This is a genomic window from Bacillus sp. Medicinal_06 (assembly GCF_056711665.1).
In genome coordinates this window covers 1-57,671 of the sequence record NZ_JBWYHD010000018.1, presented here as the reverse complement: position 1 = coordinate 57,671, position 57,671 = coordinate 1, and the positions used below count along the sequence as shown (strand labels likewise).

General features: G+C 35.6%; 24 protein-coding genes and 14 pseudogenes. 28 read left to right on the top strand and 10 right to left on the bottom strand.

Annotated elements, in window-relative coordinates; all coding sequences use genetic code 11:
* Positions 1 to 1,389: 1,389 nt before the first annotated feature.
* A complete protein-coding gene (locus AC1M36_RS25360; protein ID WP_336454534.1) occupies positions 1,390 to 1,554 on the bottom strand; it encodes a hypothetical protein in 165 nt (54 codons plus the stop codon).
* A gap of 458 nt (positions 1,555 to 2,012) precedes the next feature.
* Between AC1M36_RS25360 and AC1M36_RS25355 the strand changes: the two are divergent.
* The 3 genes and pseudogenes from AC1M36_RS25355 to mobP2 form a co-directional block, all read left to right on the top strand.
* Positions 2,013 to 2,783, top strand: a pseudogene (locus AC1M36_RS25355) (hypothetical protein).
* A 202-nt stretch (positions 2,784 to 2,985) separates the two neighbouring features.
* The gene (locus AC1M36_RS25350; protein WP_479846324.1) at positions 2,986 to 3,303 is read left to right on the top strand and encodes a hypothetical protein; all 318 of its coding nucleotides are present in this window, start codon (positions 2,986 to 2,988) and stop codon (positions 3,301 to 3,303) included.
* Positions 3,296 to 4,131 (top strand): annotated as a pseudogene (gene mobP2, locus AC1M36_RS25345) (MobP2 family relaxase); the annotation flags it as partial. The gene AC1M36_RS25350 and the pseudogene mobP2, both read left to right, overlap by 8 nt.
* Positions 4,132 to 4,191: 60 nt before the next feature.
* Here the strand turns inward: mobP2 and AC1M36_RS25340 are convergent.
* A pseudogene (locus tag AC1M36_RS25340) lies at positions 4,192 to 4,899 on the bottom strand (IS6 family transposase).
* 91 nt (positions 4,900 to 4,990) lie between these two features.
* On the opposite strand from AC1M36_RS25340, the pseudogene AC1M36_RS25335 reads away from it, so the two are divergent.
* The 5 genes and pseudogenes from AC1M36_RS25335 to AC1M36_RS25315 form a co-directional block, all read left to right on the top strand.
* Positions 4,991 to 5,269, top strand: a pseudogene (locus tag AC1M36_RS25335) (hypothetical protein); the annotation flags it as partial.
* A gap of 677 nt (positions 5,270 to 5,946) precedes the next feature.
* A complete protein-coding gene (locus AC1M36_RS25330) occupies positions 5,947 to 7,200 on the top strand; it encodes an MFS transporter (protein WP_336454154.1) in 1,254 nt (417 codons plus the stop codon).
* Positions 7,201 to 7,214: 14 nt separating this feature from the next.
* Positions 7,215 to 11,771, top strand: coding sequence for an amino acid adenylation domain-containing protein (locus AC1M36_RS25325; RefSeq protein ID WP_336454155.1), 4,557 nt, complete (start codon positions 7,215 to 7,217; stop codon positions 11,769 to 11,771).
* Between the two features lie 2 nt (positions 11,772 to 11,773).
* Positions 11,774 to 18,244 carry an amino acid adenylation domain-containing protein gene (locus tag AC1M36_RS25320; RefSeq protein ID WP_479846321.1) on the top strand — a complete coding sequence of 2,157 codons (6,471 nt, stop codon included), beginning with the start codon at positions 11,774 to 11,776 and terminating at the stop codon, positions 18,242 to 18,244.
* Positions 18,241 to 33,123, top strand: a complete 14,883-nt coding sequence (locus AC1M36_RS25315) for a non-ribosomal peptide synthetase (protein ID WP_479846320.1) — start codon at positions 18,241 to 18,243, stop codon at positions 33,121 to 33,123. The genes AC1M36_RS25320 and AC1M36_RS25315 overlap by 4 nt, the downstream gene beginning before the upstream one ends.
* Positions 33,124 to 33,586: 463 nt before the next feature.
* Here the strand turns inward: AC1M36_RS25315 and AC1M36_RS25310 are convergent.
* Together AC1M36_RS25310 and AC1M36_RS25305 are read right to left on the bottom strand one after the other, a co-directional pair.
* Positions 33,587 to 34,287, bottom strand: a pseudogene (locus tag AC1M36_RS25310) (IS6 family transposase).
* 379 nt (positions 34,288 to 34,666) lie between these two features.
* Entirely contained in the window at positions 34,667 to 35,113 is a 447-nt protein-coding gene (locus AC1M36_RS25305) for a GNAT family N-acetyltransferase (protein WP_336454158.1), read from the bottom strand.
* Between the two features lie 192 nt (positions 35,114 to 35,305).
* On the opposite strand from AC1M36_RS25305, the pseudogene AC1M36_RS25300 reads away from it, so the two are divergent.
* The 8 genes and pseudogenes from AC1M36_RS25300 to AC1M36_RS25265 form a co-directional block, all read left to right on the top strand.
* Positions 35,306 to 35,389: pseudogene (locus tag AC1M36_RS25300) on the top strand (recombinase family protein); the annotation flags it as partial.
* A 131-nt stretch (positions 35,390 to 35,520) separates the two neighbouring features.
* On the top strand, positions 35,521 to 36,411 hold the full coding sequence (locus AC1M36_RS25295; RefSeq protein WP_336454159.1) for an Rpn family recombination-promoting nuclease/putative transposase: 891 nt from the start codon (positions 35,521 to 35,523) through the stop codon (positions 36,409 to 36,411).
* A 547-nt stretch (positions 36,412 to 36,958) separates the two neighbouring features.
* Positions 36,959 to 37,411 (top strand): annotated as a pseudogene (locus AC1M36_RS25290) (NUDIX hydrolase).
* Between the two features lie 290 nt (positions 37,412 to 37,701).
* Entirely contained in the window at positions 37,702 to 38,880 is a 1,179-nt protein-coding gene (locus tag AC1M36_RS25285; protein ID WP_336454160.1) for a macrolide family glycosyltransferase, read from the top strand.
* 611 nt (positions 38,881 to 39,491) lie between these two features.
* Complete coding sequence (locus AC1M36_RS25280) at positions 39,492 to 40,358, top strand: CPBP family glutamic-type intramembrane protease (protein WP_479846319.1); 867 nt, start codon at positions 39,492 to 39,494, stop codon at positions 40,356 to 40,358.
* A gap of 563 nt (positions 40,359 to 40,921) precedes the next feature.
* Positions 40,922 to 41,674, top strand: coding sequence for a MerR family transcriptional regulator (locus AC1M36_RS25275; RefSeq protein WP_431613449.1), 753 nt, complete (start codon positions 40,922 to 40,924; stop codon positions 41,672 to 41,674).
* A 184-nt stretch (positions 41,675 to 41,858) separates the two neighbouring features.
* Positions 41,859 to 42,137 (top strand): AbrB/MazE/SpoVT family DNA-binding domain-containing protein, encoded by a 279-nt coding sequence (locus tag AC1M36_RS25270; protein WP_336454665.1) that lies wholly within the window; start codon positions 41,859 to 41,861, stop codon positions 42,135 to 42,137.
* 157 nt (positions 42,138 to 42,294) lie between these two features.
* Positions 42,295 to 42,471, top strand: a pseudogene (locus AC1M36_RS25265) (transposase); the annotation flags it as partial.
* Between the two features lie 77 nt (positions 42,472 to 42,548).
* On the opposite strand, the gene AC1M36_RS25260 reads toward AC1M36_RS25265, so the two are convergent.
* Positions 42,549 to 43,019 (bottom strand): NUDIX hydrolase, encoded by a 471-nt coding sequence (locus AC1M36_RS25260; protein WP_479846318.1) that lies wholly within the window; start codon positions 43,017 to 43,019, stop codon positions 42,549 to 42,551.
* 137 nt (positions 43,020 to 43,156) lie between these two features.
* Positions 43,157 to 43,369, bottom strand: a pseudogene (locus AC1M36_RS25255) (DUF6262 family protein); the annotation flags it as partial.
* Positions 43,370 to 43,696: 327 nt separating this feature from the next.
* Between AC1M36_RS25255 and AC1M36_RS25250 the strand changes: the two are divergent.
* A pseudogene (locus AC1M36_RS25250) lies at positions 43,697 to 43,861 on the top strand (neutral/alkaline non-lysosomal ceramidase N-terminal domain-containing protein); the annotation flags it as partial.
* A gap of 57 nt (positions 43,862 to 43,918) precedes the next feature.
* Here the strand turns inward: AC1M36_RS25250 and AC1M36_RS25245 are convergent.
* Positions 43,919 to 44,605 (bottom strand): IS6 family transposase, encoded by a 687-nt coding sequence (locus tag AC1M36_RS25245; RefSeq protein ID WP_431613445.1) that lies wholly within the window; start codon positions 44,603 to 44,605, stop codon positions 43,919 to 43,921.
* Positions 44,606 to 44,690: 85 nt separating this feature from the next.
* Between AC1M36_RS25245 and AC1M36_RS25240 the strand changes: the two genes are divergently transcribed.
* Complete coding sequence (locus AC1M36_RS25240; protein WP_336454268.1) at positions 44,691 to 45,410, top strand: hypothetical protein; 720 nt, start codon at positions 44,691 to 44,693, stop codon at positions 45,408 to 45,410.
* Between the two features lie 11 nt (positions 45,411 to 45,421).
* The gene (locus AC1M36_RS25235; RefSeq protein ID WP_336454267.1) at positions 45,422 to 45,646 is read left to right on the top strand and encodes a hypothetical protein; all 225 of its coding nucleotides are present in this window, start codon (positions 45,422 to 45,424) and stop codon (positions 45,644 to 45,646) included.
* 568 nt (positions 45,647 to 46,214) lie between these two features.
* Here the strand turns inward: AC1M36_RS25235 and AC1M36_RS25230 are convergent.
* Positions 46,215 to 46,628 carry a hypothetical protein gene (locus tag AC1M36_RS25230; protein WP_336454266.1) on the bottom strand — a complete coding sequence of 138 codons (414 nt, stop codon included), beginning with the start codon at positions 46,626 to 46,628 and terminating at the stop codon, positions 46,215 to 46,217.
* Between the two features lie 1,037 nt (positions 46,629 to 47,665).
* Between AC1M36_RS25230 and hblC the strand changes: the two genes are divergently transcribed.
* The 5 genes and pseudogenes from hblC to AC1M36_RS25205 all read left to right on the top strand — a co-directional run bounded on the left by hblC (position 47,666) and on the right by AC1M36_RS25205 (position 52,952).
* Positions 47,666 to 48,985, top strand: coding sequence for a hemolysin BL lytic component L2 (gene hblC / locus AC1M36_RS25225; protein WP_479846317.1), 1,320 nt, complete (start codon positions 47,666 to 47,668; stop codon positions 48,983 to 48,985).
* Between the two features lie 64 nt (positions 48,986 to 49,049).
* Entirely contained in the window at positions 49,050 to 50,270 is a 1,221-nt protein-coding gene (hblD, locus tag AC1M36_RS25220; protein ID WP_479846316.1) for a hemolysin BL lytic component L1, read from the top strand.
* Between the two features lie 36 nt (positions 50,271 to 50,306).
* On the top strand, positions 50,307 to 51,434 hold the full coding sequence (hblA, locus tag AC1M36_RS25215) for a hemolysin BL binding component B (protein ID WP_479846315.1): 1,128 nt from the start codon (positions 50,307 to 50,309) through the stop codon (positions 51,432 to 51,434).
* A 183-nt stretch (positions 51,435 to 51,617) separates the two neighbouring features.
* Positions 51,618 to 51,794, top strand: a pseudogene (locus AC1M36_RS25210) (hemolysin BL lytic component L1); the annotation flags it as partial.
* Between the two features lie 30 nt (positions 51,795 to 51,824).
* Positions 51,825 to 52,952: a ClyA family alpha-helical pore-forming toxin gene (locus tag AC1M36_RS25205; protein WP_336454262.1), complete on the top strand. Its 1,128-nt coding sequence runs from the start codon at positions 51,825 to 51,827 to the stop codon at positions 52,950 to 52,952.
* Positions 52,953 to 53,109: 157 nt separating this feature from the next.
* Here AC1M36_RS25205 and tnpB read toward each other — a convergent pair.
* Positions 53,110 to 54,156, bottom strand: a pseudogene (gene tnpB / locus AC1M36_RS25200) (IS200/IS605 family element RNA-guided endonuclease TnpB); the annotation flags it as partial.
* On the opposite strand from tnpB, the pseudogene AC1M36_RS25195 reads away from it, so the two are divergent.
* The 3 genes and pseudogenes from AC1M36_RS25195 to AC1M36_RS25185 form a co-directional block, all read left to right on the top strand.
* Positions 54,146 to 54,319, top strand: a pseudogene (locus AC1M36_RS25195) (IS6 family transposase); the annotation flags it as partial. The pseudogenes tnpB and AC1M36_RS25195 sit on opposite strands and share 11 nt — an antisense overlap.
* Positions 54,320 to 54,619: 300 nt before the next feature.
* Positions 54,620 to 55,054: a VOC family protein gene (locus AC1M36_RS25190; RefSeq protein WP_479846314.1), complete on the top strand. Its 435-nt coding sequence runs from the start codon at positions 54,620 to 54,622 to the stop codon at positions 55,052 to 55,054.
* Between the two features lie 931 nt (positions 55,055 to 55,985).
* Positions 55,986 to 56,231, top strand: coding sequence for a hypothetical protein (locus AC1M36_RS25185; RefSeq protein ID WP_336454447.1), 246 nt, complete (start codon positions 55,986 to 55,988; stop codon positions 56,229 to 56,231).
* A gap of 594 nt (positions 56,232 to 56,825) precedes the next feature.
* Here AC1M36_RS25185 and AC1M36_RS25180 read toward each other — a convergent pair.
* Positions 56,826 to 57,278 (bottom strand): hypothetical protein, encoded by a 453-nt coding sequence (locus tag AC1M36_RS25180; protein WP_336454446.1) that lies wholly within the window; start codon positions 57,276 to 57,278, stop codon positions 56,826 to 56,828.
* 181 nt (positions 57,279 to 57,459) lie between these two features.
* Between AC1M36_RS25180 and AC1M36_RS25175 the strand changes: the two are divergent.
* Positions 57,460 to 57,671, top strand: a pseudogene (locus AC1M36_RS25175) (hypothetical protein); the annotation flags it as partial.

Here is a 57,671-nt window from a genome sequence, read left to right as displayed (position 1 = left end):
GATAAGTTAGATGTGAAATTTCATAAATAGTATATTCGTGTATTGTAAGCATTTTTACGCAATTGAGTACTAAATATTATTCAGCTGGTGGATTGAACTTTACTTTTGTATATATAATTTAGGTTCATTAGAGAAAATGACATTAACATGAAATGTGAAGTTGATATGTAATAGAGTTGACATTAACAAGACATTAACTATAGTGATGAAAGTCTCTTTAGTTGTTAATATTATATCAATGATAAATGTATAAATATCGATGTTTTTCGTTCTGTGGAAATTATATATAGTTGATTCTTAAGTTTTTATTAAAATTTAAAGTGATTCAAACAGTATTTGATAATGATTTGTACGTTTTATAGTTTATTTAAACGAGTAGCAGTAATCTACCAGAGGTTATTTGTAGAGAATGGTTAACACTTTTTTATTTAGTGAATTATTTATAGAGTATCTGTGAAGGTGTTTACTTTTTTACAACTATACATACTTTACAAGGGGCTATTCGTTTTATAGTTTTTTCGATCAGTACTAATGGACTATGATCTATTACGAGTTGAGAAAGATATCCTTCTATTAATATATTCATTAACCTTAAATCAATATTAGTTTAATAATTAAGTTACTGTTGATATAAAATTAACATTTTTTCTTTGTTTTCGTTAACATGTTAATGTTTGTTGATATGTTAATGCTAATTATCGCGCTGTAATTAGTAAATTTGTTTACAAGACATTGATATTAGTGAATTATTTCTCACTTAACACCTTTGTGTTTTTTTGAAGTGAAGATTTCTTGGAAAACAGATATTTGTAAGCTATTAATATTTATTTTCTCCAATCGTATGGGTAAATATAATCGATTAGTTGAAGAATTTTGTGTATTAGAGATTGAAAGAAAAATGCAACTTATTTACATAATGATATTATGGTTTATTTTTAATAAATAAAAACAGTATTTAAACTTATAATTTACATACTTAAGGTGGAGGTAATTGAGAGAGGAACACGCATCGCGCAAGACTTTATAGTGCCAGTAGAAACAGTGTACTTTGTAGAAGTGAGGAGAACTAAATGGGCGGATTAATACAAAAGTGAACACTTAATCCCGAAACGAGCATACTTAGATAACGAATGGTGATGGGAATACAGATGTGGAATCCCGCAATACAAAGAAGATAAAATTGATATTGGAGATATGTTGTATTGTGAGAAGTGCAAGGAGAAATCCGAAATTAAAAAGAGCAGCTAGCAAAAGCTAACTGCTCAACTCCAAGGCATCTCCAAAAGGGGGACGGAGAAAGAAATTTAAATGGGTTTTGGCATACAGCCTATCTACATTATTGACGGAATATTGAAATTTATTCACGGAGAGAAATTTATAATACATAAATTAAATTAAAATCTCTTTTATTAATAGTATCATCCCTATAAAAAGTAAGAATTCAATTGAAATTAAAAATCCATTTTTCTTGGGCTTTTTAAACTCCTTTACTAAGGAGAAAATTGAACTAATTGCTACAAATGTAAAAAGAATAAGGCGTATTATATCTGGCATTTTCAACACCCCTAATATTCGATTGTGTTCATTATATTATAATTTTTAAATATAGTAAGAGTTTTTAATATGAATTAAGTAAAAATTAAGCAGGATTTAAATAAAATAATCTTTTGAATAGAAAGCGTGAAATAACAATGGGGGGTGGAGAGCTGGACTGAAAAATATTAGTAAGGTTTGCATATGGAGACCACAAATGAAAATATGTATATATTGTGGAAAGGAATGTGTTCGAATTGGACCATGGTATATCGAGAAAGTAGGAGTCGAAAATGAACATGGTGCAAATGCTTATGAATAGGGAGAATATCTGCTCCAATACCTTAAAAAATACAAACTGCATTCATCAAAATCAATTGTAGAAAACGTATTAATCTATTAGCACAGAACTTCTCTACAAAGAAAATTAATGAAAAATATTTCTCGGTTTTTTTGCCTTTTTAACATCTAAATTCTATATGCCGAATGATGAAAAGTTATTTCATACAGCAACAGATAAAGTTATTAAACTACCGGGTATGGGGAAGTTAGTAGTGGAAAAACGGGAGTACAATCCACATAAAAATTTCATGGAAATTCGGTTTCGATTAGAAAATTATGAAGAAACCGGCTATACATTTCAAGCGCAAGAGAAATCAAATCCAGGTGCAAAATTACCTGTCAAAGTGTTGTATGAAGAGAATGGACACTATGTAGTTGAAGTACAAAAATTATCTCCAAATTGGGGAGCTGTAGCGTTAGATATTTACAATAAAAACGGTGAAAAAGAAAAAATGGACATACGGAAATTTACAAAAGATCCTTCAGAATATGAAGAGGAACAGACAGATAAAGATACGCCTAGCAAACTAGCATACACCATTTTTACTGACTAAAGAAAAACAAAAGCAAATGATGAATTATTGGCAAAAGATAAGCGAGAATATGAGAAAGATTTTATAGAAAGAGATAAAAAAGATTGGAAAGAAAAGATCGCAAATTACGGAAAAGCAATCAAGTTAGAAGAAGAAAATGCGAAACAGGTAGATCAAAAAGTGAAAGAACTAAAAGAGGAAATGAAGTATCAAACGGAAGCGGAAAAGATGGAAACACAATCTAAGATTTCAGCTTTAGAATCGAAAATAAAAGAGTTTGAAAAGAATATAGAGCTTTTTAAAACGGAACAAAAAAATGCACAAGATAAGATCAAAAAATTGGAGCAAAAGGTACAAGAAATTCATAAAAACTGAAAAAAGTCTTAGGGACATGATGGAGACATGGGAGAAAAATAAGGGGACACGGTAGGGACATTTCGAAAAAATAACGGGACGTGATGGAGACATGAACAAGAAACAAGGGGACATTAACGGGACATTCAACGACTTTCCTTGTTCCCATCGTTTTGCTAGGCTCCGCCTAGCTTCACACCCTCGGTGGGAACAAAAACCTCTTATGCTCTTCTCACTATTTTTTGTTCTCTACCCGAATTTGCAGAAAGGAGCGGAAATTGTGCATCTAAAAATAAGAGATATAGATCCAGTTGCAATCCAACAGTTTGATGAAATGGCAAAGAAAAAGGGAACATCCAGGCAAAAACTTTTAAAAGGAATTCTCGAAATGGCAGCCTTTTTACCTGAGCAATCTAAAAAGGAAATGGAGTTAGAAAATCTCATTCAAAAAAATATCTATGTGATGAATGATTGTTATAACGAAATGCAAAAAATGAATGCATTTATACAAATGATGATGCAGGATGATGAAAATGAGTAATGCGGTTCCTGTTCCATCCTCAGTAACGCCTGGTGTTGTGTTAAAAACAAAATTTGTTTTGCCAAATTCCGATGCATTTCAAAACTATATTGAATACGTTGATCGGGAGGAAGCGAAAAGTGAAGTAAAGCTTAATCAAAAAATGTTTGAACTGTATCAAGATTACATGGGGGATTCAGAAAAGACTTCAGCTCTTTTTACGGAACATTCAAATCGATTAACAGAAAGTGAAAAAAAATCCTTAAAGGAAATGTTCAAAACCGCTCATGAAAATGGAAGCATTATGTGGCAAGATGTGATCTCTTTTCATAATCCTTGGCTCGAAGAACAAGGCATATATGATGCAAGAACCAAAACACTGGATGAAAAAAAGTTAATGGATGTCACACGACTTGCGATGAAGGAAATACAAAAACGGGAGGGGATAGAAAAAAGTTCGATTTGGTCGGCAGCCATCCATTTCAATACGGATAATATCCACATTCATGTCGCAACAGTTGAACCCTTTCCAACGAGGGAGAGAGGCAAAAGAAAACCAAAAACATTGGATGCGATGAAGGGAAAAGTCGTAAATAATTTGTTAGATCGGAGGCGGGAACAGAAGCAAATCAATGATTTGATTCGAAACAATATGGTAGCTGGAAAAAAGAAGATTCCACTTTTAATTGGCGAAATGGTCATTTAAAACCACTGTTCCTACAAATCTATAAACAGTTACCGCAGGATAAAAGACAGTGGCAATATGGATACAATACAATTCAGCCCTTAAAACCTCAAATAGACGAACTAAGTAGAAGATACATCCAACAACATCATAAAAAAGATTATGGGTTCTGGTGCAAAAATAAAAGAGAATAAAGCTACATGTATTCCTAACAGAATCGTGTCTTATGCTGCAAGTCCAAACAATTGATGGATGAATTCTTTCTGAGTTTGGACAGACTGATTCCGTAAATCAATCTGTTCTTTTGTAATCATATGCATGGCTTCTACTCCAGAAAGAATGGATGTAGTTGTGTCAAAAGATTTGAGCCCTAGCATAGAACGGATACGCTTCTTTATAAAACGATGATCTTGTTCTACTATGTTATTCAAGTACTTTTGTTGTCTAAGTTGCATACCATCAGGTATGCTTTTTTCTTTTTTCAGCTGTTCAATTGCTATAGGATAAGCTGGATTCTTATCGACTGTTATAACACGAGGCTTTGAAACATGAAAAGACCGCAAAGCTTTCTTGAAAAAGCGTTTTGCAGCCTTCTGATCTCTTGTTTTACTTAGGAAAAAATCGATTGTGTTTCCTTTCGAATCAACAGCACGATACAGGTACATCCATTGCCCTTTTACTTTGATATATGTTTCATCGACTCTCCAAGAGTCATTTGTTTGTTTGAGGTAAGGTCGGATTCGTTTTTCCAATTCAGGACCATACTGATGAACTCAACGCATAATCGTTGTATGAGAAATGGATAAACCTCGTTCCTCCATCATTTCCACCAGGTTACGGAAGCTCAAATTGTACTGTAAGTACCACCTTACCGTTAACAAAATAATATCAGGCTGATAATGCTTCCATTTGAACAAATTTTCTTTTTCCATACCAATCACGCCCCTTTCTAGAGTAATAGTATCAGTATGTCCAAGTTTTATAGATTTATTGTAATTATCCTGAAGTTTTTGCACCAGAACCAGTGAATCTAACGTAAAACCAATTGATGCAGGCCAATCATCCAAAGTTACGCTGCAAGCAAATGGGCATGCGAAATGGTTTACAATCCCGCAATCGGCAGTCGGGAAAATAATGTCCGTAACGTTGCTATCGAAGAGTTCGTTCGCGGTATATGATGAGAAGGGAGTTTGCATTAATTTTACCGTTGTGAGCGGCAATAACAAAGTAAAACTGCCGAAGAACGGAACTGTTGTATTTGCTGGGACACCAAACTCAGAATTTATGATCACGTTGAACTAGCTACAATTCAAGATGGACTTCAACAAAACCAGTACGACATATAAAAGGTGTTTTGCTGGTTTTGTTTGTATTTACGCATTAGCTTTAATTCAGGACAAAATAAGGTCTTTTTATAATCAATGCAATTGGTAGTTTGGTAAATTATCCTATTTTTTATCTGAATTTTCTAATTTGATTATTTCAACTTTATGAAGATAGTAGCTAGAAAAGTTGTGTGATAGTATTTTAAATAGAAAAAAAGACAATTCTGAAAAGGGGTGTGATTTGGATGGTTTAACTATTGTAAATTTTAGGGTTACAGAGCTATTAATTGATTATTTTCATTGAGTAGAGTTTTAGCTTGTAGAATATGAAAATCAAAGAAAATTGTTTAGATAAATTAATGAAATATTCTCGTTTTTTACTGTTGTTGTAATGACGATATAACTAGAAATCATTTAATTCGTCTACGTTTATAGATGAAAAAGATCATTTAAAGTCAGAAGTGAATGTGTAAGAACTAAAAATAAATATATTTGAATGCATAAATTAAACCAGAGATATTGAATTTTATAGTTATCGAAGTTTGAATAGTATTAAATTTTAGATAGATATATGTAGAGTTATAAATTATGTGCAAAAAAGAGGTATTGTGTACACAAAAACATCCATTTTAGTAAATTTAAGGAGCACATTTTATGAAAACTACCGATTCAAAAAGCCTATTAGGAAATAGGATTTATTTACAAGTTTTCACTGCTTATTCATTGCTTATGCTTGGTGTTTTTATTGATATGTTAGCGATTATGACTATTGTTGGGTTTGAATGGGAAGTAGATCCTACCATGATTGGGTTGATTCCTGTTGCATATGCACTTCCTGGAATTATCTTTGGCTCATGGGCAGGTGTTATTGCAGATCGTTTTAGAAAAATTCCAATTATGATGTTCTGTAATCTGATGGTTGGTCTAATAACAATTGCTCTTTTATTTGTACAAAGTATCCATTGGCTCTTATTAGCATTAATGATTCGTTCTATTTTTATTGTTTTTTATTATCCTGCACAGCAAACACTAACAAGACAGATTGTATCCCCAGAGTTGCTTACTAAGGCAGTAAGTATCAACGGAATAGTCGAGCAGGGAACCAAGATAGTAGGTCCACTTATAGGAGGAGTGTTGTTGAGCTGGTTTCAGCCAGAGTTCTGTCTCATTATAAGAGCGATAAGTTGTTTACTAGCAACTTTGATTCTGATGCCCACAATAAAATTCAAAGAAACTCTTTTAAGAAAACCTGTTGATAGGGAAAAGCAAAGCACTTGGGCCGCTTGGTTACAAGGGTGGGGTTATGTATTATCTAATCGGATAATATTATCAACTATGATTTTCGTTACAATAGCTATGGCAGTATTACAATTAGTAGACTCGCAGTTCCCTACTTTATTTAAGAGCTTATTTCCACATGATAAAAGTAAAATGGGATATATCATTTCTATTATTGGTCTTGGGGGAATACTTGGTGCATTACTAACTCAAAAATTAAAACAATTTCAATATGGTTGGGTAGTATGTGGGGGTATGGTTTTAATGGGAATTGGTTTTGGAGGGATTGGCCTGATAACGCCCGGTACGGTCTTCGTTTTGGCCTATTTGATTAGTTTTATCGCTGGGATTGGAAGTGGATTGATGCTTGTATCTAATCAAGTTATTTTACAAATAGAATCCGATCAAGATCAAGTAGGAAGAGTATTTGGTATACAAAGCAGTTTAACAAACGCAGTTCTAATTATTTCTCCTGCTATGAGTGGCCCATTAGTGCATTTGTTTGGAGTAACTCAACTCTATGTTTATGGCGGGATTGGGCTTATCATCATTGGAGTAATTGGAGTTTCACTGCAGAAATATTTTTGGGCTAAACATAAACACGAGCCTATAAGAGTAAATAATTTTTGAAGGGAAGATTTTTTATGACCAATGAGGAATGTTATCCATTAAGTCACCCGCAGCGAAGAATATGGTATACAGAAGTTATTCATTCTGATAAAGGGATATGTAATTTAAGATTCTTATTTAAACTTCATCGAAAAATGAATTATTCAAAATTAAACCAAGTTGTGAATCGTGTTATCAGTGAAAATGACGGTCTGTGCATCAGATTAAAAGAAAATGGGCATCAGGAACCTAAACAATATTTTATTAAACATGAAGAACAAGAATTTGAGTTTTTCGATTTCAGTTCTGTGGAGGATTCAGATTTGCTTGAGGAATGGATTGAGCAGAAAACAAAAGAAACGTTTACATTATTTAATTCAAATTTATATTATTTCGCTTTAATAAAATTAAACGATAATGAATGTGCAGTCTTTGGGAATGTTCATCATATTATCATGGATGGTTTATCAATCCAAATATTTACCAGTCAGATTGCAAAATATTATTATGAAATGCATAACGAGACTGAGGAAGACGAAATTAAAAATTCATATGTTCAATTTCTGGCCAATGAACAAACATACTTGAATAGTAGTCGCTTTCAAAAAGATCAAAAATTCTGGTTAGAGGAATTTAAAACACTTCCATCTGTGACCGGATTGAAGCCCTATAATACGTACCAAATTAGTACCAAAGCATCACGCGAGACGTTTATATTATCGGAGCATTTGAAGAGAAAGTTAGATAAATTTTCTGAAGATTATAAATTTAGTTTATATACCCTTTTTGTTGCTGCTTTCTCGTTGTCCATGTATCGGTGGACCTCATCGCTTGATATTACATTAGGAATGGCTTACGGCAACCGCATGACTAAAATGGAACGAGAATTGATTGGAATGATGGTGAGTACAGTTCCTTTAAGAATGGATATTGATCCAGAAGAAGAAGTGCTTTCATTTATTGGTAGGGTGTCCAGAAAACAAAGTAAATCATTAAGACATCAGAAATATCCATTTGATTTGTTATTAAAGCAGATTAATAAAGAGAATAACAGCAATGTGAGACTTTTCGGAACTACGATTGATTATAGAAATCGTGATGAAAGTGGTGACTCACTATGGATTCCAAACCGTGAAGAGGTACAAGATTTTGCAGTGCATATTGAAAATTTAATTGATATAGACTCTTTACATGTACATATTGATTATCGTGAGGAGCTATTTTCTAAAGAAGAGATAAAACGTTTTTTTAACGTTATGTTAGCGATAATAGAAAACACTTTTGAAAACCCAAAGCAGAAGGTAGCTGGAATCGAAATCATTTCTGATGAAGATAAAAGAAAAAGTTTAGTAGAGTTTAATAATCCTAAGCTTGATTTTCCACCTCAAGTAACTATTCATGAATTGTTCGAACAGCAAGCGATGATTTGTCCAAATGCTATTGCAGTTAAGTATGAAAGAGGAAAAGTTACTTATAGGGAGCTAAATGAACGTGCAAATCAGTTAGCTCATTATCTGCAGAAGAAAGGAGTAGGACCTGATACTTTAGTTGGACTGTGCGTTGAACGTTCTTTAGAAATGATTGTAGGTATTTTAGGGATTTTGAAGGCTGGTGGAGCTTATGTTCCACTTGATCCAACATATCCAGAGCAGCGACTTCAATATATTTTAGAGGATGCTAGCATTCAATTATTCGTAACGCAAGAAGGTTTAAAACAATTGAAATGGTTACCAGAAAATATTAAATCGATTTGCCTGGATCGTGAAAGAGATAAGATTGAACAAGAAAATAAGACCTTGCCGGTTTCCGATGTAAGTTCCCAAAACTTAGCTTACGTAATCTATACTTCGGGATCAACAGGGAATCCAAAGGGCGTTATGATAGAGCATCACAATGTCATTCGTTTATTTAAATCGACGGATTGTTGGTATCAGTTTAATGAAAAAGATACTTGGACTCTTTTTCATTCTTATGCATTTGATTTCTCAGTATGGGAAATTTGGGGAGCATTATTATATGGTGGGAAATTGGTTGTTGTTCCATACTGGATTAGTCGGTCGCCTAAGGATTTTTATCAATTATTGATAGAGGAAGAAGTCACAGTTCTAAATCAGACACCTTCCGCGTTTCGACAATTAATACAAGTGTGTGAACAAGAAGATAAGAATAAAAACTTGCAGCTGCGTTATGTGATATTTGGCGGAGAAGCGTTAGAACCTATTAGTTTGTTACCATGGTTTCAAATGTATGGGGACAAAGAACCACAGTTAATTAATATGTATGGAATTACAGAAACTACAGTTCATGTTACATATTATCCAATTACTCAAGATGATGTGCAGCATGCTTCAAGAAGTAATATTGGAAAGCGGATTCCAGATTTAGAAGTGTATATACTAGACGCTTATCAACAACCGGTACCTATAGGTGTAGATGGTGAGCTTTATATTGGTGGGGCAGGGCTTGCACGTGGGTATTTAAATAGACCTGAATTAACTGCAGAGCGCTTTATATCTCATCCATTTAGTAGTGATCCGAAAGCAAGATTATATCGGACAGGAGACTTAGCGAGATATTTGCCGGATGGAAATCTGGATTATCGTGGAAGAATTGATCATCAGGTTAAAATACGTGGTTTCCGAATTGAGATTGGAGAGATTGAGTCTACTTTAAATGCATATGCATCTATAAAAGAAGCTGTTGTAATTGTTAGAGAAGATCAACTGGGTGATAAACGATTAGTAGCATATGTTGTAGGAGATGGAAATGTAGGCGAGTGGAGAGAGTATCTTAAAGCGAAACTACCGAGCTATATGGTCCCTTCAGGATTTGTGACAATGGAAGCCATTCCTCTAACTGCCAACGGTAAAGTTGATCGTGAGTTCTTACCTATGCCGGATGAAAAGCAGATTAACAGTGAATGTGTTGCCCCTCGTAATAGCAACGAAAAGATACTAGCTACCATCTGGAAGCAAGTATTAGGTGTTAAAAAGGTAGGAATTTATGATAATTTCTTTGAAATTGGTGGCGACTCGATTCTCAGTATTCAAATCATATCTCAAGCAAGTCAAGTGGGGTTAAAACTTACTCCAAAGCAAATGTTTGAATGCCCAACTATTGCCGAGCTGGCACAAGTGGCTATAGAAACACAAGGAGCACAAGCGGAGCAGGGAATTGTGACAGGAGATGTGCCTCTTACTCCAATTCAGTACTGGTTCTTCGAACAAGAACATCCACGTCCGGAGCATTGGAATCAATCGATGCTTTTAAGAGTAAAAGAGAGATTGGATGTGAAGTTACTAGAGGGAGCAATATTAAATTTACTCAAACATCATGATGCTTTACGTTTCCGATACGAACAGTTACCAAATGGAACGTGGAGGCAGAGAAATGAAGGCACTAATGAGCAGTCAGTACTTCATGTAATAAAACGGAAAAAAGCTAATGAACAAGTGTGGAATAAAATAATACAAGAAGAGATGAACATTAATCAAGCTAGTTTCAATTTAGTTACTGGTCCGTTAATGAGAGTAGTTTACTTTGAGGACACCTTGACTGGGAATGATCTACTATTCTGGGTGATTCATCATTTAGTAGTAGATGGAGTATCGTGGAGAATTCTATTGGAAGATTTACAGGCGGTATATAACCAGATGAAACAAGATCAAGAAGTTAGTTTACCTGCGAAAAGTACATCTTTTAAAGAGTGGTCGGAACGACTTCAGACATACAGTAATTCGGGTATTTCAAAAGAAGTACAAAATTATTGGAATGAACAAGTAGAAAAAGAAACGATGAAAATTCCAATGGACTATCCAATACAAGAAACAACAGAAGAATTGATTGATCAAGTGACGAGGACTTTAGGAGTAAAAGAAACACATACATTGTTACAAGAAGTCCCAGTGACTCATAAGACAAGGATTAACGAAGTACTATTGGCGGCATTAGGACAAGCTATTGTTGATTGTACAAATCAGAAAACAGTTTCTATTCATCTAGAAGGACACGGGAGAGAAGAGATGATTGAAGGTATTGATCTATCACGGACAGTGGGCTGGTTCACGAGTATTTATCCTGTTCATCTAAATTTTCAAGGAACTAAAACACCTATTGAAGGATTAAAGGTTGTAAAAAATCAATTGCGTCAAATTCCAAATCGCGGAGTTGACTATGGTATTTTACGTTACTTGAAAAAAGAATTACTTCCGTTTTATCAGCAAAAGCCTTCAATAAGCTTTAACTATTTGGGCCAATTTGATCAAGTGTTTTCAAAGGAATCTTTGTTTATACAAGAGACAGGGTTTACATTTTTAGATCATGCTCCAGATTCCAAGCCATCTCATCTAATTGAGGTTATCGGTATGGTAAAAGATGAGAAGTTACATTTTGTTTGGATGTATAGTAGAGAACAGTTTTCTAGGTTGAAAATTCAAGCGATAGCAGATGGTATGTTGAGGTATCTTCATCAACTTATAAATAAACCAACAACAGAGTCTGCTTTTACAGTATCAGATTTTGTTGATGCGGAGGACCTTACGGAAGAAAGCTTGAGCAAAGTATTACTTAAATTAACAAAGAAGAGGGTGTAAAAATGGGAGATGTTATTGATATATATGGATTATCACCTTTACAAAAAGGAATACTGTTTCATACTTTATACGATCAAGATGATGAACATTCTTATTCCTACATTGTACAAGTAAGCTTCTTACTTGGGGGGCAATTGGATGTTGCTACTTTTGAAAAGGCTTGGGAATATGTTATTCATCGACATGAGGTTCTACGCTCAGTATTTGTGTGGGAGGAAGTAGAAAAACCCCTACAAGCAGTTTATCAACGTCTGCCTTTTACTATTCATCAAGAGGATTGGAGTACTCATTCGTATGAGGAGAGGGAGAAGAAATTACACCAGTTTTTGACTGCAGATCGTAGAAAAGGATTTTTATTGGATGAAGCACCATTGATGAGAATCACTGCGATTAAAGAAACAGAAGAGGAAATGAGAATCATTTGGACACATCATCATATTTTGCTAGATGGGTGGAGTGTGTCATTGGTCTTTAGTGAAGTGATGGAAGTTTATCTCAAGATGATAAAGGGAGAATTGTTGAATCTTCCTAAATCTCTTCCTTATAAAAAATATATCCAGTGGCTAAATAAACAAGATCAAAGTCAAGCAGAAAAATTTTGGACAGAAGAATTAAAGGGGTTTTATGCACCTACGCCATTAGCGATGGAAAGAAAGAATCAAGGACAGGAGAAGGGCTATGGAGAGTGTGTTTATCAGATATCTGAGGAAATCACTGAGAATTTACAAGAGTGGGTACGAAATAGTCGATTAACATTGAATACGTTAGTACAAGGCGCATGGGCCTATTTGATGAGTAGGTATAGCGGTGAAAGTGATATCGTATTTGGTGTAACTAGCTCTGGACGTCCTACTGATTTGATAGGAGCAGAGAATATGGTGGGTCTATTTATTAACACATTACCTACTAGAATTCGATTAACGGATGATACATCAGTCGTAGATTGGCTTCGTAAAATACAGATGAAAGAAATGGAACGAAGACAATATGAGTATAATTCATTAGTTGATATTCAAGGGTGGAGTGAGGTTCCGCGGAATAGCTCCTTATTTCATACTTTGTATGTGTTTGAAAATTATCCAATTCAAGGTGAGAGAAATGATGATTTAAGATTACTAAATGTTAAAAGCGCGGAACAAACAAATTACCCTTTAACACTCATTGTAATGCCTGGTAAGAAAATTACTTTAAAGTTGATGTATGATCGAAGCTATTTTAATGAAGAAACAATAAATCGGATTCAGGGTCACTTATTGCAAATATTAATTCAGATGACGAAGAGCCTAGATTCAAAACTCTTTGAAATTACTCATTTAACAGTGGAAGAGCAGACACAGTTACTAGAGGAATGGAATCATACTCAAGTAAAATATTCAGCTGAAGGCATGATTCATACGGTGTTTGAGGAGCAAGTTAAGAAAACGCCAGAAGCAATTGCAGCTATTTACGAAAATGAACAAATTACCTATAGAGAATTGGATGAGCGTGCGAATCAGCTAGCACACTATTTACAAAAGCGTGGTGTAGGTCCAGAGTCTCTAGTCGGGGTATATATGGAACGTTCATTACAAATGATGATAGCGTTATTAGGGATTCTAAAATCAGGAGGGGCGTATGTTCCACTTGATCCTACGTATCCAGAGAGTCGGCTTCGTTATATATTAGAGGATGCTGGAATCGAAGTACTAGTGACGGAAGAAAATTCGAAAAATTTATATGTATCTGAAGATATTGAAACGATTTGTATGAATAAAGATTATACTGCAATTGAAAAACAAGAATCAACCCCATGTACAAGTAGTGTAACAGGAAGAAGTTTAGCGTATGTTATGTATACCTCAGGATCTACAGGGAATCCAAAGGGAGTGATGATTGAGCATCATTCAGTAATCAATTACCTAGAATGGATGCAACATAAATATCCACTTTCTGAAAAGGATGTGGTCTTGCAGAAAACCCCATTCTCATTTGATGTATCTGTTTGGGAGTTATTTTGGGGTATTCACGTTGGAGCAAGTGTATCTTTCCTGCCTCCAGGTGGAGAAAAAGATCCTTCCATTATAGCTGAAGTGATTGAAAAATATCAGGTTACTATAGTTCAATTTGTTCCTTCTATGTTATCTGTTTTCTTAGATCACTTCAATCATATTGAATTGAACATGAAATGTTCGTCCGTACGTCATGTGTTTTCTGGTGGAGAAGAACTAAGTTCAGGATTAGTTAGACGATTTCAACAGCAATGGAATCATAGCGGACAAGTAAAATTAACCAATTTTTATGGACCAACTGAAGCCACTATTTATGTAAATGCATTTGACATTCAGACTAATCAAGAATTTGTTTCTATTGGGCAGCCGATACAAAACACGCAATTATATGTATTAGACCAAAATCAACGCTTGCAATCAATAGGAATCGAGGGTGAGTTATATATTGGTGGTGCTGGTTTAGCGCGTGGATACTTAAATCGCCCGAATCTTACTGCTGAAAAATTCGTTTCGCATCCATTTCGATTGGGGGAACGACTATATCGAACAGGAGATTCAGTAAGATATCTAACTGATGGAAATATAGAATTTATAGGTAGAATGGACTATCAAGTAAAAATGCGTGGTTTTCGGATTGAACTAGGAGAAATTGAAGCGACTTTAGAAAGATGTTCGTTTATTAAAGAGGCTGTCGTATTAGTTAGAGAAGATCGTCCGGGCGATCAGCGATTGGTTGCATATGTAATAAGCGATGGAAATACCCGAAAGTGGAGAGAGTATCTACAAAACCAATTGCCGAATCATATGATTCCAGCGCACTTTGTAGAGTTGGAACAGTTCCCGCTTACTCCGAATGGGAAAATCGACCGAAAGGCCTTGCCAGCACCTGATGAGCAAACTATTGGAGATTTAAATGTTCTACTTCGGACGCCATCGGAAGAGCTTATTGCCTCGGTTTGGAGTCAAGTGTTAGGAACAGAAAATATCAGTATTCAGGATTCCTTCTTTGAACAGGGTGGGCACTCACTACTCGCCACTCAAATCGTCTCTCGATTACAAGAATTGTTCCAGGTTAAAATCCAGCTACGTGAACTTTTCAAGCACGATACAGTGGAAGCATTAGCGAAACGAGTAGATCAGTTGCGCAAAGAAGATAAAAAACGAGAGTTTCGACCCCTTGTACCTATGACACGAGAAGAATCTATTCCACTTTCCTATGCGCAGAAACGTCTATGGTTTATTGATCAATTAATGCCAAATAGTGCGATGTACAATATTCATGCAGCGTGTCGCTTAACAGGTAAATGGTCAATTGAAGCATTGGAGGCCGGATGGAATCAGTTGTTGGAGCGTCATGAATCATTACGGACGATAATTCTAGAACAAGAGGGTGAACCTTTTCAACAGGTTCAATCTCATGAATTCAGACATATCCCTCAAACGGATCTAACAGATCTCTCTTTGGAAGATAGGGAAAGAGAAATGAAACGGCTCATTCAAAACGAAGCGGAGGAACCATTTCATTTTGGACAAGGTTCTCTGATTCGAACACGAGTATTGAAAGTGGACAGGGAAGAATGGGTTCTCCTTTGTACGATGCATCATATTATTTCGGATGGATGGTCAATGGGAATCTTACTTGAAGAATGGATGGCTTTTTATGAAGGAGAACTAAGCGGAAAACCGGTGGAATTGAAGGAGTTATCTATCCAATATGCAGACTTTGTCATGTGGCAGAAGGAATGGCAAAAAGAAGAGAATTTGGATCAACACCTCCAATATTGGAAGGAAGAATTGTCTGGGGAGCTACCGGTTTTACAATTACCGATGGATCGTCCTCGACCTGCGGTTCAAACCCACCGTGGTGCAAGTCAGTCCTTAATGGTGGCGAATTCCCTACAGGAAAAGATCAAAGATTTAAGTCTGCAAGAAGGATGCACTTTATTTATGACATTGATGGCAGCGTATCAAAGCTTCCTTTCTCGTTATACAGGACAAGACGACATCTTGGTTGGAAGCCCAATTGCAAATCGAAATGTTAAAGAGATTGAGGGGGTAATAGGTTTCTTTGCAAATACGTTGGTTTATCGAGCTGATTTCAGTGAAAATCCGACGTTCCAAGAACTTTTGTCGCAGGTACGAAAAAAAGCACTAAAAGCATACGAGTATCAGGACATTCCATTTGAGAAAGTGGTAGAATCCGTAAAACCGGAACGGAATACAAGTCATTCACCGATATTTCAAACCATGTTTACTTTACAGAATACGAAACAAGAGTTTCCCCAGCTATCTGAAAGACACATGGAACTCATGGAAAGTCATGCTTCTATTGCAAAATTTGATTTGAGTTTATTTGCTTCGGAGACGAAAGAAGGATTATCGCTAACCTTTGAATACAATACTGATTTGTTTAATGATACAACCATTGAACGTATGGCAAGTCATTTTGAACATTGGTTAAATCAAATTGTCTCTCATCCAAAATATTTATTATCAGAACTGAATATGTTATCGAAAGTAGAATATAAGCAACTACTAGAGGAATGGAATAAATCAGGTGTTGTAGATATACAAGAAAGCACGATTCATACATTGTTTGAAGAACAAGTGAAAAAAACACCAGAAGCAATTGCAGTAGCATGCGAAGATGAAGAACTAACATATCGAGAGTTGGACGAACGCTCAAATCAGCTAGCACATTATTTACAGAGAAATGGTGTGGTATGCGAATCATTGGTTGGGATTTGCGTTACACGTTCATCCGAGATGATTGTTGGTCTCTTAGGAATTATGAAGGCAGGAGGAGCATATGTTCCAATTGATCCAGCGTATCCGGAAAGTCGACTGCAATATATTTTAGAGGATGCTCATATTAAGGTACTGGTGACACAGGAAAAGTTACAGCAAAAAATGGTTATACCTAAATCCGTTGACGTGATTTGTATTGATCGTGATCGAGCAGAAATAGAACAAGAAGTAGCTACAGTGTGTACGAGTGAAGTGACGGGTGATAACTTAGCCTATATTATCTATACTTCAGGTTCCACTGGAAATCCAAAGGGGGTAATGATTGAGCACAGGAATACAGTAACAATGATTCATTGGGCCCATCAGACATATTCCCGAAAGGATTTAGCTGGGGTATTGGCTTCCACTTCGCTATCCTTTGATTTATCCGTTTTTGAAGTGTTTGTTCCCTTAACGATGGGTGGTAAGGTGATTGTCGCTGAAAATGCTCTGCATCTAGACAAGTTGTCTACCAAGGGTGTGACCTTGATTAATACTGTGCCATCGGCAGCGAAGGAACTAGTTCGAGCAAAAACAATTCCTTCTTCAGTAAAGGTGATGAATTTGGCTGGAGAACCATTACCATATTCACTTGTTCAAGATTTATACGAGAGAAGTACGATTGAGAAGGTGTACAACCTATATGGACCGTCCGAAGATACTACGTATTCCACATATATGGAATTAGAAAAGGGTGTCATGCATAGGGTACCACCAATTGGTAAACCCGTCTTCAATACAGAAGTATATGTACTGAGTGCTGAACAAAAAATGGTTCCAATTGGTGTAGTTGGTGAGCTTTATATTGGTGGATCTGGATTAGCGCGTGGATATTTAAACCGCCCTGACTTAACAAAAGATCGTTTTATAACGCATCCCTTTAAAGAAGAAGAGCGAGTATACCGGACTGGAGATTTAGTAAGGTATTTGCCAGATGGAAATTTGGAGTATCTTGGCCGAATCGATCATCAGGTAAAAATTCGTGGGTTCCGGATTGAACTAGGAGAAATTGAAGCGACATTACAAAAGCATGCATTAATTAACGAAGTTCTTGTGATGGTACGGGAAGATTATCCTGGTGATCCACATTTGATTGCCTATGTTGTGGGAGATGGGGATGCTCATAAGTGGCGTGATTATCTTAAGGACCAGCTACCAAATTACATGATTCCATCATATTTTGTCAGATTGAATGCATTTCCACTCACTCCAAATGGAAAAATTGATAGGAAGGCTTTACCAGCACCAGAAAGACAGGAGATAGCGAGTGGTTATATTGCTCCCCGTACACCTACGGAAAAAACAATCGTTTCGATATGGCATCAAGTTTTAGGTGTAGAAAATATTGGAATACAGGATTCGTTTTTTGAAATAGGTGGGCATTCATTACTTGCTACGCAAGCTGTTTCCAATATTAAAGATGCTTTTGGAATCGAGTTACCATTGCATGATTTATTTACGTTTCATACGGTGCAGCAATTGGCAGAACAGATTGATCAATTGCTCTATAACAAAAATCTAGAAATGCAGAATGATAGTAAGGAGAATGTAAGTCTTCAAGACTACATTCAAAAAGAAGCAGAAGTGAGTAATGATGAAGAATTACTAGAACTGCTTAAGCAATTAGAAGAGCTATCAGAGGAAGAAGCACAAGGGATATTCGAGAGTAATTTGGTTGAGGAGGGGGTAAAAAAATGAGAAGTGATTTACTTGCAAAGCTGAGTTCACTTTCTCCTGAGAAGAGAGCTTGGCTTCAGAAACAAATGCAAAAAAAGGAGAATAAAGAAGAACTCCCATTGTCTTATGCACAACAACGTTTGTGGTTTATGGACAAATTTAACCCAAACAGTTCTTTATATAATATTCCAACGGTATGGCATCTAAAAGGAAGTTGGATTCCTGAAGCATTAGAAAAGGGATTCAATCGACTTATTGAACGTCATGAATCATTACGAACTGTTTTTAAAGAAGTAGGAGAGCAACCTGTACAACAAATTGTCGAATTCCTTCCTAGAGCCTTACCTGTAAGGGATTACTCTCAGCTTCCTCTAGAAGTAAAAGAAAAAGAGGTAGATAGTTTAATTGCGAGAGAAGCGCAAAAACCATTTGATTTAATGAATGGCCCTTTAATTCGTTACCAGCTTGTTCAATTAGGGAAGGATGAATGGTTATTACTGTGTACGATGCATCATATTATTTCTGATGCTTGGTCCATCGGTATATTCATGAATGAATTACTTGCTTTCTATGAAGAAGAAGCTGGCGGGAATCCTGCTAAATTAAGTTCACTATCCATTCAATATGCAGACTTTGCGAAGTGGCAAAAGGAGTGGTTGCAAGGTGATGTGCTAAATCGTCAGCTTACGTATTGGCAGGAAGAATTGTCTGGTGAGCTTCCTATATTACAACTGCCAGTGGACCGACCTCGATCGGTTACGCAAACTTATGCCGGGGATACGCATCACGTGATTTTTCCTTATAGATTACTCAGTCAATTAAAGGATATAAGTCGACAAGAAGGATCTACCTTATTTATGACTTTAATGGCTGCATACCAGAGCTTTCTTGCTCGTTATACGGGACAAAAAGATATTCTAGTCGGAAGTCCGATTGCAAATCGGAATCATAAGGGAGTAGAAGAATTAATCGGTTTCTTTGTTAATACGTTGGTTTACCGATCAGATTTGAGTGGCACCCCTACTTTTCGGGAGATTTTGAACCAAACAAAGAAAAAGGCGTTAAAAGCTTACGAATATCAAGATATACCATTTGAAAAAGTGGTAGAAGCTGTGCAACCTGAACGAAGTATGAGTCATTCTCCTATCTTTCAGACCATGTTTACACTACAGAATATAAAACAAGAACGACTAGATTTGCCTGGTAGAAGTATCGAAATGGTAGAAAGTAATATGTCTATTGCAAAATTTGATTTGAGTTTAACTGCCTATGAAGTGGAAGAAGGTCTATTTGTCTCATTTGAATACAACACGGATTTATTTGATAGTAGTACCGTTGCACGTATGGCAGGCCATTTTGAGAACTGGCTAAATGAAATCGTGTATCATCCAGATGAATCATATACAAAGCTGTCAATGTTATCGGACACAGAGCAGAAACAACTCCTAGAAGAATGGAATGATACTGACGTAGTTTATGGTCATGAGTGTATGATTCATGAGCTATTTGAGCAGCAAGTTGCACGTACACCTGATGCAGTGGCGGTAGTTTATGAAGGTGGAAAGCTAACGTATCAAGAACTCAATGAAAAATCGAACCAATTGGCACATTATCTACAAAAACGAGGTATAGGACCTGAATCATTGGTCGGTATATGTATTGAACGTTCTCCAGATATGATTATTGGTCTCTTTGGGATTTTGAAAGCAGGTGGGGCTTATGTCCCACTGGACCCAAGTTATCCCGAAAACCGCCTGAGATACATTTTAGAGAATTCACAAATTCAAGTGCTGTTAACAAAAGAGGCACTACAGGACTGGTTACCTAAAGATATTCAAGCAATTTGTTTAGACCGGGATCACGCAATGATTTCTAAAGAGAGTAATTTGGCTCCAGTGAGTGGGGTAACAGCAAATAACTTAGCCTATATCATATACACTTCGGGTTCGACGGGAAATCCTAAGGGAGTAATGATTGAACATCATTCGGTTATCAACCGCCTACAGTGGATGCAGAAAAAATATTTATTATCTGAGGAGGATACAATCCTACAAAAGACACCGTTTTCGTTTGATGTTTCTGTCTGGGAATTATTTTGGTGGTCATTTGTAGGAGCACGTGTTTGTTTACTTACACCAGGAGGAGAGAAAGATTCTGGGGTGATTGAGAAGTACATCGAACGATATCGTGTGACCACCATGCACTTTGTTCCGTCGATGTTATCTACTTTCTTAGATTATATGGAACAAAATAATTCGAAAAGGGATGTATCGTCTTTAAATCAGGTTTTTACTAGTGGAGAAGCATTAAATACTGAACAGGTTCGCCGGTTTAAGGGGGTATTTTACGATGTTCAGCAAACAAAGTTAATTAACTTGTATGGCCCTACCGAAGCGACTGTGGATGTTACTTATTATGATTGTGATTTAGAAAAAGAACCAATGCTTATTCCAATTGGTCGTCCAATTGATAATACAGAGTTGTATGTGTTGGATCAACATCAACAGGTGGTACCGATTGGTGTGGCGGGGGAACTTTACCTTGGAGGAGTAGGCTTGGCACGTGGCTACTTCAATCGACCAGAGTTAACTACTGAACGTTTTATCCCGCATCCTTTTAAGGAAGGGGAACGATTATATCGAACGGGTGACCTGGTGAGATATATGAATGATCGTAACTTGGAGTATATTGGAAGAATAGATAACCAAGTGAAAATTAGAGGATTCCGAATTGAATTGGGAGAGATTGAAGCATCTTTACATGATCACTCATCTGTAAAAGAGGCTGTCGTGTTGGTGAAGGAAGATCGACCAGGAGATAAGCAGTTAGTAGCTTATGTAGTGGGTGAAGGAGATACTGGAGAGTGGCGTGAATATCTCAAGAAGCAATTGCCACATTATATGGTTCCAGCATATTTTTTCCAAGTTGAATCGATGCCACTCACGCCAAATGGTAAGGTGAATCGGAAAGCTTTACTGGAATTGGAGGCACAGTTCATAAGTGAAGATATTACTTCATCAAGAACACCAGTGGAAGAGCTCATCGTTTCTGTATGGAGTCAAGTGTTAGGTATAAGAAATATTAGTGTTCAGGATTCTTTTTTTGACATCGGTGGTCACTCGCTACTAGCAACTCAAGTAGTGTCACGCTTACAAGAAATCTTTCAAATCGAATTACCGGTACGTGAACTATTTGAGTATGCAACGGTGGAGTCACTGGCAAAGCGAATAGATCAGTTACGTAAAGGAGATAGAAAACGAGAGATTCCACCACTAATGCCGATGCAACGAGGGGAAACTATTCCGCTTTCTTATGCCCAACAGCGCTTATGGTTTATCGATCAATTTACTCCTAATAGTGCACTTTACAATATACCAATGGTATGCCGCCTTACAGGGAGTTGGCTACCTGAGGCATTGGAAACGGGATGGAATCAGCTAATAGAGCGTCATGAATCATTACGGACGGTCTTTCATGAATTGAACGGTCAACCCGTGCAGCAAATTGAACCGTATGCTTTTCGAGCAATTCCGAAAACGGATTTAACTATGCTTTCTCCAGAAGAACGAGAAGAAGAAGTTAAACGTTTGATTCAACAAGAAACAGAAGTGCCATTCGATTTAGGCGAGGGTCCACTGATTAGGGCAAGTATTTTGCAAGTGGGAGAGGCAGAATGGATTCTCCTTTGTACTCTACATCATATCATTTCAGATGGATGGTCAATAAGAGTCCTACTTGAAGAGTGGATGGCATTCTATGAGAAAGCCACGGATGGAAAGAGAGCAGAACTTGAACCATTACCAGTTCAATATGCCGACTTTGCTCAGTGGCAAAAAGGATGGCTGAAGGAGGAAGTGCTTGATCAACAACTCCAATATTGGAGGGAAGAATTGTCTGGGGAGCTTCCTGTACTCCAACTTCCAATGGATCGCCCGCGTCCTGCAATACAAACTCATTATGGATCGACATACACTCTGGTTCTGCCAAGCACTCTACATGACAAATTGAATGAATTAAGTCGACAAGAAGGGGCTACACTCTTCATGACCCTGTTAGCTGCATATCAAAGTTTTCTATCACGTTATACGGGACAAGAAGATATTCTGGTAGGAAGTCCAATTGCTAATCGAAATTATAGAGAAATTGAAGGACTAATTGGTTTCTTCGTCAACACGTTGGTTTATCGGGCTGATCTGAGTGGTAGACCGACATTTCAGGATGTTCTGTCTCAGGTTCGTCAAAAGGCATTGAAGGCGTATGAATATCAAGATATCCCTTTTGAAAAAATTGTAGAAGTTGTACAACCAGAGCGGAGTACAAGTCATTCGCCAATCTTCCAAACTATGTTCATCTTGCAAAATATGAAACAAGAGTTCCCGGTGTTATCTGGTAGAAGTATTGAAATGATAGAAAGCCATAGTCCAATCGCAAAGTTTGATTTAAGTGTAATGGTAGCTGAGACGGAAGAGGGATTACTTTTTACTTTTGAATATAATAAGGATTTATTTAATGCTACAACTATTGAACGGATGGCAGGACACTTTGAGAAATGGCTACACGAAGTTTCCCATCACCCACAAAATCCGTTGCATGACCTGAGCATGCTATCGGAAGCTGAGCGTAATTTGTTATTAGAAGCATGGAATGACACTGTAATGGAAATGTCCCCTCAAGGTCTTATTTGCGACAGGTTTGAGGAACAAGTTGCAAGGCGTCCTGATGCGATTGCCGTAGTTGATCAAACAAAAAAGTGGACTTATGGTGAACTGGATGCACAAGCAAATCAGTTGGCAAATGTTTTACAGCGAAAAGGAGTCGCTCCAGAGTCAGTCGTGGGAGTTTATCTTCCGAGGTCAGCTGAGCTCATGGCAAGTTTACTAGGCATTTTAAAAGCTGGTGGAGCTTATGTCGTTTTAGATCCGTTGTATCCAAAATCAAGGTTAGAATACATGATTGAAGATGCAGGAATTCAAATTGTAGTGACAGCGGAAGGACAAGAAGACCATTTCGAACACGTCGAAATGGTGAGGTTAGAAGAATTAACAGTGGAAAGTATAACTGCACCTACACGGCAGATAAATCCAGAGAACTTAGCTTATATCGTCTATACCTCTGGTTCTACAGGAAAGCCAAAGGGCGTCATGGTTGAATATCGCTCATTAATGAATATGGTCTCTTGGCATCAAGAAGTTTATTGTATTACAACAGAGGATCGTGCGACCCAGATTGCGGGAATTGCCTTTGATTCGGCTGTCCAGGAGATTTGGCCGTATCTAACTGCTGGTGCAGCACTCTACTTGTCAACAGAGGAACTGAGAATTAATCCAGAAGCACTAAGAGACTGGCTCATTGATTCGCGAATAACAGCTAGTTTTGCACCTACGCCTATTCTGGAAAGACTCTTGAAATTATCTTGGCCAGATAAAACGGATCTTCATTTTATCATTACTGGTGGGGATCAATTAACGCAGTATCCATCTAAAGATATTCCTTTTGCGGTAATCAATCAGTATGGTCCGTCGGAAAATACCGTTGTTACCACGGATTGTTATGTACCTGTAGGAGTGACAAAAGGTACGCCATCGATTGGTCGACCGATTGCGAATACAGAAGTTTATGTTTTAGATTCTCATCTTCAGTTAGTACCAATTGGTGTGATTGGAGATTTATATATTGGAGGGAAGAGTCTTGCACGTGGATATGCTAATCGTCCGGATCTCACAAAGGAAAAATTTATTCCACATCCTTTCAAGTCAGGAGAACGTCTCTATTACACCGGGGATAAAGCAAGTTATCTTTCTGATGGTAATCTCCAGTTCCATGGTCGTATAGATGACCAAGTGAAAATTCGTGGTTTCCGGATTGAATTGGGAGAAATAGAAGCAGTTTTACAGGCACATTCTTCTGTGAAAGAAGCGGTTGTATTGGTACGGGAGGATAAGCAAGGTGACAAGAGATTAGTAGCTTATATAGTGGGTGAAGGAAGTGTCGATGGATGGCGAGAACATCTACAAACACATTTACCAAATTATATGGTTCCAACAAACTTTATTGAGATGGAATTTTTACCACTTACACCGAATGGAAAACTTGATTTGAAGGCATTGCCTATACTTAGTGAACTATCTACTGAAAATACTGTATACCCACGAACTCCGCTGGAAGAACTTATCGCTTCAGTGTGGAGTCAAGTGCTAGGAATAGGAGACATTGGTGTTCAGGATTCTTTCTTTGAGCTTGGTGGTCACTCTTTACTTGCTACACAAGTGGTCTCACGCTTACAAGAAATCTTTCAAATTAAATTACCGGTACGCGAACTGTTCGAATATTCAACGGTCGAGGCATTATCGAAACGAATGGATCAGTTACGTAAGGGGAGCGAAAAACGAGAAATTCCATCATTGATGCCGATGGAACGAGGAAATAATATTCCACTTTCTTATGCCCAACAGCGCTTATGGTTTATTGATCAGTTTGCACCTAATAGTGCACTTTATAATATGCCAATGGTATGCCGCCTTAAAGGAAATTGGTTACCTGAAGCATTGGAGTTGGGATGGAATCAGTTGATAGAGCGTCATGAATCTTTGCGTACGGTATTTCATGAAGTGGACGGTCATCCTGTGCAACAGATTCGACCGTATATTTTCCGTCCTCTTCCGCAAATGGACTTAACTAAGCTTTCATTAGAGGAGAGAGAAAGAGAATTAGAGCAATGGGTTCAAACTGAAGTCGAATCTCCATTTGATTTAGAACAAGGACCATTGTTCCGTGGACAAATCGTGAAAATTTCAGACGAAGAATGGGTTCTTCTGTGTAATATGCATCATATTGTCTCAGATGGATGGTCGATGGAAATCTTGCTCCAAGAATGGATAGCATTTTATGAGGAGGCGATTGGTGAAAAACCAGCAGAGCTTGCACCACTACCAGTTCAATATGCCGATTTTGCTCAGTGGCAAAGAGAATGGTTGAAAGATGAAGTACTAAATCAACAGCTTGCATATTGGAAGGAAGAATTATCTGGTGAGTTACCAGTCTTAATGTTGCCGATGGATCGTCCGCGTCCTCTAGTGCAAACTCACCATGGATTAACTCATAATGTGTTGTTGTCACGCTCATTACTGGATAAATTAAACGAACTAAGTCGTCAAGAAGGGGCCACGCTTTTCATGACCTTATTGGCATCGTATCAAAGTTTCCTTGCCCGTTATACGGGACAATCGGATATTATTGTTGGCAGCCCAATTGCAAATCGAAATTATCGAGAAATTGAAGGGCTGATTGGTTTCTTTGTCAACACATTGGTTTATAGAGCTGATTTAAGTAATGCACCGGCATTTCAAGAGTTGTTGTCTCAAGTGCGGTTAAAAGCATTGAAGGCGTATGAGTATCAAGATGTTCCGTTTGAGAAAATTGTAGAGGTTATCCAACCTGAACGAAGTACAAGTCATTCTCCGATTTTCCAAACCATGTTTACACTGCAAAATACGGAACAGGAACTACCAGAGCTACATGGACGAAATATAGAAGTAATGGAGAGCAACGCTCCAATCGCTAAGTTTGATTTAAGTTTAACTGCTGCAGAAGTGGAAGAGGGTTTATCGCTTAATTTTGTTTATAGGACTGAGTTATTTGACAGTTTAACTATTGAATCTATGGCTGAACATTTTGGAAACTGGTTGAATTTAATCGTGGAACATCCTGATAAATCATTAGCTAAGTTACCTATACTATCAGGATTACAGCAAAAACAGTTAGAAGAGTGGAATAATAATGCCGTAGCATATCCACAAGAAAGTGCGATTCATCAGCTGTTTGAAGAGCAAGTAAATCGTACACCTGACGCGGTGGCAGTGGTAGATGAAAAACAGCAGTTAACATATCGAGAGCTCAATGAAAAAGCTAATCAATTGGCCCACTATCTTCAGCAATGTGGGATTGGGACTGAATCATTAGTTGGACTTTTCTTTGAGCGTTCAGTTGAGATGATTGTTGGTATTATGGGGATTTGGAAGGCTGGAGCAGCATATGTTCCATTGGACCCATCATATCCAGAAAGTCGCCTACGATATATTTTGGAGGACACTGGAATTCAAGTGTTAGTTACGAACGAATCATTAGAAGATTGGATACCTAAAGAAGTCAAGGTAGTTTGTCTAGATAGGGATCAAGCAATGATTTCACAAGAAAGCATTCTTTCACCAAAATGTGAGGTAACAGGAGAAAGCCTAGCGTATGTTATCTATACTTCGGGATCGACGGGGAATCCAAAGGGTGTTTTGGTACAGCATCATTCTGTAATAAACTTGTCGCATGGTTTACAGAAAGAGGTTTTCGCACATGAGATATCATCTAACATGCATGTCGGTTTAAATGCGTCAATTGCCTTTGACGCATCTATCCAGCAATTACAAATGCTGTTGCATGGTTCAAGTTTGTATATTATTCCGAATGAAGTTAGAAGTGATCCGGAACAGTTTGTAGCTTATATTCGGGAGAACAAATTAGAAATCTTTGATATAACACCTTCATTACTTCAATTACTTATAGATGGCGGATTGTTAGAAACGTGCGATGGCGTTCATGTTCCAAGTAAGGTATTGGTCGGCGGCGAAGCGATTATGCCGTCATTATGGGAACAGCTAGTAGAGACTGATAAAATTGATTTTTATAATGTATATGGTCCTACAGAATGTACAGTTGATGCAACATGCTATCATATCAAAAAAGATAGTAAGAGAGTAACAATTGGGCGTCCGTTGCCGAACGTTCAAACTTATGTATTGGATAGAAATTTGTTACCAGTTCCAGTTGGTGTGATGGGTGAACTCTATATCGGAGGAGCAGGTTTAGCGAGGGGATACTTGAATCGCCCAGAGTTAACATCCGAACGATTTATTTCCCATCCTTTCAAAAAGAGCGAGAGGTTATATAGAACGGGAGATCTCGTGAGATATCTTCCTGACGGTAATATAGACTATCTAGGAAGAATGGATAATCAAGTGAAGATTAGAGGATTTCGAATTGAACTTGGGGAGATTGAGTCGATCTTACAGGAGCATTACTTGGTAAAAGAGGTAGTTGTAATAGTTAGGGAAAATCAGTCGGGAGATAAGAGGCTGATAGCTTATGTAGTGGGCGAAGGCAGTTTAGAAGAATGGCGCGAGTATCTTAAAACAAAACTGCCAATCCATATGATACCTTCCTATTTTGTCGAAATGGAAGAGTTACCGCTAACCATAAATGGAAAGGTTGATCGGAAATCGTTGCCTATACCAGATTATCAAGGAACACAAGAAGGCTACGTGGCCCCAAGAAATGAACGTGAGCATATGCTTTCTATCATTTGGGAACGTGTGCTGGGTTCAAAACGTATTGGTATTCATGATAACTTTTTTGAAATTGGTGGGGATTCAATTCTTAGCATTCAGATTGTCTCTCGTGCGAAGCAAGCTGGTTTACAATTGACACCAAAACAAATATTTGAACACCAAACGATTGCAGAGTTGGCACAAGTAGTCAAAGAAGAACAAGGTGTACAAGCCGAACAGGGAATTATAACTGGAGATACGATACTTACACCTATTCAGCAAAGGTTTTTTGCACAAAATCATCCTAACCCACATCATTGGAATCAATCCATGTTCTTTAGAACGAAAGAGAAACTGGACATAGTATCACTGGAGAAGTCAGTGCGTAATCTTTTACTTCATCATGATGCCCTGCGTTTAAGATATGAACGTTTACCTGATGGGGCTTGGAAACAGTGGAATGAAGGAATAGAAGAACAATTGATGCTGACTGTCATTTCATTAGACGAAGTGCCGGAAGACGATTGGCATCAAGTTATTCAAAAAGAGATTAATATTGCACAAGGAAGTTTGAATTTACATGATGGTCCGTTAATGAGAATGGTGTATTTTGATGAAGGTGAGAAGACTGGCCGATTATTTTGGACGATTCATCACTTAGCCGTGGATGGTGTTTCTTGGCGAATTTTATTGGAAGATCTGCAAACAGCGTATACTCAAGCAATTCAGGGGCAGAAAATTCAATTACCTATAAAGAGTACATCCTTTAAAGAGTGGTCGGAGAAATTACATCATTACGCTGAATCTGGAATATCGCAAGAAGTGCTGCATTACTGGGAGCAGCAGTCTGAACAAGACGTAGTTATACTGCCGGTAGATGGTACCATAAGTGATCCGGTAAGCGCAGTAACTGAGGAAATTACTGTGGTGTTAGATGAGAATGAGACCCGTATGTTATTGCAAGAGACTTTAAGCACTCATCGTGTCCAAATTAATGAAGTATTATTAGCAGCATTGGTACAAGCTACGGCAGAATGTACAGGGCAGCCGATATTAAGCGTGGATTTAGAGGGGCATGGTCGAGAAGAGATTATTGAAGATGTTGACTTATCGAGAACCGTGGGATGGTTTACAAGTATTTATCCTGTTCACTTAAATATTACTAGTGCCAACACGCCAATTGCAGCATTAAAAGCAGTTAAAGAACAAGTACGCAAAATTCCTAATAAGGGTGTTGACTATGGAGTGTTGCGTTACATGAACGCAACACTGTGTGAGCAATTGGGCTCTCAACATACACCGTCTATTAGTTTTAACTATCTTGGACAATTTGACCAAATGTTTTCTAACGATGCAATGTTTATTCCGGAGAACGAATTTAAGCGTTTAGATCATGCTTCCGGTTCCAAGCGATCGCATTTAATTGATGTAATAGGGGTTGTAACGGATGGAAAACTTCAGTTCACTTGGGTATACGATGTTGGACAATTCGCGAAATCAACGATTCAAAGTATTGCACAGAATATGCTTCATCAACTGAGCAGATTGATTCAATCTTCAGATAGAGAATCTGCACTGACCGTTTCAGATTTTGGGATGACTAATCTTAACCAAGCGAGTTTGACAAACGTACTAACTAAGATGAATCGTGGAAAGAACTATCCAATTACGGATTTATATCCACTATCACCTTTGCAAGAAGGTATGATTTTCCACACGTTGCATGACCAAGGGGATGAACATGTTGCGCCGTATATAGTGCAATTAAGTTTTATGATTAAAGGGAAAATGGATATTCCTACTTTTGAGCAGGCGTGGAAATCTGTAATTCAGCGGCATGAAATTTTCCGTACAGCATTTGTTTGGGGCGAAATTGAAGAACCTTTACAAGTGGTGTATGAAAATATTCCATTTAAGGTGAACAAAGAAGACTGGCGCACAATGACAACTGAAGAGATACAGGAAAAAAGAAAAGTCTTTTTGGCATTAGATCGAAAACAAGCCTTCCTATTTGATGAAGCGCCATTGATGCGGGTAACGGTCATTCAAGAAGGTGAGGAAGAATATCGGATTGTTTGGACACATCACCATATTTTGCTGGATGGATGGAGTTTACCACTGGTCTTTAATGAATTACTTACAGTCTATCAAAAGAGAATGAATGGAGAAGCTGTGAATTTACCTAATTCATCGCCATATAAGAAATATATCCAATGGCTAAGAGAACAAGATAAGGAGCAGGCGGAACAATTTTGGAGAGAGAAACTTAAAGGTTTTACTGCACCAACTTTGCTGGGCTTAAAAAGTAAAGAGGAAGAAAAAGGTTACACAGAGAAGGTTACTTATTTATCAGAAGAGCAGACCCAAGCGTTACAAGGATGGGCGAAACGCAATAAACTTACTTTGAGTACAGTAATTCAAGGTGCATGGGCATATCTCATGAGCCGCTATAGTGGAGAAAATGACATTGTCTTTGGTGTAACAAGCTCAGGGCGTTCTACGGAGATTATTGATGTTGAAAACATCGTAGGTCCTTTCATTACAACGTCACCGACGCGAATTCAATTGATGGATGATATAAAAGTAATGGTTTGGTTGCAGAAGATACAAGAGGAAGAGATAGAAAGAAGACAATATGAGTATGCTTCTTTGACAGAGATTCAGGGGTGGAGTGAAGTTCCTAGAGGGACACCACTGTTCAATAGTTTATATGTGTTTGAAAATTATCCAGTGAAAGAGGAGTCTTCAGAAAATCTGGAAATTGGTGAATTGGAAGGAGTAGAACAAACCCACTACCCATTAGGATTGGCTGTAGTTCCAGGAATCCAGTTATCGTTAAAGTTAATGTATGACCGTAGTAAGTTTAATAGATTAACTATTGAACGAATGTTAGGCCATTTACACCAAGTGTTAATGCAAATGCTCAAAAACATTGATCAAACTCTATCGGAGCTGGTATATATTACGGAAACTGAACAAAGACAACTATTGGAAGAATGGAATGATAATGCTATATCCTATCCACGGGAGAATGTGATTCATCAATTATTCGAAGAGCAAGTGAATCGTACACCCGATGCGGTGGCAGTAGTGGATAAAAAACAGCAACTAACGTATCGGGAGCTGAATGAAAAAGCTAATCAATTGGCCCATTATCTTCAGAAATGTGGGATTGGGACTGAATCATTGGTTGGCCTCTGCTTTGAGCGTTCTGTTGAGATGGTTGTTGGCCTCATGGGAATTTGGAAGGCTGGGGCAGCCTATGTTCCATTAGATCCATCCTATCCGGAAAGTCGCCTACGATATATTCTGGAAGACACAGAAATTCAAGTATTAGTTACAAATGAGGCATTAGTGGGTTGGATACCTAAAGAAATCAAGGCAGTTTGTCTAGATAGGGATCAAGCAATGATTTCTCAAGAAAGCAAACTTTCACCAATATGTGAGATAACAGGGGAAAACCTAGCGTATGTTATCTACACTTCAGGATCGACGGGGAATCCAAAGGGGGCTTTAGTACAGCACCATTCTGTAATAAATCTATCATATGGTTTACAAAAAGAAGTTTTCTCACATGAGATACCTAGTAATATGCGTATCGGTTTAAATGCGTCAATTGCCTTTGATGTATCTATTCAGCAATTACAAATGTTGTTGTATGGTTCAAGTTTATATATTATTCCAAGCGAAGTTCGCACTAATCCGGAACAATTTGTGTCCTATATTAGAGAGAATGAGTTGGAAATGTTTGATATGACACCTTCATTACTTCAATTACTTATAGATGAAGGGTTGCTAGAAACAAGCGCTGATGTTCATGTACCAAGCAAGATACTGGTCGGTGGTGAAGCAATCATGCCGTCATTATGGGAACAGCTAGTAGAGACTGAAAAAATTGATTTTTATAACGTATATGGTCCTACAGAATGTACGGTTGATGCAACGTGCTATCATATCAAAACAGATAGTAAGAGAGTTACAATTGGGCGTGCGTTGCCGAACGTTCAAACTTATGTATTGGATAAAAATTTGTTACCTGTTCCAGTTGGTGTAACAGGTGAGCTATATATTGGTGGTGCAGGTATAGCGAGAGGATATTTGAATCGCCCAGAATTAACAGCAGAGCGATTCATCCGTCATCCATTTAATGAAGAAGAGCGTTTATATCGGACGGGAGATTTGGTTCGTTATTTATCTGATGGTAATTTAGACTACTTGGGAAGGATCGATAATCAAGTGAAAATTCGGGGTTTCCGAATTGAACTTGAAGAGATTGAAGCGAATCTAGAGAGTCATCCATTGGTGAAAGAAGCAGTAGTTTTGGTAACAGAGGATAAATTAGGAGAGCAGAGATTGGTCGCTTATGTAGTTGGAGATGGGAGTATACATGAATGGCGTGAATATCTCAAGACACAAGTACCGAATTATATGGTTCCCGCACACTTTATTAAGGTAGATACGATTCCTCTTACAACGAATGGAAAAGTTGATCGAAAGGCATTGAACAGTTTAACTATTCAAAGAGAAAATAACTTCTCTACACCAATCATTCCAAGGGATGAAATTGAATATCAGTTGATTAAAATCTGGCAGGATTTGCTACAAATAGAAGATGTCTATGTAAATGATGATTTCTTTAATAGAGGGGGACACTCTCTCCTTGTAATCAAATTGGTTTCAAAAATTAGGGAGAAGTTTGGAAAAGAGATTAAAGTGTCTACATTGATTAAGAATCCCACAGTGGAAGGAATTGCATGCCTTATTCGTGATAAGCATGGTATGACAAAATCTGTATCAGCTCCAGTTCCACTACAAGAATCAGAGAAAAGACCTTTCTTCTGCGTTCATCCGTTTATGGGGAATGTATTCTGTTACATTCAACTAGCAAGATTGCTTAAGAACCACTGTTCATTTTATGGTTTACAGAATCCTCTCATAGAAAAGAGAGGAATTGACGAGTTGACCTTGTCGGAAGTAATTCAACTTTACATCGAAGAAATAAAACGTGTTCAGCCAGAAGGCCCATATCATCTTGGAGGATGGTCTTTAGGCGGTGCAATTGCTTATAAAATCGCAACTGTACTAAGGAATCAAGGAGAAGAAGTTGAGTTGTTGGTACTCATGGATACTAAAGTACCTTCAGGGGAGGATCATAAAACAAGGGAGGATATGCTCTCATATATATCTAAGCATTTCATTCCTAGAGATCTTACAGAGCAGGAAGGAGAACTCGTCCATCAACAAGATATGCTTGTGGAGCGATTAATTATAGAAGGAGTGTTACCGCCTGATGCAGATCTTATGAATTTGAGGCAAGTTATCAATGCTCATAGGAAATGCCTGAACATCATGGCAGGGCATGATTTGATACCATACTTTGGAGAAGTTATCTACTTTAGTGCTGAGGAAGGAAAAGAGTTGTTTACAGATTGGGGACCTTTATTAAAAGGAAGAGTAAATAAGTATTCAGTCCCTGGATCACATGAAGAAATAGTGGGCTCCCCCGCAGTTGAAAAGATAGCTAAGTATCTACTAAATAAATTAGAAGGAATAAAAGAGACACCTCTTGCATTAATGGAAAAGTAGAGAGCACAAAAGATGCAACTCTATGAACGAAAATTGTGATTATTAAAGTTGTTATTTGAGGGTAGCAGTGTAAACGAATAGGGCAGCCCAATAACTGCACATCAAGTGTAGGAAATTATGAATATATCAAGAGCATTACTTTTTAAGGGGTTAATGTAAAAATTGCTTCATAGAGACATAGAAGCCTATATGAGTTGTTTATAGTATAGTGTAAATGATCTGAAGTTTTTGTACCAGATGCTAATACTTTGATGATATTGCTGAGGAAAGGTGTATATTTTCATTGATATGTAAATATGCACCTTTTCTATTGTAAATGCAATTTAATAAAGACAAGATATAAAATTAATTTGAATTTCTGTAACGCACATATATGAAGCCATCCTTTTAAAAAGGAAGTGATTTATGGTTCTGTTGCGAAGTTTTGTTAAGGTTAAGTGGTGTCAACAAAAAGTTGTACATTTTATGCGGTTGTTAGTAGCCCCTGTAATTTATTGTACGTCGAAAAACCGAAGTCTGAGCCAAGACTTCGGTTTCGTTTATATAAAGCATGAATGGTTTCGATGCCTTTCAAGGTACGGGAAGCGTGGCGAAGATTTTGAAATTCTGCGGATTTGGAAAAACGTCGCTTCACATGCCTATGGTCCTGTTCAATGAGATTGTTCAAATGCTTGATTGTACAATGAGTTGTATTTATATAAAAGCCTTGTTCTCTTAATTTGTTAAATGCGCAAAGTAATGCTGGTGCTTTGTCTGTAGTGAGAACCGCTGGTTCTCCAAAGATTTTGACCAATCTTTTCATAAAGGCATAGGCAGCCTGATGATCCCGTTTTTTACGAAGTTGAATATCCAATGTGTGCCCGCCTTTATCAATTCGCCTTTATCAATTGCACGATATAAATAACACCATTTTCCTTTGACTTTTATATAGGTTTCATCTAGTTTCCAAGATAATTGAACGTTTTTATTTTTCTTCTTCCAAATTTGATAGATAAGATTTCCATATTCATGAACCCAGCGCATGATGGTTGTTGGGTGAACCAAAACACCACGCTCCTTCAAGATTTCAGATACATCACGATAACTTAAAGAAAAACGACAATAGTAGCCGACGGCTACCAAAATAATATCCTTTTTAAACTGTTTTCCTTTAAAATACCCCATATATCATTCTCCTGCTCACACTTTTTCTGCAGGTTATCTCAGTTTAGAAATCTTTGCAACAGAACCTTGGTAAACATAGCTAGTAAAAGTACTTACTTCCCAAGAAGCTCCCACTTCAAACGTCAGCTAAGTGGTGAGTAGTTCAAAAAATTCAGTAGTCATTTTGTTGTTTTTAAATAAAGTTTGATCAAATTGATACTAATAACCTTAATAAATGTTCATAGAAAAGAGCGTGTTTTGAAAAAAAGATTGATCAAAACACGCTCTTAATATTTTCAGTTGGTTCATTCTTTTATAAAAAAGTTTGATTATTTCCTATCTATGTTGCTCCACAATCGGGCCCTTTACTTTAATAAGTCTAAAAGTCATTTTCAAGTACTTACAAGGAATACTTAGCTAATTGTTCACCCCAAGATGATAATTCAGTCTCAATAAATCCTACCTTTTTATATACAAATTTTGCTGTAAGATTTTCAGGATCATATCCAATCATTATTAAAGAAATGTTTGCATTATTATTTCGTCTTATCTCTTCAATAACCAGATATATAGCTTGCTTACCTATACCTTTTCCTTGAAATTCTTCATCAATCATAAGTCTATAAATCCAATAATTATTATCATCAGGGTCTATCCCAAATATAGTAAATCCTATCATTTTATTATCAAGATAAATACCTTTTGCATAGAAATTATCTAGAAATTGAACTTCTGCGATAGAATAAAGGTTGGATGCAATAAATGTTTGTTGTTCTTCTTTAACAGATAATCTAATTGCTTCTTCCCAATTACTTTTGTCAATAGGCTTTAAATAAATTTTTTTCAATCTGGTACTCTCCCTTTAATATTGAATGGGAACCACGTATTTTATGGGCTATTGAAACGTTATCCCCTTGTTTTTTCGCCCAATTAAGTATAAATAACTTCTCATCGACAACGCCTCCTTAAAAATACAATTAAAAACAAATTATTATATTCAATATAATTATAATATTTCCTCTATAATTTATTGAAGTGATATGATTCTAAAGAATACAGCATAAAGGAAATTGTGAATATGACTGGTATTAGTCAAGCAATGCTGTATAGATACACACGAAAAAAATAAACAGATGCTGCAGGATAAAGAAGCTACAATGAATTAAACCTATAATAATAACAGTAGCATTTGCATGTGTAGGGGGCTATCTTATAAAATATAGTTAAGAAAAGAAAGACAGGGAGAGGAAACCCATGTCGACCAAATTAGTAAATTTACGAATTGATTTTGCTTTTAAACAGTTATTCGGAACAAAGGGGAACGAAGAAATTTTAATCGGATTCCTAAACGCCATCTTAGAAGAATCTTTAGATACCCCTATTTCATCATTACAACTTGAAGATCCACACCTTCATAAATCTTATGAAGATGATAAGTTATCTATTTTAGATTTATTAGCAACACTAAACAACGGAACACAAGTGAATATAGAAATTCAGCTTCGAAATACACATGATATGGTAAAACGCTCTTTATATTATTGGAGTAAACTCTATACATCCCAAATGCAAGAAGGGATGCCATATCGTTCACTTCGAAAAACAATCACTATTAACTTGTTAGATTTCATATTATTTTCTTATGACGAATCATTTCACACCATCGGTCAATTATGGAATTCCAAAACGAAAAAGATATTAAGTGATGATATCGAAATCCATTTTGTGGAGATTCCAAAATTAGTGAAGCAATGGCGTGAAGAAAAAGTAAACCCATGGGAAAATATGTTTGTCCGTTGGATGTTATTGTTGCCAGCCCATGAAGATGAACACTTAACTCAGACATTGGAGGAGATTGCGATGAATCAAGATCCAATTTTACAAAAAGCAATCAATAAATGGGAAAATATGAGCCATGATTCTTCTTTCCGAACAGCTTATGAAGCTCGTGAGAAAATACTTTTAGATGAACAAGCTAAAATAGCCCATGCGCGAGAAGAAGGATTAGAAAAAGGTAGAGAAGAAGGTATTGAACAGGGAAAAATCCAATTAATTCGTGGTATGTATAAAAATGGTATGCCGTTAGAAGACATTGCAAAATTCACTGGTCTCAGTACAAAAGAAATACAAAAATTACTACTATAGTTACTTTGCACCTAATTAAAATTAGGTGCTTTTTTCAGTTCTAATGCTAATGTATGTAAGCTTTGTATCAGAATCGTTATAATATGAAATTCATTTTATTATAGTTAATTAAAAGTGAATATAAATATAAAACTATCTGCAAGAATAACCTATTTTGTTAAGTGACAAAATAGTTGTTTAATTTACAATAAAGTCGTTTAAAAAATAATAAAGTTGTTAAAAAAATGCGGGTCATTCTATTCCACAATCCGGCCATTTTGTGGAGTAAGGGGTTTCATAAAACCCCACTTTTTTAATGCAGCTGCCATGTTTCTTCAGAAGCCGAAAATGTTAATTCATCAACGCTGTATAATAATCTAAAATAAACGAAAAATGACGATAAGTTGAAACTCTTAGGTGCCCAAAGGGTTTCATTTAGGTTTGGTTCCGTTAATGATGCGTTATGTTAACCGAGCATGTATGAAATATACATAAATAAGTCAGCCAAAACCCATAAAATTTTCCTCCTAAAACATGGTAATATTTTGTTATGGGAGGGAGAAAAAACATGGCTGATTATGTAAAAGAATTAAGGGAATTTATAGGTACAAGACCAATTATTGTAGCTGGTTCTACAATAATTGTCTTTAATGAAAAACAAGATTTATTGCTTCAATAACGTTCGGATACAAACGACTGGGGTTTACCAGGAGGGGCAATGGAATTAGGGGAATCCTTTGAAGAAGCAGCTAAACGAGAACTCTATGAAGAAACAGGCTTGCTAGCTGAAAGTTTTGAACTAATAGATGTTCTCTCTGGCGAAGATTTTTATTACAAATATCCACATGGGGATGAAGTATACAATATTATTGGTCTGTATAAAGCAAAAGGAATTTCAGGTAATTTAAGTATGGAAGATGGAGAAAGTATTGCTTTGAAATATTTTTCTTTGAAAAACCTCCCTATTTTACTTGAGAGTAGAGCTAAAATCATAATTGAAAAGTATTTCAAAGAATTCTAGATACATTTACTTCCGATTTCGGGTTTTATATAAATAAAATAGGTCTAAAGTATGAATCAGTTTCATTATTAAGTATGATTTGAAAATTCCTTTTTTTGTTATCATTTAATTAATATTTAACAAATGGGGGGTGAAATATAAAGCTTAAGGTTCAAGGGGTTTCTGAACGGGTTTTGCAGGTAGAATCAATGGCTAGAGCAGCGGGGGATTATTTGTATCCTTAATAGTCAAAGAGAAAGCAGTAAGAGAGTTAATATGTTGCAAGTATTGAGACAAGGAGTGTTATTCGGATGGCAAACATTTTAATGATTAATTTTCCAGCAGAAGGGCATGTCAATCCTACTTTGGGCATTGTAAAAGCTTTTGCGGAAATAGGAGACAGTGTTCACTATATTACAACTGAAAAATTTAAAGAACGTTTAGAAAAAGTTGGCGCAACGGTTCATCTTCAGCCTGATTTATTGAGTAAAGCATCCATTGATCCGTATTCGAATGCCGGTTTAAATGCCTTTCTGAAAATTCAAATTCAAACTTCATTTGACGCTTTAGATATCACAAAACAGTTATCTCAGGATATTGATTTTGACTTTGTATTTTATGAAAAATTTGGAGCAGGGCAACTAGTGAGAGATTACTTGCAAATTCCGGGAGTTTGCTCTTCAGCATCCTTTTTGTTTCCCAAAGAATTTCTTAAAAACATGCCTTTATCTCCAGAATCCGGATTTAAACCTGATGAAGAAGCTGAAAAGTTAATGGTACAAATGAAAGAATGTTATGGCGTAGAGCCGGAGAGCTCGGCTCAGTTTATGAATAATGCGGCGGAATTAACGATTGTATTTACGAGCCGGTATTTTCAGCCTAATAGCGAAAAATTCGATGATTCAAATATCTTTATCGGACCGACATTCCCAAAGAGGGCTTATACGGGTAGCTTTCCCTTTGAAGCATTAGAGGATGAACAAGTCCTTTATATTTCGATGGGGACGGTTCTTGACCGTACAGAGGAGTTTTTTAATACATGTATTGATGCATTCTCTGATTTCAAAGGAAAAGTTGTCATCGCTGCCGGTGAAAGAGTAGATATGACAAAAATTAAAGAAGCTCCCGAGAACTTTATCATTTCTTCATATGTACCGCAATTAAAGGTACTCGAGCATACGGATGTCTTTATTACCCATGGCGGTATGAACAGCGTGAATGAATCGATCCACTTCAATATCCCAATGGTTGTTATCCCGCATGACAAGGACCAGCCTACAGTGGCGCAGCGTCTGACTGAGCTTAATGCCGGCTACAGAGTATCAAAGGATAATTTGAAACCTGAAACGTTAAAGGATGCCGTTAAAGAAGTGCTGACCAACGAAATCTATAAAGAGGGTATCAAAAAAATTAATGAAAGTTTTCAAAAAAGCGGCGGGACAGAAAAAGCTATAGAAGCTATTGATGTTTTTGTGCAAAACAAAAAATGAAGAGAAACACAAAGCCTTATTCAATGCGAGTTGAATAAGGCTTTTTTAGTTTGACTTCCGATAAAAAAGATTATTTTAATTGAACAAATATAATTGAAAATTATTCTAATTATAGTAAAATTTATTAAATTGGTAACTATAATGAAAAGCGAAAAAGATGATTTACCTTGGAAAATATTTAAATTATGAATATCAATTCCAAGAAGTATCCGTTTAGCATTTTTGTGGTCAATTCTTATAGGATTTTCTTAATTTAGGTTGGATAAAAATCATACGTAAATTATTTGGTTAAGTATATTGGAAAATTTTCAGTAATCCTATTATTTTCAGTATTTTGAATGTATACTTTTCTTTTTGTTTTTGAGGATATTATGATAATTGAAATATATTCAATGTTATTGAGAGATGAATGTAAACTAATACTCAAAAGCGAGAAAGAAATTAGACGAAATTTGAGTGAATATAAGCTAGATTAGATATTAAATAATCAATCAACTAAGATCACCCTATGAAAATGGTGGGCACTGTGAAGGAATATATGATTATCAGGAAGGGGCGTTATTCTTAATTAGGTCCATAAGGTAGATCACTATATAGGAGGCAAACAGTATATGAGATGGATATTTCTTTTAATAGCAGGATGGACAACATTAACTACCGGTCTGTTCCTAGGTTCTCTTTCTGGTACAATTGCTGAACAACAGTTCAACTTATCTAGAAATATTAAATTGTTAATTCAGGGGATCGTAATGAGTGGATTGGTGGTTCCGATTATTCTATATTTATATCAGCGTGTCTACCGGCTCACGGGTATAAAACCGAAAAAGCCGGTTTATTCATGGGAAAATGCCTATCATTTTATAACAGGAGTCCTTTTGGCCACTTTACTCGCTTCGTTAGGATTTATAATTGCTTCTTTCCAAGGGTGGATCGTCATTGAAAAATGGCATGCGCCCAATTATTGGTTTACAGCGCTACTAATAAATATGGTCATTGCCTTTTTTTATGAAGCTTTGCCAGAGGAATTGGCATTACGAGGGATGATATATGATATATTACGCCATCGTTTCATTGCTTGGCTAGCAGTATTATTTCAAACTTTGTTATTTTTATCTATCCCTATAGCAGTTAACCAGATTCAAGCTATCGTTGGACTTTCCCCTGGAAACTCTATTGACCTTTCTTATATCATATTAATTTTATGCTTTGGGATATGTTTGCAGTTGCTTCGGCTCTGGCCTGGGAGTCTTTGGACAGCAATTGGTTTTCACCTTACATACTTAGAAATTGCCAGATTTGTTATCTTCCAAAATGGATATGATGTTCCTCCAATTGTAACCTACCAAGACTCAGTGCTCGGACTTGGTGGATTATTTGTTGCTGTCGGTATGATTATTGTTGGAGGCATCGTTGTATCACTCATCATATTAGGCGTGAAGCGATTTATACGGAAGAGTTCCAATTTAATCCAAGGTTAGCTTTCATAAAATAATACACAACAACACCTAATCAAATAGGTGTTGTTGTGTTTCTTTCTGTAATAAGATTTTATGTTAATCCCACATGTATAGGGTGTACATCGTACATAATCGATATAGTTCCAAAAGGTGGACCTTTTGGGATGGTATAAAATCTAAAAAGAAAAGAGTATGTGAATGGAAGGTAGGTTTATTTCCTTTAAGCAAAAGTGTAAAAACATCTTGTTTCTGGTCGGAAGTTTTTGGATCATAATGTTTTTCATGTACGGAGAAAGCCTGTTACAATGAGAAAACGGCATAGGGTATGAAATTATAGAGCTTAAAATATATAAGGTGTTAAATAACAATAAAGTCGTTTAATTATAAATAAAATCGTTACATTTACAATAAAGATGTTTAAAAACGCAAATCATCTTATTCCATTAAACGACCATATTTTTTTAAAATCAAGGCAAGAAAACTTAATTAAAAAGGCTATATGATCTACAAAAACATATAGCCTTTTTTAGTGTTGACTCTTACCTTAGAGGATACTTTAGTATAAAGAGCATGGAAAGAAGGAAATAGAACTGTATACCGTTAATGAAGTTGCAAAACTATCCCATACAACAGTAAAGACGTTACACCATTATCACAAGATAGGTCTTTTGATTCCAGAGCAAACGACAGAAGCTGGATATCGTTTATACGGAAAAAAGGATTTAGAACGACTACAGCATATTCTTTTTTACAAAGCGCTGGATTTTCCTCTTAAGGAAATTAAACAATTATTAGATGGTAATATCGACAGAGAGAATACGTTGATTAAGCAAAGGGATTTACTAGAGCAAAAGATCAATCAATTTAAAGAACTAATTGATACGATCAATTTCTCCATCAAAAATACTAAAGAAGGAGTCGATTTAGATATGGCATCAATGTTTAGGGGTTTTAAAACTGAAGAAGAATGGCAAGAAGCATTAAAGGGTCAAAACGAACATTTGAAAAAAGAATATGATTTTGATTTGACGAATCAAACTATTGATGTAGAATCAATGAATGATTCCGCCATTGAAGCAAAATCATTTAATGAAGATATGATTAAATTCTTACAAGAAGGTGTCTCCGCAAACGACCCAAAGGTTTTCGAACGGGTGAAAAAATATCTATCCTTTTTAGAAAAAGATGGTCATCCATCTACACCACACGATTTCTTAAATCAAACTGAGCTATTTATTGTAGACGACTTTCACAGAAACATGTTTGAACAATGGCAAGTAGGTTACACTTATTTTCTAAACAAAGTGGCATCTAACTATTTGTCAAGTCAACAATAATGGTAATAACGAGTAAATAAATTAAAATATTCCCTTCTTCCATAAAAGGGCGCGATCGTGGTATAAAGAATGAATTTTCAATTAATTTCAAAGGGCCTTGCTACAATAAAATGTGCAAGGCTCATATGTATTTCATAACAAAATTCAATAACTTTATTATCGCTTTACATAAGGGAGAGGTTTCATGAAATCAACAGGAGTAACTCGGAAATTAGATTCATTAGGACGTATCGTTATACCAATGGAGTTAAGACGCACGCTGGAAATTGAAGAAAAGACGCCATTAGAGATCTATGTAAAAGGTGAAAAGATCATCTTAAAAAAATACGAAGCGCATGGTGTTTTTGCAATAACAGGAGAAGTATCTGATAAAAATATTACTTTAGCAGATGGAAAGATTACGCTAAGCTTAGCAGGTACAAAGATTATAAGAGAGGAATTAGAGAATCAACTTGTAAAATAATCGGCTCCTTTTAGAGGAGCTTTTTTAAGATGCATATAAATAATTTCATGTACCGTATTTATTAATAGACAAAATACATACTTTCACAAAGGGATTCTTCCCCTCTTCTGAGGTCGATGTGCTACGAGAGTTCTATATTCTCATTTTGACAGTAATGATTCTTAGTGAAGTAATGGATCGAATAGAAGAATGTGAAATTTGGATTCCGTATGGGGAAGTAAAGAGATATTATTTAAGTAAAAACGGTAAATGGTTTCGAAAAATAGAAAAAGAATGGGATGAACAAACATCCAATAATCAAGAGCAGAAAACACTAGAAAAGAAGAACCCTTAAAATCTTATCAAGACCTAATTTATTTAACTAACGCGCCCGTTAGTTAAAGATTATGGATAATTAATTTGAAGGTGTTTTTATTTAAATACACCTTTTCTTTTGGAAAGCCAATCTTCTAAGGCATCGTCGTGTTGTTTTATGAATAATTTCGGTGTTTGGTCTATTGGGAAGTATTTTAAATCTAAAGTCTCAATACCATCTGCGGTAAGTTCCCCATCAATTGGCTTGCATTGAAAAAAATGAGTGATAGTCTGAGCTTTATCTCCGTTCAGAAACTCACCAGAATATTTAGAGTAGACACCTATAAGATGTTCAACCTCAACATTTAATACTGTCTCCTCAAGTATTTCTCGTTTAGCGGTTTCTTCAAGAGATTCTCCAAGTTCCATAGCACCACCTGGAAAATCCCACTCATTTCTATCTCTCCGTTTTTGTAAAAGAATTTCATTTCGTTCGTTATAAACCATACCTCCAGCAAAATTAAGAAATATTAAATCGTGCCCTACTTTTCCCCGAATATAACGAATGTAGTCCTTATTTGTAGTCATAAATTCCCTCCCATTTATATATAAAATACAAATTAGTTATATATTAAATGGAATAAAATAGTAATAAAAATGATATTATCCCTTCTTCAACTAACCTGCCCCGTGAGTTGAAGAAGGGGGTACATCATTGTTCTCCCTTATAACTTTTTATAGACATTTGCATATGCTACTTTCAGTTGCTCCCTTAATTGCCTGTTTTCCTCTTCCAACTTTTGATTTTTTCTTTTTAGGGATGCAATGAGAGCGTCTTTGTTGTTTTCGTTCATCTTTCGCTTTACTTGTTTAGGGGTAGGTACTTGTGACTGTTGATTTCGTAATGTTTCAATTCTCGAACGGAAGTCCTTGTTGTTATTCTCTATAAGAGGTACCGCCACATATCCATCAACTTAAGAATTTTATAACGTTCCAAAAACAAAAAAATGCGCTGACTTCTCAAAGTAAGTAACTGTAGAAAAAATTTTTTTCATTTTTGGGGTATATAAAAACCTTAGCTAGATGGCTATGTATTGTGACCGCTATTTGGGGTGATAAAGGATTTTAAATCATAATATTTAGATTATTAGTGTTAAAATAAGTATAGAAATTGTGAGATTTTTTATTCAAGAATAGTAGAGCTTAGCTGAATAAGACGTAAAGTAATTACATAACAAATTACATAGATAACTGGAGAGGTTCAAATGAGTAAAGTAGGAATATGTAAGGTGGATATTACACCTCCTTTAGGTATTGATTTTATTGGATATCATAGACTAACAGGGATTAGTAAAATTGAAGAACATATTTATACAACAGTATATGTGTTTGAAAATAATCAAACAAAGACCGTATTTGTTAGTGTTGATGGTTCTGTTGCAAAGTTTCCGAAGACATAAAGAGATGGAGAATATTGTGGACCAGTTTTATGAAACTATTAATAATTCATGTAATGCGTTATACGTCGAAAAAACGAAGTTTGGTTGAAGACTTCGTTTTTGTTTGTATATGGCATGAACAGTTTCTATACCTTTAATAGTACGTGAGGCATGGCGAAGACTTTGAAACCCTAAAGAACGGGAGAATCGACGTTTCACATGTCGATGATCTTGCTCAATGATATTATTGAGGTGCTTGATTGTACGATGAAAGGTATTTTTGTAAAGACCTATCTCCTTTAATTTTTTGAATGCGGAAGCTAAAGAAGGGGCCTTATCTGTCGTCAGAATCGTTGGTTCTCCAAAAGTTCGAACAAGTCTTTTCATAAAAGCATATGCTGCTTGTGTGTCCCGTTTTTGACGAAGTTGAATATCAAGTGTTTGTCCCTCTTTATCAATTGCTCGATATAAATAACACCATTGCCCTTTCACCTTGATATAGGTTTCATCCAAACGCCAAGATAACAATGTGTTTTTGTTTTTCTTCTTCCAAATCTGATAAATGAGATTTCCATATTCATGAACCCATCGCATGATGGTTGTGGGATGGACCGATACACCACGTTCTTTCAAAATTTCAGATATATCTCGATAACTTAAAGAAAAACGACAGTAGTAGCCGACGGCTACTAAAATAATATCTTTCCTGAATTGTTTTCCTTTAAAATATCCCATTTATGATTCTCCTCACTCTGTTTTGCAAAAGTTTAGCTTAGTTTTAAAAACTTTGCAACAGAACCATGTAAACTAATGGGTAAAAGTGATTGATATAGATTTAAGCGATGAAAACTATATCGTACCTATGGACCTTACTAAAGTGATTACCAAGTTAGGACGAAAAGGAGCGAGCAGATTTGCGGATGAAGTTATTGATTTCTTTGGTGATATGGAGGGGATGGCGCGGTCGAAACGTTATTTAAAAGCAGCAGAAGGTTCGTTATTTCGGATTAAACGAATGATAGAAAACGAGGAATACCGCGTTGAGGTAATTAAACAACTGATTCATAAGGGGAATCAAAGACTAGCTAACGAGTTGATATCTTGGGGAGATAATAGTGAATTAGGAAGCAAAGCAGACCCGGTATTAAATCGATTGGACGACTTTTTCGGTAATGATACTTTATTTGATATCTTCTCACAGGAACCAAAGAGAGGGGTGAATTTTGCAAAATGGATGATGGGAGGGAAAGTGGTAATCATCCGTATTCCCAATCGTAAATTAGGAGAATTGGCTTCTAAAACACTAGTCCATTGGATCACATTGAAAACATTCATGACACGTATGCTTATGAGTAAAGAAGAACAAAAGAATGGTTGTATTATGGTATTTAATGAACCGGAGCAGTACGCAACAGAAGGACGTAAGGAACGCTTTGGTGCACTATATGCATTCCATCATTGGAATAAGCTGCCTACTTCTCTGCAGGAAAATTTGCAAGGGGCGGGGTACAACAAATTCTATTTGCTAACGATCACATGAAAACATTTGAGTTGTCCAGACATCGACTAGAGCCGACCATTTCAATTGAAGATGCAGCAAGTTTACCTAGATTCCATGCGATTATATCTGTAAGGGCCGGTGGCGATTTGCAACATGCATTTATTTGTAAAATGAAACCTCCAGTAGAACAAAAATATAATAACGCTTCTCTGACTAAACAACACACCAAGTTGTATGGCCGAAGTTGGGAAGAGCTGCAAAGACAGCAGGTATAGTTTATATGATGAGAGTGAAATGTAACTAAAATTTGAAAGAATTCTTTCACTTCTAAATGTGAGGGGCATAGCCCGATAAAAGTGCGAGATGAATTTCAGATTTTAGTTAAATTTAGTGAAAAAAGAACCCTTAGGGGTTCTTTTTTCTAGGCATATTTACAACATGGAGACTATTGAGATGACTCTTTCAAATCTTTATTAGGGGAAAGATTTTGAAAAAGTTTAGCTTGTATTCATTTTTACATAAATGTTAAATATAGTAAATTGATAATATATAGATTCACTATTACCAATATTCAATTAAAATAGTTATTACTATGTTTATAGTGAAAATAGTGTTTGAAAAGAAAAGACACCCTAAGGTGTCTTCCGTCGACTTAATAACCACTTTAATTTTAATAAAATATGTTTGGACTCCCATCCAAGTGTATTTTACCATATTTATCTATATCGGTTATTGAGAGAGTGAACTCAAACCAGCATTTTGTTTAGAATTATTTTTCTCTTAAAATGAACATTCGGAATAAATAATTATATTTTGAAGTGTAAGTTCAAATAACTTTTACCATTAATTAAATTTAGAAAGAGCGAATTTAGCTGTAAAATTCATTTTCTTCATAAATGAAGAATTCACTCCTGCTTGAAATTGTACAGAAATATTATCGTCTGTTTGCGCTTTGAATACGCGTCCATAAGGTGAATTAGCATTGTATGTACCAATTACTTGATTGTCTGCGTCAAAGACTGTGTAAGAAATCGGGAATCCTGAATTATTTACAAAGACCGTAAGTTCTTCTCCTTTTTTTAGATTAAAAGATTCTTTTTGAGACATTTCGTATGAACTCAAAGAATAATATTTCGTAACCTCTTGAATTTCTAAATCCATAGTTGCTGCACTAGCTTTTGGAACTTCTAATCCTGGTAAATTCATACCCGAAAGTACTGCGACTCCTAATGTTCCTGCTAAAATGGCTTTTTTCATAATTCTAACTCCTCCTTTAATATTCTTTCAAAAATGGCTTTAATAAGTAAATGTAAAATCCAATTACTGTAACTATTATAGTTACACTGGGAATTATTTTCAACAGAAAGTGGTATGCAATTTTGCATATCTACATAAAGGGGATAAATATGCAGAGTGTAATTAAATTATATTAAACAATAATTTAATTGTATTAAATATTTTTTATAGATTAAAATAGTTATTTTTTAATTAGATATATCAAGTTGTAACTATTGTAATTACTTAAATAATATTAAATGATCTTTATATAAGTATAATAATTTCTTTTCGCAATAATACGCAATGCAAAATTATTGAATATAATCGACAAAATTCTGCTATTTACGCATTAAAAGTTTAATGTTTTAATAAAGGTGTAATTGGTATGACCACTAAGGAGAGGAGAAGACTGCATTAATAAAAGTGCAATAAAGTTGCAAGTAACATTATATAAAATCAATATTTCATAATATTATGTTAATTGATTTTAGTAATAATTTAGTATCAAGAAAGTATCGCATTTGTAAAAAATGGGATTTTAAGTCTCTACAAAGCAAAAATGATCTTATTTTATTCCGGGGTGAAGGTATAAGCAATGTACAGTATAATTTCATCTTTTGTAATCTGTAGGGCTCTTACCGACAAAACTAGGAGAAACATTATGAAATTACTTGCAGAAAAGTCATAGCAGGGTTAGTTGTAGGAGCAATGGGTTTATCTATCTGGGCTCCTGCAAGTCAAGCAGCAACTCCAAAGAAAATTATTATACTATTCATTTGGAAAATAATTCAAATGTAGGTGATGAAACTTTATTGTTTACTTGTGAAAAACATAGTATTTAAATGGGGGAAAGTAAGGTCCTTACATTCTATGAGAAGTAAATAATAACGAGAGTTTAACACTCTATACGAAAGAATTCTCCTTCCTCAAGAGTGTGCAAGAAAAGAGCCTAGCGTTAGGGTGTTCAAGATGTATGAATTAGATTGTAAACAGAAAATAGTGAAGGAGTGTACGGAATGAAAAATAAAATAATTAAAGGATTTTTAATAACATCAATTGTAACTGGGGCCACTATTCCTATCAATACTCTCGCAACACCAATCGTTCAAGCAGAAACTCAACAAGAGAACACGGATATTTCCTCATCATTACGAAAATTAGGTGCACAATCGAAATTAATCCAAACATATATAGATCAAGCTTTAATGAGCCCTAATGTACAACTAGAAGAAGTTCCAGCTTTAAATACAAACCAATCCCTAATCAAGCAAGATATGAAAGAATGGTCTTCGGAACTTTATCCAAATTTAATTCTATTAAATTCAAAAAGTAAAGGATTTGTGACTAAATTTAATAACTATTACCCAGCAATAAAAGGATTTGTAGACAATAAAGAAGATAAAGAAGGATTTTTAGATAGACTTGAAGTTCTTCAAGATATGGCTATGACGAACCAAGAAAACGTGCAAAGACAGATTAATGAATTAACAGATCTTAAATTCCAGCTTGATAAAAAACTTAAAGATCTCGATACTGATGTGACAAAAGCGCAAAGTGCCCTAAGTTCAGATGGAACAGGGAAAATAGATCAGCTAAAAAATGAATTACTAAATACCCAAAAATCAATTCAAAATGATTTACAACAAATAGCATTGTTACCAGGAGCTTTAAATGAACAAGGACTTAAGATATTTCAAGAAATCTATAGTCTTTCAAAAGATATCATTGAACCTGCTGCACAAACAGCATTGGCAGCAGTTAACAAAGGAAAAGAAATTAATAACTCTATTTTAGAAGCAGAGAAAAAAGCAGAGCAAGAAGCAAAAGAACAGGGTAAATCTGCTCTAGAGATTGAATCTGCTAAAAAAGCAGCTCGTGAAGCAATTGAAAAAAGCAAACAAGGTGAAATAGCTGCTGCTGCTGCTGCACAAACGAAAGAGTATGACCTTACGAAAGTTATTGACCCTGAAAAAATTAAAAAAGCATATAGTGCATTCGCTGAAGTAAATAAACTAACAGCAGAGCAACGAGCACATTTAGCTGATTTAGAAACACAAAACCAAAAATTTTATGATTTAACAAAGAATCTAACAATAGCAGATTTACAAAAATCAATGCTTCTTATTATGCAAAATGATTTGCATACGTTTGCAAATCAAGTGGACGTAGAACTTGACCTAATGAAACGTTATAAAGAAGATTTAGATCTAATCAAAAATAGTATTACAAATTTATCTACTAATGTTGATACTACTAACCAGCAGTCTCAAAAAGATACATTAAGACGATTAAAAAATGTAATAAGTCAACTTGAAGAGCAAGTTAATAAATTTTAATATTATTAACTTTTAAAAAATAAAGATTATAATAATCTATCGAAAAATAGGGAGGAGAATTAATATGAAGAAATTTCCATTTAAAGTGTTAACTTTGGCCACTCTGGCAACGGTTTTAACTGCTACTACCGGCAACACTCTTCATGCATTTGCACAAGAACAGACCGCTCAAGAACAGAAAATAGGGAATTATGCATTAGGACCTGAAGGACTGAAAAAAGCGTTGGCTGAAACAGGATCTCATATGCTTGTAATGGATCTGTATGCAAAAACAATGATTAAACAACCGAATGTAAATTTATCTAATATTGATTTAGGTTCAGATGGGGGAGCATTAATCAAAAATATTCACCTTAATCAGGAACTGTCTCGTATCAATGCGAATTATTGGTTAGATACAGCGAAACCCCAGATTCAAAAAACAGCTCGTAATATTGTAAATTACGATGAACAATTTCAAAATTATTACGATACATTAGTAGACACTGTACAAAAGAAAGATAAAGCAGGTCTAAAAGAGGGCATAAATGATTTAATCAGTACAATTGATACAAATTCAAAAGAAGTTACAGAAGTAATTAAGGTGTTAGAAGCCTTCAAAACAAAACTGTATACAAATACTACAGATTTTAAAAATAATGTTGGTGGCCCAGATGGGCAGGGTGGATTAACGGCAATATTAGCGGGCAAACAAGCACTAATTCCACAACTTCAAGCTGAAATTGAGAAGCTACATTCTACTCAGAAAGAACATTTTGACAATGTATTAGCATGGTCAATTGGTGGTGGATTAGGAGCAGTCATTTTAGTTATTGGAGCTATTGCAGGAGCGGTAGTAATTGTTGTGACTGGCGGTACAGCAACACCGGCTGTTATTGGTGGCCTTTCGGCTCTCGGTGCAGCTGGTATCGGTTTAGGAACAGCAGCTGGTGTCACGGCGTCTAATCATATGAACTCCTATAACGAAATTTCTAAAAAAATCGGAGAATTAAGTACGAAAGCTGATCTTGCTAACCAAGCAGTTATTTCGCTTACTAACGCGAAAGATACTTTGACATATCTGTATCAGACAGTGGATCAAGCTATAATGTCTCTCACGAATATTCAACAACAATGGAATAAAATGGGGGGCAATTATAAAGATTTATATGATAATATCGACCAAATGCAAGAACATAAACTTTCTTTAATACCTGATGATTTAAAGGCTGCTAAACAAAGTTGGAATGATATTCATAAAGATGCAGAATTCATTTCGAAAGACATCGCTTTTAAACAAGAATAGAACTTACAATCAAAACCTATATAGGAGGAATATGAAATGATGAAAAAAATCCCTTACAAATTAATCGTTGCATCGGCGCTTTTAACTATGACAACAACTTCTGTAGTCTCACCAGTAGCAACTTTTGCAAGTGAAATTGAACAAACGAACAATGGAGATACTTCTCTTTCAGCAAATGAAGCGAAGATGAAAGAAACCTTGCAAAAGGCTGGGTTATTTGCAAAATCTATGAATGCCTATTCTTACATGTTAATTAAAAATCCAGATGTGAACTTTGAAGGAATTACTATTAATGGGTATGCAGATTTACCTGGTAAAATTGTACAAGATCAAAAGAATGCAAGAGCACATGCTGTTACATGGGATACGCAAGTAAAAAAACAGCTTTTAGATACATTGACAGGCATTATTGAATACGATACAACATTTGAAAATTATTATGAAACAATAGTAGATGCGATTAATACAGGGGATGGAGATACTTTAAAAGAAGGAATTACAGATTTACGAGGTGAAATTCAACAAAACCAAAAGTATGCACAACAATTAATACAAGAATTAACTAAATTAAGAGACGCTATTGGACAAGATGTTAGAGCATTTGGAAGCAATAAAGAGACCTTGCAATCGATTTTAAAAAACCAAGGTGCTGATGTGGAGGCCGATGAAAAGCGTCTAAAAGAAGTTTTAGACTCAGTAAACTATTATAAAAAATTAGAATCTGATGGATTCAATGTAATGAAGGGTGCTATTCTAGGCCTACCGATAATTGGCGGTATCATAGTGGGTGTAGCAAGAGATAATTTAGGTCAGTTAGAGCCTTTATTAGCACAATTACGTCAGACTGTAGATTATAAAGTAACATTAAATCGTGTAGTTGGAGTTGTTTACAATAATATTAGTGAGATGCATAAGGCGCTTGATGACGCTATTAATGTTCTTACTTATATGTCTACGCAATGGCACGATTTAGATTCTCAATATTCGGGAGTACTGGGACATATTGATACCGCATCTCAAAAAGCTGATCAAAATAAATTTAAATTCTTAAAACCTAACTTGAATGCAGCTAAAGACAGTTGGAAAACATTAAGAACAGATGCTGTCACATTAAAAGAAGGAATCAAAGAATTAAAAGTGGAACCTGTTACTCAGCAAAAATAGGGGAATATTGGTTCTATTGAAAAGTTGCTTAAAAAATAGTAACTTCAGGATTTTATCGTTAAATATTTATAAAAAAATTAATGAATTCTTTTTAAATCGAAAAGGCGGAGTCTCATTAAAGACTACGCCTTTCACTTTATGTTTTTTGAGTTTAACACTCTAACAAACATTCAACAATAATAGAGTAACATGGGTGCAAATTATAAAGATTTATATGATAATATCGATCAAATGTAAGAGCATAAACTTTCTTTAATACCTGATAATTTAAGGGCTGCTAAACAAAGTTGAAATGATATTCATAGAGATACAGAGTTAATTCCGAAAGACATAGCTTTTAAACAAGAAGAAACGAATTAAAAATCAAAACCTATATAGGAGGAATATAAAATGATGAAAAAAAACCCGTACAAACTACTCGCTGCATCGGTGTTTTTAACTTTGACAACAACTTCTGTAGTTTCACCAGTAGCAGCTTTTGCAAGTGGAATTGAACAAACTAACAATGGGGATACGTCTCTTTCAGCAAATGAAGAAAAAATGAAAAAAGCTTTGCAAGATGCTGGGGTATTTGCAAAATCCATGAATGACTATGCTTGTTTATTAATTAATAATCCAGATGTGAATTTTGAAGGAATTACTATTAATGGGTATGCAGATTTACCTGGTAAAATTGTACAAGATCAAAAGAATGCAAGAGCACATGCAGTTACATGGGATACGCAAGTAAAAAAACAGCTTTTAGATACACTGACAGACATCATTGAATACGATATAACATTTGACAATCATTATGGAACATTAGTAGAGGCGAGTAATACAGGGAATGGAGATACTTTAAAAAAAGGGATTACAGATTTACGAGGTGAAATTCAACAAAACGAAGAATATGCACAAAAATTAATACAAGAATTAACTAAGTTAAAAGATAATATTGGACAAGATGTTAGAGTATTTGGAAGCAATAAAGAGCTCTTGCGGTCGATTTTAAAAAACCAAGGTGCTGATGTTGAAGCCGATCAAAAGCGTCTAAATGAAGTTTTAGCGGAAATAAACTATCAAAAAGGCATAGAATCTAAAGGGTTGACAATGGTGAAAATTCCCTTTCCTCCTGTAATGATTTCCGGTGGTATCATGATAGGTGATGCAAGAAGTAAGTTATCAACTTTAGAGCCTTTATTAGCACAATTACGTCAGACTGTGGATTATAAAATAACATTAAATCGTGTAGTTGGGGTTGCATTTAATAATATTGATCAGATGCATAATGTGATTGATAATGCTATTAAGAATCTTACTTATATGTCTGACCAATGGCATGACTTAGACTCTCAATATGCGGGAGTACTGGGACATATTGATAATGCATCTCAAAAAGCTGATCAAAATAAATTTAAATTCTTAAAACCTAACTTGGATGCAGCTAAAGACAGCTGGAAAACATTAAGAACAGATGCACTTACATTAAAAGAGGGGATAAAAGAATTAAAAGTGGGACCCGTTTCTTCACAAAAATAGGGAAGTATCGGTACTTTTTTAAGTTTTTGAACAAACATGTCAAAGTTAAGTTAGGCGTTAAAGTTCTGCCATGTTGAACTACTCACCACTTAACGTCCTTACGGACTGTTTGAAGTGGGAGGTTCCTAAGTACAGAGTTCTATTGAACTCTAATGGATTAGTAGGCTATCTCCGTAGTTCCTACGGTTAAGAGACGAATTGCCTCGTTTCTCAGGTTGATCGCTGCATTCCTATCTCTATCGTGATGTGTACCACAAGAAGGGCAATCCCACTCACGAATTATTAGATTTTTAACATCTTTGTTTTTGTATCCACAATTTGAACATAACTGACTGGAAGCAAATGTTTTAGATACCACAACAACTTGTTTGCCATACCATTTTGCTTTATATTCCAACATCGTTCGAAATTGTGACCAAGATACTTCACTAATTGCTTTTGCAAGCTTTCCATTTTTGAGCAGGTTACTGACTTGTAAGTCTTCTATACCGATGACATCGTGGTTTTTGATGATTTCAGTAGAGAGTTTATGTAAGTAATCAGCTCTCGCATTGGCAATATGTTCATGGATTCTTGCAACTTTCATACGCTGCTTGTTCCAGTTCGAAGAACCTTTCGTTCTTCTGGAAAGGATACGCTGTGCTTTTGCTAACTTTTCTTCTAATATATGGAAGAATTTAGGGTTCTTGTATGTTGTTCCATCAGAAAGAATAGCAAAATCTTTTAACCCAATGTCCATTCCACAAGTGGATTTTGTTTTAAGCATTTCTTGTACCTCTGTTTCGACAAGAATAGATACAAAGTATTTACCACTTGGGTTACGTCGAATCGTTGCATTTAGAATACGACCTTCTACTTCACGACTTTTGGCAAAGCGAACAAGGCCAAGTTTCGGTAATTTCATTTTGTTACCTACAATCGCAATATTGCCGTTCGTTTGCTTTGTTGTGTAGGATTGAACTTTATTGTTTTTAGATTTGAATCGTGGAATATCATTTTGTTTCTTGAAAAAACGCGAAAAAGCATCTGCGAGGTTTTTTAATGTGGATTGAAGAGCAATACTATCTACTTCTTTTAACCAAAGTGTATCCTGTTGCTTCTTTAATTGAGTAAGCTCGGCAGAGCAAGAAGGATAGGTTAATCCTTTTCCTGTCTCTTTATAGGTGTCATTCCAGAGAGCAAGAAAATGGTTAAATACAAGGCGACGGTTTGCTAAATCTGCAGGATTTCAAAATCTACGTCATGCTTCTCGTACGATTAAAGGAATCGAAACGACTCATGCTCTATATAAACGAAACCGAAGTTTGCGGCCAAACTTCGGTTTTTCAACATACAATGAATTACAGCGATTACTTACTATTTCATAAAATTTGATTGTACTGAATTTAACTTTTTATCTGTTAAAGAATTTTGCAACAGAACCCATATCGTTGTAATTCTTCCGCAAATGGTTGTAGTTCATCTTGAATCGAGAGATTCATAAAAAAGCGTCATCCTTTCTAATCTAGCTTGTTTAGAAAGGATGACGCTTTTTATACTTGAGGGTATTAAAATTTCTTAAATTAATAGGAATGTATGGTGAGGCTCTGCCCATTAAAATTTTCTTTAAAAGAACATATGTGCTATAATATTTTTATTCAGAAAATTACGAAAGGTTGTAGGGATGAATGTTAAAAAAATTTTTATTTACAAGGGTAGGACATAATTATATTCCAACTACAAATATTGATACGTCTATTAAATGGTATACTCAAAATCTAGGTCTTAAATTGATTAATAAATTTGAAGACCGCGGGTCATATATTGCAGTTTTACATTATCCTCATAAAAATGTAATTGCTACTTTATTGATCCAAACAGAGAACAACAATCCTTTAGAAAGAATAAGAAATGAGAAAGCATTTCCTGTGATTGCATTAAATTGTGAAGATATCGAATATACTCATAATCAGCTAAAAGAAAAGGGAATTCAAGTTGAAGATATTAAGGTGTTAGGGCAAGGGGAAGCTAAATATTTTTATTTCAGAGATAATGAAGAAAACTTGTTAGAGGCAACCTGGTCAATTTGGGATCCCCTAGATAAGATAAGAGAAGGATGGTAGGGTCCTGTTGCAAAGTTTCTTCTGAATCAGAAAACTTACGTTTTCGCTTTATAAATCCGATTTCTCTTGCAAGTTCTTTTAAGAATACAGGTGTAACATATCGTTGTAATTTTTTCGCAAATGGTTGTAGTTCATCTTAAGTCGAAAGATTCACAAAAAACATCATCTTTTCTAATCTAGCTTGTTTAGACAGAATAACGTTTTGTTGTACGTGGGGGGGGGAGGAATAAAATTTCTTGAGTTGATGGGCATGTGGCGGTATCCCTCTATAATTAAAAAGGACGAATCTTTTACTCTAAAAATATCAATTTATATTTAGGTATATTATGTGGGGCTTTATATGAAAATTGTATTTTACTACGGAGAAAATGTAATTTTACTGTTTTGCCAGTGAGGAATCTATGAAGTATGATGAAGTTATTCATCCAACTGAACAGCCTTCTTTAGTCCCTGCACATTGTGTGGGGATTTTTTCATAAAGAAAAAGCACTTTTAGGTGCTTTTTCTCTGTTTGTTCTCGCGTATTGAGATGACTATTCAAACCTTGTATTAGGGGACATGGTTCAAACAGATATATTACACTTAAAGTTTAACATTGACAGAATATACAGTAAATTGATAATGTTTATGCGGAATATTTCCAAAGTTTAGTATAGATATTTTTCACTATTACTATATTAAAAATGGATAAAGCAATGACCAAATTTAAGTTATAGTAATATTTTTTTATTTTTTGTGTTTTTATAATTACCCATTTTTTATGTGTTGTATAACTCAAATTAAAAGGGTTGATAAAGTTAAGTGTGGCAAGGGATTCGGAGATTGGGGCAGTTACACAAAATATAAGATATGGGTAACTAGAAGTTATAAAACAAGATATGTGTTGTGTATATTAGTTATAACATAATAAGGGGGAAAAGAGGGATGAAAAATGGTATGTGAAGAGTTATTAGGTGAGTTAATCAAATACCAAATACGTCAAAAGGGAAATCCAGATGTATTAAGAGTAAATCCGGATTATTATAGAATGTTACTAGAGCAGTTGGCATATCCTGAATGGCTGATACAAAGGAAGATGAACATGGTGAATCAAACATTACTAGGTATTAATGTAGAAATTACAGGGAAAATAAAAAAATTTGAACTGCAAAAAAATAAAAAGTTGGCAGAGTCGTAACCGCTTTTTGGCAGGAAATGTGCCGTTGTTTTGGATTCAACGTGATATATTTGTATTGTGAGAGTGGCAGAAAACACGGCTCACACCTACGTTTATATAGATCGTTACCAAATGGATGATGGTTGTGAGTTGAATGGATTGCCGGTTCATGTAATTCACAGCGATTTGCGTGACATGCTTTGAAAATGAGAAAGGGATTTCGCTCCTCTTTCAGTCGCTAACATCAAGACACACGGATTAACAGGGAAAGAAATACATTGTTTAGCGATTGAAATAGGCGTGAAAACACCTTAACCAAACGAAGTGAAATATGCGATACACAAACATGATTTGTCTATTAAACGATAAACAATTGAAGAAAATAAACAAACTCCGTAAAGTTTGTAATCTAGTTACTTTAGTATAAAAGGATAAGATGGGACGCTGTATGCGATGAAAGCCGCACGTACAGTGTTAAGCGGAGGAAGAGATGGAGATAACTTCAAAGTCTTACTTATCGCAACTATAGAATAAGAGAATTATTGGAGGGGTAGAAAAGAGAAATCCCTTGACGGATCTGTCAAAGGATTTCTTGTTTACAGGAGTGTATGACTATCAAGGTGTGGTGAATGTGATAGTACCTGATGAATCAGAGGAATGTATAGAATCCACCTTTTTCACATACAACATATAAGTCCCTACTGGAGCCGGCTTCTTAGTTGTAAAAGTAAATGAACCAGTCCCTGCAAATGTACCAGAAGCGAAGGTAGTTGTATAACCATCTGGTTCCATTTTAAAGAAGGCATACGTTATTCTTTTACCAGAAACGGTTTTTTGATCAACATTAAAAGTGATATGTCCTGCATTATTCACATAGATGTAACCGAATTGTCTAGGATCAGATAAACTTGAGAAACTATAAGAGTATTGTTCTGAGAGTAATGGCGATTGTACTAGTGGTTTAATTTCTAAGGGGTTATGCACTTGTTGAGGTGACGCGGCGTGTGCCATGCCTCCAGGTAATAAAATCCCAGTCACTAATGCTCCAATAGCTAATTTTTTAAACATAAATACATCTCCTATTCTATATTGGTTATCTATCAATTAGGTAATACAACCTAATTGACATACTAAATAATACCAATTAAGAAAAGGAGATAGTGTCATATTTTGTAAGTTAACGAAAAATTTTTAAAAATATGACGAAAATATGAACAAAAATTTCATTTTGTTGAAAAGGGGAATAGATATGGAAGTTACATATACAAAGTGGCATAACAATTGCGATGAATTAACATTAGGTCAAAAATATAAAGCGAGTTTATATAAAAAAGGGTTCTGTTGCAAAGTTTCCGAAGACATAAAGAGATGGAGAATATTGTGGACCAGTTTTATGAAACTATTAATAATTCATGTAATGCGTTATACGTCGAAAAAACGAAGTTTGGTTGAAGACTTCGT

Bases quoted from the DNA above. Each gene is read 5' to 3' on its own strand.
- AC1M36_RS25360 (WP_336454534.1), bottom strand. From the start codon at position 1,554: ATGCCAGATATAATACGCCTTATTCTTTTTACATTTGTAGCAATTAGT.
- AC1M36_RS25350 (WP_479846324.1), top strand. From the start codon at position 2,986: ATGCTCTTCTCACTATTTTTTGTTCTCTACCCGAATTTGCAGAAAGGA.
- AC1M36_RS25330 (WP_336454154.1), top strand. From the start codon at position 5,947: ATGAAAACTACCGATTCAAAAAGCCTATTAGGAAATAGGATTTATTTA.
- AC1M36_RS25325 (WP_336454155.1), top strand. From the start codon at position 7,215: ATGACCAATGAGGAATGTTATCCATTAAGTCACCCGCAGCGAAGAATA.
- AC1M36_RS25320 (WP_479846321.1), top strand. From the start codon at position 11,774: ATGGGAGATGTTATTGATATATATGGATTATCACCTTTACAAAAAGGA.
- AC1M36_RS25315 (WP_479846320.1), top strand. From the start codon at position 18,241: ATGAGAAGTGATTTACTTGCAAAGCTGAGTTCACTTTCTCCTGAGAAG.
- AC1M36_RS25295 (WP_336454159.1), top strand. From the start codon at position 35,521: ATGTCGACCAAATTAGTAAATTTACGAATTGATTTTGCTTTTAAACAG.
- AC1M36_RS25285 (WP_336454160.1), top strand. From the start codon at position 37,702: ATGGCAAACATTTTAATGATTAATTTTCCAGCAGAAGGGCATGTCAAT.
- AC1M36_RS25280 (WP_479846319.1), top strand. From the start codon at position 39,492: ATGAGATGGATATTTCTTTTAATAGCAGGATGGACAACATTAACTACC.
- AC1M36_RS25270 (WP_336454665.1), top strand. From the start codon at position 41,859: ATGAAATCAACAGGAGTAACTCGGAAATTAGATTCATTAGGACGTATC.
- AC1M36_RS25260 (WP_479846318.1), bottom strand. From the start codon at position 43,019: ATGACTACAAATAAGGACTACATTCGTTATATTCGGGGAAAAGTAGGG.
- AC1M36_RS25245 (WP_431613445.1), bottom strand. From the start codon at position 44,605: ATGGGATATTTTAAAGGAAAACAATTCAGGAAAGATATTATTTTAGTA.
- AC1M36_RS25230 (WP_336454266.1), bottom strand. From the start codon at position 46,628: ATGAAAAAAGCCATTTTAGCAGGAACATTAGGAGTCGCAGTACTTTCG.
- hblC (WP_479846317.1), top strand. From the start codon at position 47,666: ATGAAAAATAAAATAATTAAAGGATTTTTAATAACATCAATTGTAACT.
- hblD (WP_479846316.1), top strand. From the start codon at position 49,050: ATGAAGAAATTTCCATTTAAAGTGTTAACTTTGGCCACTCTGGCAACG.
- hblA (WP_479846315.1), top strand. From the start codon at position 50,307: ATGATGAAAAAAATCCCTTACAAATTAATCGTTGCATCGGCGCTTTTA.
- AC1M36_RS25205 (WP_336454262.1), top strand. From the start codon at position 51,825: ATGATGAAAAAAAACCCGTACAAACTACTCGCTGCATCGGTGTTTTTA.
- AC1M36_RS25190 (WP_479846314.1), top strand. From the start codon at position 54,620: ATGTTAAAAAAATTTTTATTTACAAGGGTAGGACATAATTATATTCCA.
- AC1M36_RS25185 (WP_336454447.1), top strand. From the start codon at position 55,986: ATGGTATGTGAAGAGTTATTAGGTGAGTTAATCAAATACCAAATACGT.
- AC1M36_RS25180 (WP_336454446.1), bottom strand. From the start codon at position 57,278: ATGTTTAAAAAATTAGCTATTGGAGCATTAGTGACTGGGATTTTATTA.